This is a genomic window from Streptomyces sp. NPDC029292 (assembly GCF_055569295.1).
In genome coordinates this window covers 292399-348610 of sequence record NZ_JBVHXR010000007.1, presented here as the reverse complement: position 1 = coordinate 348610, position 56212 = coordinate 292399, and the positions used below count along the sequence as shown (strand labels likewise).

49 protein-coding genes and 4 pseudogenes (1 of these 53 cut by a window edge) are annotated in these 56212 nt (G+C 70.4%); 24 read left to right on the top strand and 29 right to left on the bottom strand.

The window, feature by feature from the left end; translation table 11 throughout:
- Window positions 1-333 carry the 3' end of an SAM-dependent methyltransferase gene (locus tag ACZ4WS_RS18685; protein ID WP_467981637.1) on the top strand. The gene continues 570 nt to the left of window position 1, outside the view, so 333 of the gene's 903 nt are visible here — the last part of the coding sequence; the start codon falls outside the window, past its left edge; it ends in the stop codon at window positions 331-333.
- Window positions 334-718: 385 nt separating this feature from the next.
- The gene (locus tag ACZ4WS_RS18680) at window positions 719-1930 is read left to right on the top strand and encodes an aminotransferase-like domain-containing protein (protein WP_467981636.1); all 1212 of its coding nucleotides are present in this window, start codon (window positions 719-721) and stop codon (window positions 1928-1930) included.
- A 13-nt stretch (window positions 1931-1943) separates the two neighbouring features.
- Here ACZ4WS_RS18680 and ACZ4WS_RS18675 read toward each other — a convergent pair whose 3' ends face one another.
- Entirely contained in the window at window positions 1944-2729 is a 786-nt protein-coding gene (locus ACZ4WS_RS18675) for a DUF4253 domain-containing protein (RefSeq protein ID WP_467981634.1), read from the bottom strand.
- 235 nt (window positions 2730-2964) lie between these two features.
- Here ACZ4WS_RS18675 and ACZ4WS_RS18670 point away from each other — a divergent pair, with 235 nt between their 5' ends.
- On the top strand, window positions 2965-4230 hold the full coding sequence (locus ACZ4WS_RS18670) for an outer membrane protein assembly factor BamB family protein (RefSeq protein WP_467981632.1): 1266 nt from the start codon (window positions 2965-2967) through the stop codon (window positions 4228-4230).
- Window positions 4231-4235: 5 nt separating this feature from the next.
- On the opposite strand, the gene ACZ4WS_RS18665 is transcribed toward ACZ4WS_RS18670, so the two are convergent.
- The 4 genes and pseudogenes from ACZ4WS_RS18665 to ACZ4WS_RS18650 form a co-directional block, all read right to left on the bottom strand.
- Window positions 4236-4418 carry a DUF397 domain-containing protein gene (locus tag ACZ4WS_RS18665; RefSeq protein ID WP_467981630.1) on the bottom strand — a complete coding sequence of 61 codons (183 nt, stop codon included), beginning with the start codon at window positions 4416-4418 and terminating at the stop codon, window positions 4236-4238.
- A pseudogene (locus tag ACZ4WS_RS18660) lies at window positions 4415-4780 on the bottom strand (DUF5753 domain-containing protein); the annotation flags it as partial. The pseudogene ACZ4WS_RS18660 and the gene ACZ4WS_RS18665, both read right to left, overlap by 4 nt.
- Window positions 4781-5062: 282 nt before the next feature.
- Window positions 5063-5791 (bottom strand): SDR family oxidoreductase, encoded by a 729-nt coding sequence (locus tag ACZ4WS_RS18655; protein WP_467981629.1) that lies wholly within the window; start codon window positions 5789-5791, stop codon window positions 5063-5065.
- Window positions 5792-5890: 99 nt separating this feature from the next.
- Window positions 5891-6559: a nitroreductase gene (locus tag ACZ4WS_RS18650; RefSeq protein ID WP_467981627.1), complete on the bottom strand. Its 669-nt coding sequence runs from the start codon at window positions 6557-6559 to the stop codon at window positions 5891-5893.
- Window positions 6560-6707: 148 nt separating this feature from the next.
- On the opposite strand from ACZ4WS_RS18650, the gene ACZ4WS_RS18645 reads away from it, so the two are divergent.
- On the top strand, window positions 6708-7358 hold the full coding sequence (locus ACZ4WS_RS18645; RefSeq protein ID WP_467981625.1) for an FMN-dependent NADH-azoreductase: 651 nt from the start codon (window positions 6708-6710) through the stop codon (window positions 7356-7358).
- Window positions 7359-7400: 42 nt separating this feature from the next.
- Here ACZ4WS_RS18645 and ACZ4WS_RS18640 read toward each other — a convergent pair whose 3' ends face one another.
- Together ACZ4WS_RS18640 and argS are read right to left on the bottom strand one after the other, a co-directional pair.
- Window positions 7401-7853 (bottom strand): MarR family winged helix-turn-helix transcriptional regulator, encoded by a 453-nt coding sequence (locus tag ACZ4WS_RS18640; RefSeq protein WP_467981623.1) that lies wholly within the window; start codon window positions 7851-7853, stop codon window positions 7401-7403.
- A 261-nt stretch (window positions 7854-8114) separates the two neighbouring features.
- Window positions 8115-9875 carry an arginine--tRNA ligase gene (argS, locus tag ACZ4WS_RS18635; protein WP_467981621.1) on the bottom strand — a complete coding sequence of 587 codons (1761 nt, stop codon included), beginning with the start codon at window positions 9873-9875 and terminating at the stop codon, window positions 8115-8117.
- A 153-nt stretch (window positions 9876-10028) separates the two neighbouring features.
- Between argS and lysS the strand changes: the two genes are divergently transcribed.
- The gene (gene lysS, locus ACZ4WS_RS18630) at window positions 10029-11801 is read left to right on the top strand and encodes a lysine--tRNA ligase (RefSeq protein WP_467981706.1); all 1773 of its coding nucleotides are present in this window, start codon (window positions 10029-10031) and stop codon (window positions 11799-11801) included.
- A 66-nt stretch (window positions 11802-11867) separates the two neighbouring features.
- On the opposite strand, the gene ACZ4WS_RS18625 is transcribed toward lysS, so the two are convergent.
- The 3 genes from ACZ4WS_RS18625 to ACZ4WS_RS18615 all read right to left on the bottom strand — a co-directional run bounded on the left by ACZ4WS_RS18625 (window position 11868) and on the right by ACZ4WS_RS18615 (window position 15302).
- The gene (locus ACZ4WS_RS18625; protein ID WP_467981619.1) at window positions 11868-13232 is read right to left on the bottom strand and encodes a DUF2637 domain-containing protein; all 1365 of its coding nucleotides are present in this window, start codon (window positions 13230-13232) and stop codon (window positions 11868-11870) included.
- A gap of 177 nt (window positions 13233-13409) precedes the next feature.
- Complete coding sequence (locus ACZ4WS_RS18620) at window positions 13410-14300, bottom strand: DUF3558 family protein (RefSeq protein WP_467981617.1); 891 nt, start codon at window positions 14298-14300, stop codon at window positions 13410-13412.
- Window positions 14301-14447: 147 nt separating this feature from the next.
- Window positions 14448-15302, bottom strand: a complete 855-nt coding sequence (locus ACZ4WS_RS18615) for a DUF3558 domain-containing protein (RefSeq protein WP_467981615.1) — start codon at window positions 15300-15302, stop codon at window positions 14448-14450.
- A gap of 222 nt (window positions 15303-15524) precedes the next feature.
- On the opposite strand from ACZ4WS_RS18615, the gene ACZ4WS_RS18610 reads away from it, so the two are divergent.
- Complete coding sequence (locus ACZ4WS_RS18610; RefSeq protein ID WP_467981704.1) at window positions 15525-16718, top strand: RtcB family protein; 1194 nt, start codon at window positions 15525-15527, stop codon at window positions 16716-16718.
- A 48-nt stretch (window positions 16719-16766) separates the two neighbouring features.
- On the opposite strand, the gene ACZ4WS_RS18605 is transcribed toward ACZ4WS_RS18610, so the two are convergent.
- The 5 genes from ACZ4WS_RS18605 to ACZ4WS_RS18585 all read right to left on the bottom strand — a co-directional run bounded on the left by ACZ4WS_RS18605 (window position 16767) and on the right by ACZ4WS_RS18585 (window position 20555).
- Window positions 16767-17633 (bottom strand): hypothetical protein, encoded by an 867-nt coding sequence (locus ACZ4WS_RS18605; protein WP_467981613.1) that lies wholly within the window; start codon window positions 17631-17633, stop codon window positions 16767-16769.
- Between the two features lie 144 nt (window positions 17634-17777).
- Window positions 17778-19043, bottom strand: coding sequence for a GNAT family N-acetyltransferase (locus ACZ4WS_RS18600; protein WP_467981611.1), 1266 nt, complete (start codon window positions 19041-19043; stop codon window positions 17778-17780).
- Between the two features lie 48 nt (window positions 19044-19091).
- Window positions 19092-19307, bottom strand: coding sequence for a hypothetical protein (locus ACZ4WS_RS18595; protein WP_467981609.1), 216 nt, complete (start codon window positions 19305-19307; stop codon window positions 19092-19094).
- On the bottom strand, window positions 19307-20086 hold the full coding sequence (locus tag ACZ4WS_RS18590) for an SDR family NAD(P)-dependent oxidoreductase (RefSeq protein ID WP_467981607.1): 780 nt from the start codon (window positions 20084-20086) through the stop codon (window positions 19307-19309). Before ACZ4WS_RS18590 ends, ACZ4WS_RS18595 begins: the two co-directional genes overlap by 1 nt.
- Window positions 20087-20219: 133 nt before the next feature.
- Entirely contained in the window at window positions 20220-20555 is a 336-nt protein-coding gene (locus ACZ4WS_RS18585; protein ID WP_467981606.1) for a YnfA family protein, read from the bottom strand.
- 124 nt (window positions 20556-20679) lie between these two features.
- Between ACZ4WS_RS18585 and ACZ4WS_RS18580 the strand changes: the two genes are divergently transcribed.
- Together ACZ4WS_RS18580 and ACZ4WS_RS18575 are read left to right on the top strand one after the other, a co-directional pair.
- Window positions 20680-21165, top strand: coding sequence for a hypothetical protein (locus ACZ4WS_RS18580; protein WP_467981604.1), 486 nt, complete (start codon window positions 20680-20682; stop codon window positions 21163-21165).
- A gap of 376 nt (window positions 21166-21541) precedes the next feature.
- Window positions 21542-22030 (top strand): MarR family winged helix-turn-helix transcriptional regulator, encoded by a 489-nt coding sequence (locus tag ACZ4WS_RS18575; protein ID WP_467981703.1) that lies wholly within the window; start codon window positions 21542-21544, stop codon window positions 22028-22030.
- Here the strand turns inward: ACZ4WS_RS18575 and ACZ4WS_RS18570 are convergent.
- Window positions 22012-22419 (bottom strand): winged helix-turn-helix transcriptional regulator, encoded by a 408-nt coding sequence (locus ACZ4WS_RS18570; protein ID WP_467981602.1) that lies wholly within the window; start codon window positions 22417-22419, stop codon window positions 22012-22014. The two genes, ACZ4WS_RS18575 and ACZ4WS_RS18570, sit on opposite strands and share 19 nt — an antisense overlap.
- A 124-nt stretch (window positions 22420-22543) precedes the next feature.
- Here ACZ4WS_RS18570 and ACZ4WS_RS18565 point away from each other — a divergent pair, with 124 nt between their 5' ends.
- Complete coding sequence (locus ACZ4WS_RS18565) at window positions 22544-23434, top strand: NADP-dependent oxidoreductase (protein WP_467981600.1); 891 nt, start codon at window positions 22544-22546, stop codon at window positions 23432-23434.
- 26 nt (window positions 23435-23460) lie between these two features.
- Here the strand turns inward: ACZ4WS_RS18565 and ACZ4WS_RS18560 are convergent, their stop codons facing one another.
- Both ACZ4WS_RS18560 and ACZ4WS_RS18555 read right to left on the bottom strand, forming a co-directional pair.
- Window positions 23461-24894 carry an MFS transporter gene (locus ACZ4WS_RS18560; protein WP_467981598.1) on the bottom strand — a complete coding sequence of 478 codons (1434 nt, stop codon included), beginning with the start codon at window positions 24892-24894 and terminating at the stop codon, window positions 23461-23463.
- Window positions 24895-25080: 186 nt separating this feature from the next.
- Window positions 25081-25884: a DUF6597 domain-containing transcriptional factor gene (locus tag ACZ4WS_RS18555; protein ID WP_467981596.1), complete on the bottom strand. Its 804-nt coding sequence runs from the start codon at window positions 25882-25884 to the stop codon at window positions 25081-25083.
- 154 nt (window positions 25885-26038) lie between these two features.
- Between ACZ4WS_RS18555 and ACZ4WS_RS18550 the strand changes: the two genes are divergently transcribed.
- The 4 genes from ACZ4WS_RS18550 (at window position 26039) to ACZ4WS_RS18535 (ending at window position 30211) form a co-directional block, all read left to right on the top strand.
- A complete protein-coding gene (locus ACZ4WS_RS18550; RefSeq protein WP_467981594.1) occupies window positions 26039-27130 on the top strand; it encodes an LLM class flavin-dependent oxidoreductase in 1092 nt (363 codons plus the stop codon).
- The gene (locus ACZ4WS_RS18545) at window positions 27127-27765 is read left to right on the top strand and encodes an FMN reductase (RefSeq protein ID WP_467981592.1); all 639 of its coding nucleotides are present in this window, start codon (window positions 27127-27129) and stop codon (window positions 27763-27765) included. Before ACZ4WS_RS18550 ends, ACZ4WS_RS18545 begins: the two co-directional genes overlap by 4 nt.
- Before the next feature lie 283 nt (window positions 27766-28048).
- Window positions 28049-28774: a response regulator transcription factor gene (locus tag ACZ4WS_RS18540; RefSeq protein ID WP_467981701.1), complete on the top strand. Its 726-nt coding sequence runs from the start codon at window positions 28049-28051 to the stop codon at window positions 28772-28774.
- A gap of 39 nt (window positions 28775-28813) precedes the next feature.
- Window positions 28814-30211 (top strand): sensor histidine kinase, encoded by a 1398-nt coding sequence (locus ACZ4WS_RS18535; RefSeq protein WP_467981699.1) that lies wholly within the window; start codon window positions 28814-28816, stop codon window positions 30209-30211.
- Between the two features lie 96 nt (window positions 30212-30307).
- Here ACZ4WS_RS18535 and ACZ4WS_RS18530 read toward each other — a convergent pair whose 3' ends face one another.
- Window positions 30308-32260 (bottom strand): APC family permease, encoded by a 1953-nt coding sequence (locus ACZ4WS_RS18530; RefSeq protein WP_467981590.1) that lies wholly within the window; start codon window positions 32258-32260, stop codon window positions 30308-30310.
- A 769-nt stretch (window positions 32261-33029) separates the two neighbouring features.
- Between ACZ4WS_RS18530 and ACZ4WS_RS18525 the strand changes: the two genes are divergently transcribed.
- Both ACZ4WS_RS18525 and ACZ4WS_RS18520 read left to right on the top strand, forming a co-directional pair.
- The gene (locus ACZ4WS_RS18525; RefSeq protein WP_467981588.1) at window positions 33030-33302 is read left to right on the top strand and encodes a hypothetical protein; all 273 of its coding nucleotides are present in this window, start codon (window positions 33030-33032) and stop codon (window positions 33300-33302) included.
- Window positions 33303-33727: 425 nt separating this feature from the next.
- Window positions 33728-33961: pseudogene (locus ACZ4WS_RS18520) on the top strand (sensor histidine kinase); the annotation flags it as partial.
- Here the strand turns inward: ACZ4WS_RS18520 and ACZ4WS_RS18515 are convergent.
- Both ACZ4WS_RS18515 and ACZ4WS_RS18510 read right to left on the bottom strand, forming a co-directional pair.
- Window positions 33947-35932: an APC family permease gene (locus ACZ4WS_RS18515; protein ID WP_467981697.1), complete on the bottom strand. Its 1986-nt coding sequence runs from the start codon at window positions 35930-35932 to the stop codon at window positions 33947-33949. The pseudogene ACZ4WS_RS18520 and the gene ACZ4WS_RS18515 overlap by 15 nt on opposite strands.
- Window positions 35933-36163: 231 nt before the next feature.
- On the bottom strand, window positions 36164-36718 hold the full coding sequence (locus ACZ4WS_RS18510; protein ID WP_467981586.1) for a hypothetical protein: 555 nt from the start codon (window positions 36716-36718) through the stop codon (window positions 36164-36166).
- Window positions 36719-37252: 534 nt separating this feature from the next.
- On the opposite strand from ACZ4WS_RS18510, the gene kdpF reads away from it, so the two are divergent.
- The 4 genes from kdpF to ACZ4WS_RS18490 are packed head-to-tail and all read left to right on the top strand — an operon-like array spanning window position 37253 to window position 41870.
- Complete coding sequence (gene kdpF, locus ACZ4WS_RS18505; RefSeq protein ID WP_033264828.1) at window positions 37253-37342, top strand: K(+)-transporting ATPase subunit F; 90 nt, start codon at window positions 37253-37255, stop codon at window positions 37340-37342.
- A gap of 8 nt (window positions 37343-37350) precedes the next feature.
- Window positions 37351-39051: a potassium-transporting ATPase subunit KdpA gene (gene kdpA, locus ACZ4WS_RS18500; RefSeq protein WP_467981584.1), complete on the top strand. Its 1701-nt coding sequence runs from the start codon at window positions 37351-37353 to the stop codon at window positions 39049-39051.
- Window positions 39048-41177: a potassium-transporting ATPase subunit KdpB gene (kdpB, locus tag ACZ4WS_RS18495; protein ID WP_467981582.1), complete on the top strand. Its 2130-nt coding sequence runs from the start codon at window positions 39048-39050 to the stop codon at window positions 41175-41177. The genes kdpA and kdpB overlap by 4 nt, the downstream gene beginning before the upstream one ends.
- Before the next feature lie 24 nt (window positions 41178-41201).
- Window positions 41202-41870, top strand: coding sequence for a potassium-transporting ATPase subunit C (locus tag ACZ4WS_RS18490; RefSeq protein ID WP_467981580.1), 669 nt, complete (start codon window positions 41202-41204; stop codon window positions 41868-41870).
- A 127-nt stretch (window positions 41871-41997) separates the two neighbouring features.
- Here ACZ4WS_RS18490 and ACZ4WS_RS18485 read toward each other — a convergent pair whose 3' ends face one another.
- The 3 genes from ACZ4WS_RS18485 to ACZ4WS_RS18475 form a co-directional block, all read right to left on the bottom strand.
- Window positions 41998-43533, bottom strand: a complete 1536-nt coding sequence (locus ACZ4WS_RS18485) for a sensor histidine kinase (RefSeq protein ID WP_467981578.1) — start codon at window positions 43531-43533, stop codon at window positions 41998-42000.
- 38 nt (window positions 43534-43571) lie between these two features.
- Window positions 43572-44339: a response regulator transcription factor gene (locus ACZ4WS_RS18480; RefSeq protein WP_467981576.1), complete on the bottom strand. Its 768-nt coding sequence runs from the start codon at window positions 44337-44339 to the stop codon at window positions 43572-43574.
- A gap of 222 nt (window positions 44340-44561) precedes the next feature.
- Window positions 44562-46223, bottom strand: a complete 1662-nt coding sequence (locus ACZ4WS_RS18475) for a helix-turn-helix domain-containing protein (RefSeq protein WP_467981574.1) — start codon at window positions 46221-46223, stop codon at window positions 44562-44564.
- 193 nt (window positions 46224-46416) lie between these two features.
- Here ACZ4WS_RS18475 and ACZ4WS_RS18470 point away from each other — a divergent pair, with 193 nt between their 5' ends.
- From ACZ4WS_RS18470 to ACZ4WS_RS18460, 3 genes are read left to right on the top strand one after another with little or no spacing between them, the layout of a single operon-like run.
- Window positions 46417-47808: a purine-cytosine permease family protein gene (locus tag ACZ4WS_RS18470; protein WP_467981573.1), complete on the top strand. Its 1392-nt coding sequence runs from the start codon at window positions 46417-46419 to the stop codon at window positions 47806-47808.
- A 40-nt stretch (window positions 47809-47848) separates the two neighbouring features.
- Complete coding sequence (locus tag ACZ4WS_RS18465; RefSeq protein WP_467981571.1) at window positions 47849-48325, top strand: nucleoside deaminase; 477 nt, start codon at window positions 47849-47851, stop codon at window positions 48323-48325.
- A 31-nt stretch (window positions 48326-48356) separates the two neighbouring features.
- Entirely contained in the window at window positions 48357-49691 is a 1335-nt protein-coding gene (locus ACZ4WS_RS18460) for an amidohydrolase family protein (protein WP_467981569.1), read from the top strand.
- A gap of 120 nt (window positions 49692-49811) precedes the next feature.
- On the opposite strand, the pseudogene ACZ4WS_RS18455 reads toward ACZ4WS_RS18460, so the two are convergent.
- From ACZ4WS_RS18455 to ACZ4WS_RS18445, 3 genes and pseudogenes are all read right to left on the bottom strand, one after another.
- A pseudogene (locus ACZ4WS_RS18455) lies at window positions 49812-50561 on the bottom strand (hypothetical protein); the annotation flags it as partial.
- Between the two features lie 535 nt (window positions 50562-51096).
- A complete protein-coding gene (locus ACZ4WS_RS18450) occupies window positions 51097-52095 on the bottom strand; it encodes a M56 family metallopeptidase (protein ID WP_467981567.1) in 999 nt (332 codons plus the stop codon).
- Between the two features lie 14 nt (window positions 52096-52109).
- A complete protein-coding gene (locus tag ACZ4WS_RS18445) occupies window positions 52110-52499 on the bottom strand; it encodes a BlaI/MecI/CopY family transcriptional regulator (protein ID WP_467981565.1) in 390 nt (129 codons plus the stop codon).
- A 271-nt stretch (window positions 52500-52770) separates the two neighbouring features.
- Between ACZ4WS_RS18445 and ACZ4WS_RS18440 the strand changes: the two genes are divergently transcribed.
- Both ACZ4WS_RS18440 and ACZ4WS_RS18435 read left to right on the top strand, forming a co-directional pair.
- Window positions 52771-54282, top strand: coding sequence for an MGDG synthase family glycosyltransferase (locus ACZ4WS_RS18440; RefSeq protein WP_467981564.1), 1512 nt, complete (start codon window positions 52771-52773; stop codon window positions 54280-54282).
- Window positions 54279-55025: a polysaccharide deacetylase family protein gene (locus ACZ4WS_RS18435; RefSeq protein ID WP_467981562.1), complete on the top strand. Its 747-nt coding sequence runs from the start codon at window positions 54279-54281 to the stop codon at window positions 55023-55025. Before ACZ4WS_RS18440 ends, ACZ4WS_RS18435 begins: the two co-directional genes overlap by 4 nt.
- 12 nt (window positions 55026-55037) lie before the next feature.
- Here ACZ4WS_RS18435 and ACZ4WS_RS18430 read toward each other — a convergent pair whose 3' ends face one another.
- The gene (locus ACZ4WS_RS18430) at window positions 55038-55721 is read right to left on the bottom strand and encodes a class F sortase (RefSeq protein ID WP_467981561.1); all 684 of its coding nucleotides are present in this window, start codon (window positions 55719-55721) and stop codon (window positions 55038-55040) included.
- Between the two features lie 137 nt (window positions 55722-55858).
- Window positions 55859-56212: pseudogene (locus ACZ4WS_RS18425) on the bottom strand (hypothetical protein); the annotation flags it as partial.

Genomic DNA, 56212 nt, shown 5'->3' with positions numbered 1-56212 from the left:
AGCCGACTCGTCCTCAGCCACCTCACCGAGGACCTCAACCCCGAGAACGTCCGCGCGGTCCAACGGACGTACACCGAACGCGGCTTCACCTTCGTGCTGCGCTCCAAGGCGGAGGTCGAGCGCTTCTTCACGGACAACGGCCTGGAGTTGGACGAGCCGGGCGTCGTCCCCGCCCACCGCTGGCGCCCCGACGGCGCGGCCCCGGCCCCCGAAGAGGCCGATCCCGCCTACATCGCGGCCCTCGACGACATCGAGAAGGTCCGCTACCGCGACATCAATGACGTCACGGACGCGGACATCAATGTGTACGCCGCGACGGCCGTCAAGCGCTAGCCGACGGTTGCGAACCACGTCTCGGCGAGGGCGTCGAGACGTGGTTCCCAGTCGGCTCCCGGCCATCGCCTCACCGTATTTCGGCCGCACGGCAGAGGCGCGTGTGAAGTCCTGGCGACAGGGACTCGAACGTTGTTCGGGAAGCCCTGGTGTCCCGGGGGCATGGCACCCGTCTTCGAGCACGCGGACAGACTCTTCGCGCTGCTGAACAGACTCGTCCGCCGCCCGAAGTAGGGGGAAATCCCCGAGGGGAGCGGCGACCACGACGGCACATCCACGAGCGTGCTCAGCGGGCTCTGTCCGTATCGCGAAATGACGGGTGTAGGCGGCACGTACGTGCCTAGGGTGCGGATACGAGCCGCCGCATGGACCAGGAGCCGTCACCGTGACCGTCACCGATTCCGCACCCGCAACCGCCCCCGTGCCCCCGCTCGCCGCACGGGCCACCGCGATCGGCGGTTCACCGGTACGGGACATCCTCGCGGTGACCGCGCGGCCCGAGGTGATCAACTTCGCGGGTGGGCTGCCCGCGCCTGAGCTGTTCGACGTGGAGGGGATCGCCGCCGCGTACCGGGATGTGCTGGCGGAGGTGCCCGAGCGGGCGCTGCAGTACTCGTCGACCGAGGGGGAGCCGGGGCTGCGGGCCGCGCTCGCGGAGCGCACCAGCGCACGCGGGCTGGTCACCGCGGCCGACGACCTCCTTGTCACCACCGGCTCGCAGCAGGCCCTGTCGCTCCTCGCCACCGCCCTGCTGGAGCCCGGCGACACCGTGCTCGTCGAAAGTCCCTGCTATCTGGCGGCACTTCAGGCCTTCGCCTTCGCCGGGGCGCGGATCGTCCCCGTGCCCGGCGACGATGACGGAATCGATCCGGACGCCCTCGACGCGCTGGTGATACGCGAGCGGCCCAAGCTGCTCTACACCGTGCCCACCTTCCGGAACCCGACGGGCCGCACGATGCCGGCCGCGCGCCGCGCCGCCGTCGCCTCCGTGGCCACCCGGCGCGGGCTGTGGATCGTCGAGGACGACCCGTACGGAGAGCTCCGCTTCGAGGGGGAGCGGGTGCCGTGGATCGCCTCGTACGGCGCCGAGGACCGTACCGTCCTGCTCGGGAGCTTCTCGAAGGTCATGGCGCCCGGCATGCGCCTGGGCTGGCTGCGCGCGCCCGGCGCCCTGCGCCGCGCCTGCGCCGTCGCCAAGCAGGCCGCCGACCTGCACACCCCGACCATCAACCAGCTCGCCGCCGCACGGTACTTGGCCGACCGGGACCTGGACGCGCATGTGGCGCGGGTCGCGGGCGTGTACCGCGAGCGGCGCGACGCCATGCTCGCCGGGATCGCGGACGCCCTTCCGGCCGGGTCCACCTGGACCCGGCCCGAGGGCGGCATGTTCCTCTGGGCACGCCTGCCCGATGCGTACGACACCACGGCCCTGCTCCGGCACGTCGTGGACCAGGACGTGGCGTACGTCCCCGGTGCGCCCTTCTACGCGGGCGAGCCCGACCGCGCGACCCTGCGGCTCTGCTTCGTCACGCAGACCCCGGACGAGATCGGGGAAGGTCTGCGGAGGCTGGGACGGGGGCTCGGGCTGGGGGCGTAGTACGGGCGGCCGGTCAGTCCCACCAGAAGGACCACACGCGTTCGCCGATGAGCTGACCGGCGTACGTGTCCAGGGCTCCGGGGCCTTGCAGGACGTTGTCCGGGCAGAACGCGAAGTGTTCGGCGGCCACCGCCTCCGCCTCCGCGAGCGCGGTGGGCGGGGCGGCCACGGACAGGACCAGGACGTCGAAGCCGAGCGCCACGACCCGTATGCCGAAGCGGTCCTCCCAGGAGCGGAGGACCGCGCAGAGACGCGCGGTGTCGCTGTCATGGCTCGCCGGGCCCGGCCAGCCGACGGCGGCGGGGACATCCGCGCTGCGGCGTGCGGGCACCAGGGCGAGGTGCGGGTCCTTGAACCAGGAACGGCCCTCGCCCGCCAGGGAGTCGGCGACCTGAGCGGCGCGCGCGTCCGGATCGGCGGTGAGGGCGGGGCCGGCGGCCAGTCCCGGCCACTCCTCGCCGTCCGCCGCGCACTCCTCCCAGAACTCCGCGAGCACCTCCTCGGCGTCGTGATCCCCCGCGTACGACATCTCCGCGGGCGTCAACTCCCAGTCCTGCGGCCCGCCCTGGCTGCCGCCCAGGTCGACGAGGACCGGGAGCAGCCCCGCGCGCCCCGCGGGCCCGCCGAGCGCCGTCCAGCTGCCGGGGGCGGCGGACCGCTCGGCGTGCCACAGCAACGGCTCGTGCCACGGACCGTCGTCCGTCGCGTCGATCAGCCTCCCGGGCGGGAGTTGAAGCCCGAGGGAACGCCCGCTCGGGTCGGCCGCCAGCTTGGGCAGCGGGTTGGGAAGAGTCGCCATGCCGCCGACTGTATGGGCAGCCACTGACATGTGGTGGGGGCACCCCTTTGGGACCTCTGGGAGTGTGGTGAAAGCGGTCGCCGGGCCCGGCTCCCGATGTCATGCTTTCGCCGTGGTCTCGCCATGATCCCGCCATCATCCCGCCGGGTCTTTGGATGATCCCGAATCATCCTGAGACCACTGGCGACTTCACGACTTCACGACTTCACCCGGGGGTGCTCGAATGCGTCGCGAAATGGCGCGTACGGCTCGGATGTTGGCGTCCGCCGGCGTCGCGCTGAGTCTGCTCACGGCCTGCTGGGGCGGCGGCTCCGGTGAGGACAGCGGCGACGAACAGGGCGGAACATCGAGCGGGGAGCCGAGTTCCGCCGCACCGGCTGCCAAGGCCTACGACCCGCCCCTCAAGTTCGAGAAGTCGGCCGAGGCCACCTTCGCCGCCGACGTCAGCGAGGGCCGCTCGTCCGTCCGGCTCGACGGAACCACCGCGTACGCGGGCTCGCACGACGAGCTCAGGGCCGTGAGCGTGCTCGACGGCGAGACGCGGTGGACCCTGAAGCCGCAGGGCCGGCCCAGCGCGGACACCGACGACGGCACCGACCACGTGTTCCGGCCGGCCTTCGGCCAGATCGACGGGCAGCGCGCGGTGCTGGCCGCGTTCCCGGTGACCGTACCCGGCTCGGGCACCACGCCCGACCGTCCCCGCGTCGAACTCACCGCCGCGGCCGTCGACTCCGGCAAGCGGCTCTGGTCGGTCACGGTCCACCGGCCCGAGGGCCAGGAGGAGGGGGACCCGTACCTCGTCGGCATCGACGGTACGAGCGCCGCCCTCCGGTTCGGCGACGACACGGACGCCGTGAGCCTCGGCTTCGACCTCGGCACCCGCAAGGTCACCTGGACGGCCAAGGGCTTCGCCGCGGACTTCGTCGACGGCGGCGTGGCCGTCGGACGCGGCGACAGGAGCGTCTACGGGCTCTCGCTTCGCGACGGCAAGAAGGCGTGGACCTACATGGACCGGCTCAACGAGGCGACCCTGACGCCGGTGGGCGGCGGCCTGTTCACGGCGGTGGTGCGCGCACCCTACGAGGACGAGTCGCGGATCGCGGCCCTGCTGGCCTCGTCCACGGGCAAGCCCCCGATCGCCCTCGGCGCCCGCACGCTGGGCGACCCCACCGACCTGTCCTGCTCCTACGACGAACGCATCACCATCGTCTGCACGGTCACCAAGGACTTCGACCAGCGACTGATCGCGATCGACACCAAGACCCGCAAGGTGTTGTGGACGATCTCCGGAGACGACAAGACCCGGCTGATGCCGGACGTCTCCGCCGTCTGGCACGGAGCCATCTACGGCTCCACCGAGAACGGCCCGGTCGTCCTCGACGCCCGCACCGGCGAGGACAAGTCCACGACGCCCGGCCTGACCCCGTTCGCGGTGAACGGGTACGCGGGCCTGGACACGAACTCCCAGGGGGAGATCCAGGTCCATCGTGCGGTGGGCTGAGACGGTTACTTGAGGGAGGTGGTGAAGGCGGTCCAGGCCTCGGGCGAGGTGGTGAAGGTGGGGCCGTCTTCGGGGGTGTTCTTGGAGTCGCGGATGTGGATGGCGTGGGGGCAGGTGGCGATCTCTACGCACTGGCCGCCCTCGTCGCCGCTGTAGGTCGACTTGAACCACTCAAGTGCGGTGCTCATTCATCTCCAAGCAAACGGTCGAGCAGGCCCTTGGACTCCTGCGGGGACAGGGCCTGTGACCGCAGCATCGCGTACTTGCGCGCCAGGATGGACACCTCGTCGGGGTCCGATACCCATTGGCTCCCGCGCTGACTCTCGGTATACGCAAGCTGCAGATGGTCGGGTGTTTCCAGGAGGGTGAAAGGGCCGTTCAGCCCGGCATGCGACGGGGTGTTCACCGGAAGGAACTGGAGTGCCAGACCCGGAAGTTCGGCCCGCTCACGCAGGTTGCGGAGCTGGTCTCGGCGAGGGCACGGGCCGCCCACACCGATGCGGAGCACTGGCTCCCACACGATGAAGCCCATCGTCGGCGGACACTTGCGCACACGGCGAACGACGACGCCTCCGACACCACCCACACCTCCGGCAACACCGGCGACTTCGATGCCTTCGCCGCCCGGCACCCGGCGCTCCCTCGACAAACGCCTCCTCACTCGCTTCTACCGGCCCGCAACCCTCGCGAGCACCGGCTGGGTCGAACCGGACCTCTCCCCTTTCCCCTGGCGGTAAGCCGGGCGGCCTTTCGGTCACTTCGCAGGCGAGGGGTGCACTAGTACTGCAACCGCTGTGTCGGCGGCGGCCAGGGGTGTGAGGGCGCGAGCGAGTCAGGAGAGCCAGTCGGTGTAGCGGGTGGGGGCGAGGTGGGCCTGCTTGTCGGTGAGGACGTCACCCTTGACGGCGGCGAACATGCCCGCGGTGGGGTCGGTGACGACGGTACGGCCGTCGGACTTGTGGGACAGGGTGATCCGGCCCAGCTCGTCCAGGGGGAAGATCTCCGGGCCGCCGATGTTGCGAATGCCATTCAGCGGGGTGCCCGCGGCGACCTCCGTCACCGCGGTGGCCACATCCTTGGCGGCGATCGGCTGGATCGGCGTGGCGGGCAACCGGACGGTGGCGCCGTCGGCGGTCCAGGACAGGACGGCGTCCATGAACTCCATGAACTGGGTCGCCCGGACGATCGAGTAGGGGATCGGCCCGGCCGCGAGGATCTTCTCCTGGAGCGCCTTGGCCTGGTAGTAGTCCAGCTCCGGCACCTGGTCCGTGCCGACGATCGAGAGGATGACGAAGTGGCCGACGCCGCCCTTCTGGGCCGCGGCCAGAAGGTTGTCCATCGAGGTCTGGAAGAAGGCCGGGGAGGCTTCGTCGAAGGTCGGGGAGTTCGTCAGGTTGACGACGACGTCGGCTCCCGCCACCGCCTCGTCCAGTCCCTGACCGCTGATGACGTCGACTCCGGTGGACTGCGAGTGCGGTACCGCCTCGTGCCCCGCGGCGTTCAGATTCTTGACGACCTGCGACCCGATCAGCCCGGTACCGCCGATGACTGCGAACTTCATGTCATGCCTTTCGTCGATCGTATGTCTGGAATATTGCATATGAACCACTATGTGGGCGCGACAAGAAACGGCGCCTTGATCGGCTGAGGGTGGGCGGTGTCAGTAGCCGTCGACGAACGTGACCGTCTCGTCGAGCGGCGCCCGGCCCGTACGGGCGTCACCCACCGTGACGTCCTCGAACCCGATCGACATGCCGCAGAAGAGGATGAGCTCGTCCGGGGGTGACAGGACCTCCGCGACGCTCTTGCGAAACTTCGCCCACGCCATCTGCGTGCAACTGTGCAGCCCTTCGGCGCGGAGCAGCAGCATGACGGTCTGCAGATACATGCCGACGTCGGACCATTGGGCCGGGCCCAGGTCGCGGTCGATGTAGCAGAACAGGGCGGCGGGCGCGCCGAAACACTCCCAGTTCGCGGAAGCGGCCCTCTGGCGCGCCTCCAGGTCCTCGCGCGGAATGCCGAGTGCGCCGTAGCGCTGCTCACCGAAGGCGGATCGGCGCTCGCGGTACGGGGACTTCAGTGCGGGCGGGTACTGCTCGTACTCCGGCTCGTCCCAGGGGTCGCCTGCGGCCAGGCGCTCGCCGGCGCGCTTCTTGAGCTCGGCCAGCGGTGCGCCGGTCAGCACGTAGGCGTGCCACGGCTGGAGGTTCGAGGCGGACGGCGCCCAAGCCGCGGCGGACAGTACGCGCTCCAGAACCTCCCTCGGGACATGCCGGTCGGTGAATCCGCGCACCGCCCGTCGGCTCGTGACCGCCTCATAGACGTCCAAGATTGCCTACCTCCCACCTGCTCGACGTGGCTGCCTCCGTTACATACGAGATAGTATCACTCGATACCATCTCGTGTGAAACTATCGTCGAGTACGAATCGTCTGCCCTTGGTTTCCCGCCTCGGGCACCGCAATTTGGAGAAAGCCCATGGCCACGCTGCTGCACATCGACTCGTCCGTGTTCCCCGGCGAGGCGTCCTCGTCCCGTTCGGTCGCGGACGCCTTCCGCAAGGCCTGGGAGGAACAGCACCCGCAGGGCACGGTCATCTACCGCGACCTCGCCGCCAACCCTGTCCCGCACATCACCGCCGACGCCTGGTCCGCCGGTTACGCCGCCCCGTCCGAGCGCACCCCGGGGCAGTCCGCCGCGTTCGCCGCGCGCGTGAAGCTCATCGAGGAGCTGGAGCAGGCGGACGCCGTCCTGATCGGCGCCCCCATGTACAACTACTCGATCCCGTCGACCCTCAAGGCGTGGCTGGACAACGTGCTCCTGCTCGGCCGCACCGCGGGCGAGACCCCCTCCGCCCAGGGCACCCCGGTCATCGTCGTCGCCAGCCGCGGCGGCTCCTACGCGCCGGGCACCCCGCGCGAGTGCTACGAGTTCGTACAGAACTACCTGGAGGCCGTCCTCAAGGGCACCCTCGGCCTGGACCTCGACTTCATCGTCCCGGAACTCACCATGGCCCCCCGTAACCCGGCCATGTCTGAACTGGTCCCCCTCTACGAGGCCTCCCGCAAGCGCGCCTTCGAGGACGCGACCACCAAGGCCAAGGAACTCACGGAGCGCCTGGCCGCGTAACCCCCGGGCCACGGGCGCCGTGTGACGCCTCTACCCGGGACGTCACACGGCGTCGTCGCCGCCTGCGGGATGGGCAAACCGGGTCAGCAGATCCGTCAGCTGCTCGGGCTCGCCGGGCCCCAGTTCGCCAACCAGACGCTCAGCCAGCGGCTCCGCCGCCACATGAGCTGCATCGAAAAGCTCGACGCCCTGAGGCGTGATCTCCACTGCCCGCACCCGCCGGTCCCCCGGAACGCTCTTGCGTACGGCCAGCCCCCTACGCTCCAGGTCGTCCACGACCCGCATGATTCCCGCCTTGTCCGACCCCGTCGCCGTCACCAAGTCCCGCTGCACCGTGGGCCCGCGGTCGACCAGCACGATCAGCACAGCAAAATGCCGCAACTCGACGCCGAGCGGCCGAAGCGCCTCCTCCATCACCGCGGCCGCGCGCCAGTGCGCCCGGCGCAGCAGCAAGCCGAGAGCGAAAGGCGAGGCATCCCCGGGGCGGTCGGTCACACGCGAGGGGGTGGTTCTGTGAGGAACATCGGCGGCCATGAGGCCACATTACAGCCATCTATTCGTTCGATACGGTCTCATCTGAAACTAAATGCGGCTACGTGCCGCTCACGGCCTTCCGTGCGAACAGGGATGCCCTCGCAGCGAGTTGATGGCATGCAAAACGCCCGGCCGGGAAACCCCGGCCGGGCGTTCTGCAATCACGTCACGTCAGCGACGTACGGGCATCGGCGACGTACGGACATCAGCCACGCACGGACATCACAGGCGCTCAGGCGTCCTGATCCCCAGCAGCGCCATGCCCTGGTGCAGCGTGCGGGCCGTGAGGTCGCACAGGAACAGGCGGTTCTCGACCTGCGCCGGGGTGTCCGCCTTCAGGACCGGGCACTCCGAGTAGAACGTCGTGTAGAGGGACGCCAGCTGGTAGAGGTACGCCGCCAGCTTGTGCGGGGCGTACTCGTCGGCGACCTCCGCGACCGTCTCCGCGAAGCGGTCCAGGTGCAGGCCCAACTCCCGCTCCGCCGGAGCCAGTTCGAGGTCCGGGTGGGCGGCCGGGCGGACCTCGCCCGCCTTGCGGAGGATCGACTGGATACGGGCGTACGCGTACTGGAGGTACACGCTCGTGTCGCCGTTCAGCGACACCATCTGGTCCAGGTCGAACTTGTAGTCGCGGTTCGCGGACGTCGACAGGTCGGCGTACTTCACCGCGCCGATGCCGACCTGGGTGCCCCGCTCGGCGATCTCGTCCTCGGAGAGGTCCTGCGCCTTCTCCCGCACGACGGCCGAGGCCCGCTCGATCGCCTCGTCCAGCAGATCCACCAGCCGGACCGTCTCGCCCTCACGCGTCTTGAACGGCTTGCCGTCCTTGCCGAGGACCGTGCCGAAGGCGAGCTGGTGGGCCTTCACGTCGTCGCTCAGCCAGCCCGCCCTGCGTGCGGTCTCGAAGACCATCTTGAAGTGCAGGGACTGGCGGGCGTCCACGACGTAGATCAGGCTGTTCGCCTTCAGGTTGAAGACACGGTCACGGATCGCGGACAGGTCCGTCGCCGCGTAGCCGTAGCCACCGTCCGACTTCTTCACGATCAGCGGGACCGGGTTGCCGTCCGGGCCCTTGACGTCGTCGAAGAACACGCAGAGCGCGCCGTCGGAGCGGACCGCCACGCCCGACTCCTCCAGGAGGCGGCACGTCTCGTCCAGCATGTCGTTGTAGCCGGACTCGCCGACCACGTCCGCGTCGCGGATGTCCATGTCCAGCTTGTCGAAGACCGAGTAGAAGTAGATCTTCGACTCGTTCACGAACAGCTGCCAGAGCGCGAGCGTCTCGTCGTCGCCCGCCTGGAGGTCCACCACCCGGCGCCGTGCCCGGGTCTTGAACTCCTCGTCGGAGTCGAAGACCACCCGCGCGGCCTTGTACAGGCGGTTCAGGTTCGACATGGCCTCCTCGCCGGAGACCTCGCCGCCCTTGTGGTCCAGCTCGTGCGGGTGCTCGATCAGGTACTGGATGAGCATGCCGAACTGGGTGCCCCAGTCGCCGATGTGGTGCCTGCGGACGACGTTCTCGCCCGTGAACTCCAGGATCTGCACCACCGCGTCGCCGATCACCGCCGACCGCAGATGGCCTACGTGCATCTCCTTCGCCACATTCGGCTGCGCGTAGTCGATCACCGTGGTGCCCGGGTGCTCCGCGAGGGGCACGCCGAGGCGCTCGCCGTCCGCGTACCGCTCCGCCAGGTTCTCGGTGATCGCCTTGTCGGTGATCGTGATGTTCAGGAAGCCGGGCCCGGAGACCTCGATGTCCTTGATCACGTCACCCGACTCGACCTGGGCCACGACCTGGGTCGCCAGCTCGCGCGGGTTCGCCTTCGCCTTCTTCGCCAGCGCCAGGATCCCGTTGGCCTGGAAGTCGGCCCGGTCGCTTCGTCGCAGCAGCGGGTCCGCGGAACCGGCCTCCGGCAGGGCTGCCAAGAGGGCGTCCGCGAGGCGCTGATGGACGGAAGCGGTGAGGGACGTGACCGAGGCCATGGAGTGGCTGCCGTTCTGCTCGGGTTCCGGAGTTCCTGGCTGTGACAGCCAGGAAAGCCCAGTATCCCATGCACTGAAAAGCCGTTTTCGCGGTTCAGGCCCGAGCTGGGAGAATGGTGCGGTCAGCGGTACTGGCGTATGAGAAAGAAGGACGTGCCGATCGTGGCTCAGAGCACCGAGACCACCGACTGGGTCTCCCGTTACGCGGATGAGGTCATCGAGGAGTCGGAGCGGCGTGCGCCTGGCAAACCGGTCGTCGTCGCGTCCGGACTCTCCCCCTCCGGCCCGATCCACCTCGGCAACCTCCGCGAGGTCATGACCCCGCACCTCGTCGCCGACGAGATCCGCCGGCGCGGGTACACCGTGCGCCACCTGCTCTCCTGGGACGACTACGACCGCTACCGCAAGGTCCCGGCCGGCGTCCCCGGCATCGACGAGTCCTGGGCCGAGCACATCGGCAAGCCGCTGACCTCCGTACCGGCCCCGAAGGGCTCGGCGTACCCGAACTGGGCCGAGCACTTCAAGGCCGCGATGGTCGAGGCGCTGGCCGAGCTCGGCGTCGAGTACGACGGGATCAGCCAGACGGAGCAGTACACCTCGGGCGTCTACCGCGACCAGGTCCTGTTCGCGATGAAGCACCGCGGAGACATCGACGCGATCCTCGACCAGTACCGGACCAAGAAGGCCCCCGCCAAGAAGCAGCAGGGCCAGAAGCCGGTCGACGAGGCCGAGCTCGAAGCCGCCGAGGGCTCCGGTGCGGCCGCCGAGGACGACGGCAGCTCTGTGGCCGGGTACTTCCCGTACAAGCCGTACTGCGGCCAGTGCGAGAAGGACCTCACCACCGTCACGGCGTACGACGACGACACCACCGAGCTGACGTACACCTGCTCCGCCTGCGGCTTCTCCGAGACCGTCCGGCTGAGCGAGTTCAACCGCGGCAAGCTGGTCTGGAAGGTCGACTGGCCGATGCGCTGGGCCTACGAGGGCGTCATCTTCGAGCCGAGCGGTGTCGACCACTCGTCTCCGGGGTCCAGCTTCCAGGTCGGCGGGCAGATCGTCGGGATCTTCGACGGCAAGCAGCCGATCGGCCCGATGTACGCCTTCGTCGGCATCAGCGGCATGGCCAAGATGTCCAGCAGCAAGGGCGGAGTGCCCACCCCGGCCGACGCGCTCCAGATCATGGAACCGCAGCTGCTGCGCTGGCTGTACGCCCGCCGCCGTCCCAACCAGTCGTTCAAGATCGCCTTCGACCAGGAGATCCAGCGGCTGTACGACGAGTGGGACAAGCTCGCGGGCAAGGTCGCTGGGGGCACCTCCCAGGCTTTCGGCTCTGGGGGAGGGTCCGTGCTCCCGGCCGACGCCGCCGCGCACGCGCGTGCGGTGGGGACGGCGGCCGGGGAGCTGCCCAAGACCCCGCGCCCGATGCCGTACCGCACCCTCGCCTCCGTCGCCGACATCACCGCGGGCCACCAGGACCAGGCCCTGCGGATCCTCAGCGAACTCGACCCCGAGAACCCGCTCACCTCCCTGGACGAGGTCCGGCCCCGGCTCGACAAGGCCGAGACCTGGATCAACACGCAGGTCCCGGCCGAGGAGCGCACCGTCGTCCGCGACGAGCCCGACGTCGAGCTCCTCAAGTCCCTCGACGACCAGGGCCGCGAATCGCTGCGGCTGCTGCTCGACGGGCTGGAGGAGAACTGGTCCCTGGACGGCCTCACCCACCTCGTCTACGGCGTCCCCAAGGTCCAGGCCGGCTTCCCCGCCGACGCCACCGCCAAGGAACTCCCGCCGGAGATCAAGGTCGCCCAGCGCACCTTCTTCGCACTGCTCTACCACCTGCTCGTCGGGCGCGACACGGGTCCGCGGCTGCCCACGCTGCTGCTCGCGGTCGGGCAGGACCGGGTCAGGAAGCTGCTCGGCGCGTAGCGGCTTCGGTTGTACGTGAAGGGGGCGCCCGGTGATCACCGGGCGCCCCCCTTCACGCACGCACACTCACGCGATGTGGTCCTCCTGCAGCTCCGCGTTCAGGCGGTTCTGGAAGCGGCCCATGTAACGCTTGAGGGTGCTGTCGCTGAGAGCGACACCGTACGCGGCCTCGATGTTCGCGCCGAACTCCCGGGTCGTCGGAAGACCCTGGCCGTTTATCGACTGCCGGAACACCTGGTAGTACGCGTCCTCACGGGACATGTCGTCCGGCAGCGTCAGCTCGTCACGCGGGCCCGGGATGGGCAGCTGCTCCGGCTCCGGGGCGCCGCCCTCGCCCAGCTGACGCGTGCGGCCGGGGCCCGCCGGGATAGGGAAGCTCCCCGTCTCCTCCGGGCCGGGCTCGTATGCCTGCGCCTGCTGATCCTCGTACCACTGCTGGTACTGCTCTTCAGGGACGTACGTGGGGTCGTAGCCGCCCTCGTAGAGGATCTCCTGGGGCGTCTGAGCGGAGAACCAGGGGCTCGAATCCGGCTGCTGTTCCGCCTGCGGTTGCCACTGTTCCTGCACGTATCCCAGCTGCTCCGGGAGCTGGTTGCCGTCAGGGGCAGGGTGCTGCTCGCTTTGAGGCGCCGCTTGCTGCGGGACGGGCGCCGCCCCAGCCTCACGACTGCCCGCAACCGGGGCGGCCGGCGCCTCCAGCTCCAGCTCCGGCTGGCGCGGTGCCGGAGGAAGCAGCGCCGGCTCTATGCCCGCCGCCGCCAGGCCCGAAGGAGCCGTCTCCGCCAGCGGTACGCCGTACCGCGCCAGGCGCAGCGGCATCAGGGACTCGACCGGGGCCTTGCGGCGCCAGGCGCGGCCGAAGCGGGCGTGGAGGCGGGCCTGGTAGACGAGACGCTCCTGCTCCAGCTTGATGACCTGCTCGTAGGAGCGCAGCTCCCACAGCTTCATACGGCGCCAGAGGAGGAAGGTCGGGATCGGCGAGAGCACCCAGCGGGTGAGTCGGACGCCCTCCATGTGCTTGTCGGCCGTGATGTCGGCGATCCGGCCGATCGCGTGCCGGGCCGCCTCGACCGAGACGACGAAGAGGATCGGAATGACGGCGTGCATGCCGACACCCAGCGGGTCCGGCCAGGCCGCCGCGCCGTTGAACGCGATCGTCGCGACCGTCAGCAGCCACGCCGTCTGGCGCAGCAGCGGGAAGGGGATGCGGATCCAGGTCAGCAGCAGATCCAGGGCGAGCAGCACACAGATGCCCGCGTCGATGCCGATCGGGAAGACGTACGCGAAGTTCCCGAAGCCCTTCTTGAGGGCAAGCTCGCGCACGGCCGCGTACGAACCGGCGAAACCGATCCCCGCGATGACGAGCGCACCGGCGACGACCACGCCGATGAGAATCCGGTGCATCCGTGTGAGCTGAATGGGCGCGGACACCCGTACTCCCCTCCCCTTGCGTGTTGTTCCTTGCTTGTTGTTGCGCGCAACAGGGTGGCACATGTGTGCGGCGCTCGGGCGGGCGGTACGGCAGGAGCCCGGTCCCTGAGGGGGCCGGACTCCTGCAAATGGCTTGGCAGGGCTACGAGTTGAGCCGCAGACCGGGCCGGATGCGTTCTAGCTCTTCGTCGTCGCCGACTTCGAGGGTGTCGCGCTCTTGGAAGCCGACGGGGAGGCACTCTTGGACGCGCTCTTCGTGGCGCTCTTGGACGGCGACGCCGACTTCGAGGCGGAGGCCGACTTCGACGGGGAGGCGCTCGCCCGGCCGCCTCCGTCCTGGTTCGCGGCGGACACCGCGGCCACCGCCTCCTTCGCGGCCTTCTCCGCCGCCTTCAGCAGGTCGGTGGCGGACGGGGTCTTCTCGCCCGCCAGACCGGCGCCGTTGTAGTCGAGCGTGACGACGACGTTCTCGACGCGGGTCACGATCGTCTGCTGCTTGAAGGCGCCTTCCTTCTTCTTCAGGTCATAGCGCACGGCCGTCGCCTCGTCGCCCGTCCCGGCGACCGGCTCCGACTTCGTGTTCTTCGCACCCGTCGCCGACTGGGCGCCCGAGACCTGCTTCTCGAAATAGGTGTGCGCGAGCTGGTTGCCCTCGCCGCGCGAATTCGAGTCGAAACGCAGCAGGGCCACGTTCAGCCAGCGGAACTGAGAGCCCTTCACACCGTTGTTGTCGAGGCTGCTCCAGTAGCAGTTGCCGCGCGTCGCCACATCGTCCGACTTGCCTTCCTTGCCGGACTTGGCACCCTTCGGGACGAGTTCGCCCAGCGTCTTCTTCGACAACACCGAGCAGGGCTCGGGCAGCTTCGCGTACGCGGCCGCCTTCACGGCGTTCGCCGACGCGCTCGCCGACGCATTCGCGTCCGGACTCCCGCTCGTCTTCGCATCGTCACCGGAGCCTGAATCCGAGGAACAGCCGGCTGCGACGAGCATCACCGGGACGGCGGCTGCGCTGACAAGGATGCGGGTGAGTCGCGGTGCTCGGCCTACTCGCTGTACTGGTCGGTGCATGGTTCCTTCACTCGTGGCGCTCGTGTGGCGGCCGCACATGGGACGTGCGACCGGTCGGGTCCGAGGGGCCACGGTACGCGGTGAGGCGCGTGAGCGGTTCCGGTTCGAGGGGTTCGTGCGAGGAGCCCGGACGGCCCCCCGGGCCCGCTAGCCGTTCAGCGTCTCGGCGAGCTTCTGGGCCAGTTTCCGGGCCCTGTCCTGCATTTCCTTGCTGTCCGGAGCATCGGTCGACGCGGTCGGCTGCTCGGCGTACTCGATCGTCACGATCACATTCGACGTGCGGAACACCACAGTCACCGTGCGCTGCTGGGCCGTAGAGGAGGCGGAGCTCAGCTTGTCGTTCAAGAACGCCTCGTCGCCGAGACCGTCAAGGGTGCGGGGCTGCAGGGCGGCGGGCGTTTCGCTCGCACCGGCGGAGGCGGAGGGGGTCGCGCTCGCGCTGGCGGAGGGGTCCGGCGTGGTGGTGCTGGAGCCCGCGCTGTCCGTGCTGCTGCTGGTGGCGGTGGTGGCGGTGGTGGCGGTGGTGGCGGTGGTGTCGGTGGTGTCGGCGGGCTCGGGAAGGTCGGCCGCCGTCTCCTTGCCCGCGTAAAGGTCCTCGGCCTTGCTGTCGTCGCTCACCGTGTTGTCGTACGAGACCACGCGCTCGAAGTCGACGAGCAGGTGATCGGTGGCGGTCGTCGACTCCACCTTCCAGCGGCAGCCGACGCGCCGGTCGGTGTCGTACGTGAGCGTGGCCTCGCCCAAGTACGCCTTCTCGCGCGTCCCCTCGTCGGCGATCTGCCTGATGCCGGGCAGAAGCGAGTCGAGGCTGTCGTGGCCGACCGCACCGCAGGCCTCCGGGAGCGTGCGGTACTTGCCCGGCTGGGCGGCCGGTGCCGTCGTACCGGAGTCGGTCCCCTTGGAGTCGTCCGCCGCGCCGCCGCTTCCCGAACCGCCCGTGCAGCCCGCGAGCAGCGCCGCGAGGAGCGCGGCGACGCCGGGTACGTACGCCTTCCGCTGCACGGTGAGGCTCCTCTCGACGCTTCCCGACGGCTTGCGGCCGGGAAGTCCTGTGGTTCCGTGGTTCTGTCCTGTGCTTATTCAGTTGCCGCGTGGGGGCGGCCCCTGGAGACAATGTGTATCGCACGCACAGCCGTGGGCGCCGGTCCGTTGTCCCAAACGTCGACCTTGGCGCCGGTTTTGCGATTTACGACTTCTGTTGCTTTCCGGGGGAATGAGGACGATATGTCGTACGTAGAGGTACCGGGGGCGAAGGTCCCCATCCGCATGTGGACCGACCCCGCGTCGGTCGAGGACGTCGCGCTGCGCCAGCTGCAGAACGTGGCGACCCTGCCGTGGATCAAGGGGCTCGCTGTCATGCCCGACGTCCATTACGGGAAGGGTGCGACCGTCGGGTCCGTCATTGCCATGCGGGATGCGGTGTGTCCGGCGGCGGTGGGGGTGGACATCGGGTGTGGGATGTCTGCCGTCAAGACGTCGCTCACTGCTAATGATCTGCCGGGGGATCTTTCGCGGCTTCGGTCGAAGATCGAGGAAGCCATTCCGGTGGGGCGGGGGATGCATGAGTCGCCGGTGGGGCCGGGGCGGTTTCATGGGATGGCTACGAGTGGGTGGGATGAGTTCTGGGGGCGGTTTGATGGGATTGCTGATGCTGTGAAGTTCCGGCGGGAGCGGGCGGCTTTGCAGATGGGGACGCTCGGAGCCGGCAACCACTACATCGAACTTTTGTTCGATTCTGACGGGTCGGTGTGGCTCACACTTCATTCCGGTTCTCGGAACATCGGCAAGGAACTGGCCGAGTACCACATCGGTGTGGCCCAGAAGCTCCCGCACAACCAGGGCCTGGTCGACCGTGACCTCGCGGTCTTCGTCGCGGACACCCCGCAGATGGCCGCGTACCGCAACGACCTGTTCTGGGCGCAGGAGTACGCGAAGCACAACCGCACGATCATGATGGCGCTCCTCAAGGACGTGATCCGCAAGGAGTTCAAGAAGGCGAAGCCGACCTTCGAGCCGGAGATCAGCGCTCATCACAATTACGTAGCCGAGGAACGGTACGACGGTATGGATCTGCTGGTGACCCGTAAGGGGGCGATCCGTGCGGGGGCTGGGGAATACGGGATCATCCCCGGCTCGATGGGCACCAGCTCGTACATCGTGAAGGGCCTTGGCAACGAGAAGGCCTTCAACTCGGCCTCGCACGGGGCGGGTCGGCGCATGAGCCGGAACGCGGCGAAGCGTCGCTTCACGACGAAGGACCTGGAGGAGCAGACGCGGGGCGTCGAGTGCCGGAAGGACTCGGGTGTCGTGGATGAGATCCCGGGTGCGTACAAGCCGATCGAGCAAGTCATGGAGCAGCAGCGCGACCTCGTGGAGGTCGTGGCGAAGCTGAAGCAGTTTGTCTGTGTGAAGGGCTAGTCATTGCGATGGGTGCGGCGGTCTTGCACCGCACCCATCGTGAGCTGCTCAGTCCGGGAGCGGCACCAGGCCGTGGGTCAGCTTCCAGCGGCGGACTTGGCAGGCGCTCTGGGAGCGGTTCAAATCGGCGGCGGCCTGCGCCAGAGTCGGTGCCTTGAGCAGAATCCTGTCTTCATCTCGCATCCACCGAATACGAGGGGGCCGGACTTCCATTCCTGCAGGACGGACCCATGACCCCAGAGACTTGGCGCTGGTCTGTTTGCGCTCCAGCGATAGACAGCCCGGGTAGTAGAGGTGGGTGCTCAGTTCCTGGGCCGCCTCCTTCGTGTAGAGGATGTTGTAGACCCCGTCACGGGCGTTGCGCTTGATGATGCGCTCGGCTCCCGTGATCTTCCTGGCGTAGAAGCACAGGTACGCGCCGATGGCTGTGCTGGCCGTGGTCAGGGAGATGAAGGGGAAGCCCTGGCTCGTGTAGCCCACCGAACCGTCGGCATCGATGACGCCTCGGAGGTAGTCGCGGCGTGAGAACTCGACGTGCGGCGGCGTGATCTTCTTCGACTTGCGGCCGTATGGCAGGCCGAGTTGGTTGAGTCTGGTCCTGGCTTCGAGGGCGCACAAACTCCAGGTTGCAGAGTGGGCGTTCTTGGCGAAGTTCGTGGACCTGACTCGTTCGGTAATGCTGCTGTTGTACGGCGTCAGCCGTTGGAACTCGCGCAGGATCCCAATGTCCCGCGCATTGATCTCGACGGTCAGACGCCCCTTCTGGCCCGGCCCCTTCGCGAGATGCCCGTCGGCCTGCAAGAAGCCGAACATGTAGGCGTAATTGGGGTCCTCGAGGTCCATGAACCCCGTCGTGTCGACGCCGAGGGCGTCGTCCAGGGTGAATTGGTGAGCGTTAGGCTCGCAGTCAGCCACAGGGAAGCCTCACTTCCGTGCTGGTCAGGCCCTCGGCCGGGATTGCCGTCCCGGCCGAGGGCCGTCGTATTTGATGTTGTGGCGCGAGCCTAGATCGGGAGTTCGGTCACCGTATGGGCGATCTATCTGGTTCACCCTTGTGGGTTATTGGAGGCGCTTCTCCAGGAGTGTCACCGCGTACGGGCTCCCCAGGCCGCCGTCCTTTGCGGACTGTTCGCCGACGACTGTGTAGCCCGCTGCCTGGTAGTACTCGCGCAGGCGGGGGTTGGTGGAGAGGCAGTCCAGGCGGGCGAGGGGGCGGCCGGAGGCTGCGATGCGGTGTTCTGCTTCTGCCAGCAGGCGGAGGCCTGTGCCGGGTGGGGCCGCTCGGCGGTCCGTCATCAGGCGGTGGATGTAGGCGGCGGTGGGGGGTTGGGGGCCCCAGGCGGCCGGGTCGGACCACCAGAGTTCCCAGGCGCCGACCACCTGCTCGCCCAGGTGGGCCAGCCAGACTTCGCCCTCCTGGAGGCGGGTGCGGAAGTGGGGCTCGCCCAGCTGGCCGGGCTTCCACTGGTCGATGCCATGGGCGATCTGCCAGTGGGCCGCTCCGTCGCGGAGGCGGACCAGGGTGGACAGGTCGTCCTCGGTCGCCTTGCGGAAGGTCAGGGGCGCGGGGGGTTCGAGGAGGGCTGCGCGGAGGGACTCCGTGAAGGTGGTGTCCAGGCCGAGGGTGTCCGTGACGTAGGCCTGTATCGAGCCGTAGCGGGCCTTCAGGGACGAGATGAACCGGGTCATGATCTCGGCGGGGGCCCGGCCGTAGGACGGCCACGTCAGGGTGCGGTCCGGGTTCGTCGCGTGCCAGTCCGCCACCAGGTGCGCTGTCGCCTGTTCCGTGAGGGTGAAGTCCTCGACGATCGTGCGCTCCGGGACGCCCAGGAGGGCGAGGACCAGGGCCGCCACCAAGCCCGTGCGGTCCTTGCCCGAGGCGCAGTGGAAGACGAGGGGGCTGCCGGAGTCGGCTGCCTCCGCGATCAGCTCCAGGGTTTCGCGGATTTCCTTTGTGCCGTCCTCCGCCACCTCCAGGTAGCGGGCGGCCAGGTACGGGCCGGGGGCGACGGACGGCTCCAGCGCCGCCTGGTCGTACGGGCGGTGCTCGATGCTCTCGTTGCGGTACGTGAGGGAGGGGTGCTCGGGGACTCGGCCCTTGGCGTCGATCTCCCAGGGGTGGCGGAGGTCCACCACCGTGCGGATACCGAGGGACAGGAAGCGGTCCCAGTCCTCTGTCTCCGGTGCCAGTTTGGACAGTGAGTCCGACCGGAACAGGAGGTCCCGGCGGACCGTCCTGCCGTCCTCGGTCGCGTATCCGCCCAGGTCGCGGAAGTTGTGCAGTCGCTCGAAAGGTATGTGTCTGCTCGTGTTCGCTCTGGTCACATCGCGGGAGCGTACGTCGGCACTACGTCCGACGTACGCCGTTCGCGATCACTTCGCGTGCATCACCGCGTAGATCATCACGAACGCCACGATGTGGATGCCGAAGAGGAAGTAGGCCAGGTAGTACCAGACGAAGCGCTCGCGCTTCTTCTCCAGGGCCAGGCGCTGCTTCTCGCCATCGGCTGCCGGTGCCGAAGTTGGTGCTGGTGTCGGTGCCGGGTTCGGTGCCGAGTTCGGGTCCTGTTCGGGCGCCCGCTCCGTCATCACGACTCCCTGTGGACCTTCGTGTTCGACGCCTGCGCGCGGGGGCGGACGACGAGGAGGTCGATGTTGACGTGGCTGGGGCGGGTGATCGCCCAGGTGATGGTGTCGGCCACGTCGTCGGCGGTCAGGGGGGCCGTCACGCCCGCGTAGACCTTCGCCGCCTTGTCCGTGTCGCCGCCGAAGCGGGTCAGCGCGAACTCGTCGGTCTTGACCATGCCGGGCGCGATCTCGATGACGCGGACGGGCGTGCCGACGATCTCCAGGCGCAGGGTCTCGGCGAGGACGTGCTCGGCGTGCTTGGCGGCGACGTAGCCACCGCCGCCCTCGTACGTGCCGTGGCCCGCGGTGGAGGAGAGCACGACGACCGTTCCGTCGCCGCTCGCGGTGAGGGCGGGGAGGAGGGCCTGGGTGACGTTCAGGGTGCCGATGACGTTCGTCTCGTACATCTGGCGCCAGTCGGCGGGGTCGCCGGTCGCGATCGAGTCGGCGCCCAGTGCGCCGCCCGCGTTGTTGACCAGGACGCCGATCGTCTTGAAGGCTGACGCGAACTCGTCGACCGCGGTGCGGTCCGTGACGTCCAGCGCGTACGCCGTCGCCTGGTGGCCCGCCGCGTTGATCTCCTCCGCCAGCGCCTCGATGCGGTCCTTGCGGCGGGCGGTGAGTACGACGCGGTAGCCGGCTGCGGCGAGCTGCCGGGCCGTCGCCGCGCCGATGCCGCTGCTCGCGCCGGTGACGACGGCGATGCGGGAGGGGGCGGAGGGCGCGGCCGGCGCGGTCATGTGTGCTCCTCGGGTGGGGCCCCGTGGTCTCGGGCGGGGCCCGGGTGGGCTCGGGCGTGTGTACGGCAATCCTCGCCAGGATAGGCAGGTGGCGGGTGTTGGCGTCCAGCTGTCCGGGTTTCGGTGGGTGCGGTCAGTTGCCGCGTGGCGCGTACATGATTACGGCCATTCCGGCCAGGCAGATCAGCGCGCCCGTGACGTCCCAGCGGTCTGGGCGGTAGCCGTCCGCGACCATGCCCCAGGCGATCGATCCGGCGACGAAGATGCCGCCGTACGCGGCGAGGATGCGGCCGAACTCGGCGTCCGGCTGGAGGGTCGCCACGAAGCCGTACACGCCGAGCGCCATGACGCCCGCGCCGATCCAGAGCCAGCCGCGGTGCTCGCGTACGCCCTGCCAGACCAGCCAGGCGCCGCCGATCTCGAAGAGCGCGGCGAGGACGAAGAGGCCGGCGGAGCGGACGATCAGCATGGGGTCAGCTTTCCACGCGGCGTTCCGTCACCTGATGGACGGCGCCTGTCTGGGGCGCGGGGGTGGGATGTATGCGGTGACCTGGGTGGTTGGCCCCGGCTGGCTGAGTGGAGGGTGTGACGGCATGGGGATTCTTTGGGTGAGGGGTGCGAGGGGCGCGGTGGGTGTCTTGGGTGCGGGGGTGGTGTTGGGCGTGAGTGCGGTGTCGCCTGCGGTTGCTCTTGGGCCCGAGGCCGATCTCGCCTATCACGGGTACGTGTCCATGGCGGCCGGGAGCGTCCGTGTTGTGCTGACCCCGCAGAACCACGGCCCGAACGCCGTCGTCGACGCGACGGTCCGGCTGCGCTGGTCGGCCCCGATCGAGGACCGGCAGAGCCTGCCGGGGGGCTGTGCGAGGTCGGGTGAGCAGGCGGTGGTGTGCCGGACGGGGGCGCTGGGGGCGGGTGACCTGGGGGAGGAGATCAAGCTGGAGGTACGGCTGCTGGGGGCGCCGTCCGAGGTGACGATGGAGATCGACACGGTGTGGGGCGGTGGTGCGGTGGACCGTAATCCTGCGAATGATCGGCAGCGGGTGTTGGCGTTGGACACCGGAGACTCGTACGTGTTCTAGCGGGGCGCTTTGGGCGGGGGGCGCCCGCGGGTCGGTGGCGGGTCGCCTGTCGCCGGGTGGTGGGTCGGGGCCGCGCCGGTACATCCGCCCGCATCCGAACGGATCGGCTGTGGGTGAGCAGGGTGCTGTCTCTTCTTGATCCGTTCGGCTGCGGGCATTTGATGTACCGGCACGGCCCCTTCCGTGGTCTGGCGGCTGCGGGGGCGTGGGGGATTGGGTGTCAGCCCCGGTACGGGCCTTTACGTGTGTTGGAGGGTGCGGGGCGTGGGGGCTTGGGTGTCAGCCCCGGTGCGGTCCTTTCTGTGCGGGTGTGCTGGGGGTTGCGGCGGTGGCTGCGTCGTACGATTTCTGCTTGGCGCAGATGAAGGGTGTGGGCATGTCGGGGAACGGGCGGGAGCGGTTGCTCGAGGAGTTGTCCACGGTGTCGCGGCGTTATATGGCGTCGTACGCGCTCTTCAATCAGGCCGTCGCTGATTATGTGGGGCTGCATCCCACGGATCTGCAGTGTGTGAATCTGCTCAGCCTGGAGGACGAGCCCGTGACGACGGGGCGGATCGCGGAGCTGACCGGGCTGACGACGGGCTCGGCGACTCGGCTGGTGGACCGGCTCGAGAAGGCGGGCTATGTCGTGCGGGAGCGGGACGCGGTGGACCGGCGGCGGGTGCTCGTGGCGATCGTGCCGGAGAAGGTTGTTGAGTTCGGGCGGATGTGGGACCGGTTGGGCGGCGGTTGGTACCAACTCTTCGATGGGCTCGAGGATGACGAACTCGCCCTGATCATCGGGCACATGCGGCGCACCGTCGACTTCAGCGCGGAGCAGATCGCGCGGCTGCGGGGCGGGGGCCTTCAGGACGACGCGTCGTAGCTCTCCCGTGCCTCGTTGACCTCTTCGATGTGCAGCTCCGCCCAGTCCTTCACGGCGGAGAGCAGGCAGCTGAGGCTGGTGCCGAGGGGGGTCAGCTCGTAGTCGACGCGGACGGGCACGGACGGGGTGACGGTTCGGGCGACGAGGCCGTCGCGTTCCAGTGAACGCAGCGTCTGCGTCAGCATTTTGGGGCTGACGCCCGCGATCTTGCGGCCGAGGTCGCTGTAGCGCATCGACGATCCGTCGGCGTCGGCGAGCGCGCTGACGACCAGGCTGACCCACTTGTCGCTGATGCGGTCGAGGAGCTGGTTGGTGGGGCAGCTCTTGATGAACGCGTCGTACTCGACGCGTGCCTGCTCGCGCCGCTGGGCCGCGGTCGTGGTCGCCATGGCTCACCTCCGGGTGACGTACGCACCTTCAGGTGCCTACTTACCGAAAGAGAGTAACTCTTCCTAGGGTTGTTGCAACGGAGAAGATACCTGTGCAAATGGCCTGTAAATGGGGAGAGTTGACATGCGTGCAGCGGTTGTGACGGCTTTTGGTGGTCCGGAAGCCGTGGAGATCGTCGAGGTCGAGGTGCCGGAGCCGGGTGCCCGGCAGGTGCGGATCAAGGTCGCGGCCGCCGCGCTCAATCCGGTCGACGCGGGGGTGCGCGCGGGCGGCTTCGGGGGTGCGGGCAAGCGGCTGGGGCTGGGGTGGGATGTGGCCGGGACCGTCGATGCGACGGGCGTGGCCACGGGCTGGAGGGTCGGTGACGAGGTGGTGGCGCTGGCCTACGGCACCGCCAAGTCCCTTGGTACGCACGCCGATTACGTGGTGGTGGACGCGGATGCCGTGGCCAAGGCGCCCGCCTCGGTCGACGCGGTGCGGGCGGCGACCGTGCCCCTGAACGCCCTCGCGGCGTCCCAGGCCCTGGACCTGCTGGCCCTGGAGCCGGGGCAGAGTCTGCTGGTCACGGGTGCGGCGGGCGCGGTCGGTGGTTACGCCGTGCAGCTCGCCGTCCACCGTGGCCTGTCGGTGACCGCCCTTGCCCGGGAGGCCGACGAGGAGCTCGTACGGTCGCTGGGGGCGGCCCGGTTCGTGTCGGGTGCCGTGGCGGCGGGGAGCGTGGACGGGGTCCTGGACGCGGCGCTCCTCGGTGAGGCGGCGTTGGAGTGGGTGCGGGACGGCGGTGCCTTCGTGGGGGTGATTCCGGGGGCCCATCCGGCGTCCGTGCGGGGGGTGCGGACCGACTCGGTGGAGGTCGCAGCCGACGGGGCGCGGCTCGCGGAGCTGGCGGCGCTCGTCGACGAGGGCGCGCTGACGCCGCGGGTCGCCGAGACGTACGCGCTGGACGAGGCGGCCAAGGCGCACGCCCGGCTGGCAGAGGGTGGGGTGCGGGGGCGGGTCGTTCTCCTTCCCTGAGGTGCTGTGAGTGTTCGTGTGCGTGCTCAGTGGTGCTGCTCCTGTGCCTTGTGCGGCAGGAGTCGTACGAGGGGAGCGCACAGGAGGGTGACGGCGGCGACGGCGGTGAGGCTCACGGTGGTGGCGTGGGCCTCGCCGCCGCCGGTCTTGAAGTAGACGGTGGTGACGGCGGCGGCCCCGATCGCGTTCGCGAGCTGCTGGACCGCGCCGAGGGAGCCGCCGGCGCTGCCCGCCTCGTCGGGGGCGATGTCGCCGATGGTGACGTCGTACATCGAGCCGAAGCAGGTGCCCATGCCGAGTCCGACGATCAGCAGGGGCGGGACCAGGGCCCAACTGCCGGTGTCCGTGCCGGAGGTGGACGTGAGGGCGAGCAGGTAGCCGGTCCCGGTGAGGGTGATCAGCAGACCGATGAGGACGAGCCTGCGGCCCAGGCCTCCGATCAGGCGGTAGCAGGCGATGGACGCGATGACGATGCCCGCGGACAGCGGCATGAGGCCGAGGGCGGCGCCCGCGGGGGAGCGGCCGAGGCCCTGCTGCAGGAAGAGCGAGACGACGTAGAGGAGACCGGCGACGGCGGCGAAGAAGACGACGCCGAGGACGAGTCCGGAGGTGAAGCCCCGGTTGTGCAGGAGGGAGGGCTGGATCAGGGGGTTGGCGGCGGTGCGCTGGCGGTGGCAGAAGAGGGCGAAGAGGGTGAGTCCGGCGAGCAGGAGGGCTGCCGGGGTCGCGGTCCAGCCGTGCGCCGAGCCCTCGATGAGGCCGGAGAGCAGGCCGAGCATGGCGGCGCCGAGGAGGGTGGAGCCGGGGCCGTCGACGGTGACCGTGCGGTCGCCGGTGTCGCGGGGGAGCAGGCGGGCGGCGGCGAGCAGGGCCGCACCGCCGAGGACGAGGTTGATGAGGAACATCGGGCGCCAGCCGAGGCCTGCGAGGTCCGTGTCGATGAGGAACCCGGCGAGGATCGGGCCGCCGACGGCCGAGAGCCCCATCACGGGGCCGAAGAGGCTGTAGGCCTTGCCGATCTGGTCCCGGGGCCAGGTGGCGCCGAGGATGCCGAAGCCCTGCGGGATGACGAGTGCGCCGAAGGCGCCCTGGGCCAGGCGGGCGGCGACGAGTGTCTCCGGGTTCACCGCGAGGCCGCAGGCGACCGAGGCCGCGGTGAACCCGGCGAGGCCGGCGAGGAAGAGGCGGCGGCGGCCGTACTTGTCGCCGAGCCGCCCGCCGAGGACGAGCAGCACGCCGAGGGCGAGGGCGTAGGAGGCGCCGAGCCACTGGACGAGGCTCGCGCCGCCGCCGAGGTCCTGGGTGATGGTCGGGGCGGCGATGTTCGTGATCGTGGCGTCGAGGAGGTCGAGGACGTCGGCGGCGAGGACGATTCCGAGGATTGCCCAGCGGGTGGGGGTGGACGTGGGGGTGGGTGGCCGTGGGGGTTTTTCTTTTGTGTCGTGCAGTGTCTGCGTCACGCAGGTAAATGTGCCGGATGGGGGATGGGGCGGTCAAGGGGTTATTCGCAAACGCCGGAGACGGTGAGATCTTCCAGCCCGTCCGGCGTTTGAGGACGAGGCCGTTCAGGCCGATGCGGGGGCCTGGGCGCGGAGCCCCGGGTGCGGGGAGGGTAGGGGCGGACGGGGGCGAAGAACCGCCTGGCCTCAGCGCACCCCGCTCGCGTAGGCCGTAGGCGGAACCCCCACCGTCGCCGTGAAGTCCCGTACCAGGTGGGCCTGGTCGGCATAGCCGAGGTCGGCGGCCAGGCCGGCCCAGTCGACCGGGGTGGGGGCCTCCGCGTGCTCCAGGGCCTCGTGGATGCGATACCTCAGGATGATCCACTTCGGGCCGACGCCGACGTACGCGGCGAAGAGGCGTTGCAGGGCGCGTACCGTCATGCCCTCGGCGCGGGCGAAGTCGCCGACGTGACGGATCGTGCGGTCGCCGCGGATGCGGTCGACGAGGGTCATCGCGAGGTCGGCCTCCGGGTCGGGTGCCGGTGCGAGGCTCAGCAGGAACGCGTCGAGCGCGGCCACGCGCGCGTGCTCGTCGTCCGGGGTGAGGACCGCCGCGGGGTCGGTCTCCGGGAAGACCTCGGGCAGCGCCACCCGCCGGCCGGTCCACTCCGTCACCGCGTGAGCGGGAGCGAAGGGGCGGAAGCCGCCCGGCCGGAACTGGATTCCGCACACCCGGCCTCGCCCCTCCAGCTTCTGCGTGAACAGTTCGAGCCCGATGCCCGCCACCTCGCCGAAGGGTCTGTGGCCGGTGTAGCTCTGGAAGACGACGTTCACCGACGGGTGCGGGACCACGTGGGAGGCGTACGGCTGGGGCAGGTCCCAGTCGATCAGCCAGTAGTGCTCCAGGTAGGAGCGCAGCGGCTCGGCGGGTTCATGGCGCCGGAAACGTACGCGCGAGAAGAGTTCCGACGCGTCGACGATGCCTCGGGTGTCACGGCGTGGGGCGGCCATGACGGGATCGTAGGACCAGGGTCTGACAGTCGGGGGCGGGCGGGGGTGGTCGGCCACAGGCGGGGCGGTCGGGGGTGGTCGGGGAATAGCCCGGTGGGGGGGTGTCGTTTGAGGGTATAGTTGAATCGTAAACAACCTGGAGGATGAGGCGACCATGCAGTTCGGGATCTTCAGCGTCGGCGATGTCACAGCGGACCCGACCACAGGCCGGGCGCCGAGTGAGCACGAGCGCATCAAGGCCATGGTCGCCATCGCCCAGAAGGCCGAGGAGGTCGGCCTGGACGTCTTCGCGACCGGCGAGCACCACAACCCGCCGTTCGTGCCGTCGTCGCCGACCACCATGCTCGGCTACGTCGCCGCGCGCACCGAGAAGCTCATCCTCTCCACCTCCACCACCCTCATCACCACCAACGACCCGGTGAAGATCGCCGAGGACTTCGCGATGCTCCAGCATCTGGCGGACGGCCGGGTCGATCTGATGATGGGGCGCGGCAACACCGGCCCGGTCTACCCCTGGTTCGGGCAGGACATCCGGCAGGGCATCAACCTCGCCATCGAGAACTACGCGCTGCTGCACCGGCTGTGGCGCGAGGACGTCGTGACCTGGGAGGGGAAGTTCCGTACGCCGCTGCAGTCGTTCACCTCGACGCCGCGGCCGCTGGACGGCGTACCGCCGTTCGTCTGGCACGGCTCGATCCGTTCGCCCGAGATAGCCGAGCAGGCCGCCTACTACGGCGACGGCTTCTTCCACAACAACATCTTCTGGCCCGCCGACCACACCAAGCGGATGGTCGAGCTCTACCGGGAGCGGTACGCGCACTACGGGCACGGCACCGCCGAGCAGGCGATCGTCGGGCTGGGTGGGCAGGTGTTCATGCGGCGTAACTCGCAGGAGGCGGTGCGGGAGTTCCGGCCGTACTTCGACAACGCGCCGGTGTACGGGCACGGACCGTCGCTGGAGGACTTCACCGACCAGACTCCGCTGACCGTCGGCTCGCCGCAGCAGGTGATCGAGAAGACGCTGTCCTTCCGGGAGTACGCCGGTGACTACCAGCGGCAGTTGTTCCTGGTGGACCACGCGGGGCTGCCGCTGAAGACCGTCCTCGAGCAGATCGAGTTGCTGGGCGAGGAGGTCGTACCCGTCCTGCGCGAGGAGTTCGCCAAGGGCCGCCCGGCCGGCGTGCCGGACGCGCCCACCCACCAGTCGCTGCTCGCCACCGCTTCGGAAGGGGTGACCGTCGCATGAAGGTCGTCGTCGTCTCGGCGGGGCTGAGTGTCCCGTCGTCCACACGGCTCCTCGCCGACCGGCTGGCCGCCGCCACGGCCGACCGGGCCCCGGTGGAGATCCAGGTCGTGGAGCTGCGCGACCTCGCCGTCGAGATCGCCCACAACTTCACGAACGGGTTCCCCGGCGGGGCGCTGTCCGCCGCGATCGACGCGGTGACGTCTGCGGACGGGCTGATCGTCGTCACGCCGGTCTTCTCGGCCTCCTACAGCGGGCTCTTCAAGTCCTTCTTCGACGTGCTGAGCGTCAGCGACAAGGACGCGCTCGCCGGGAAGCCGGTGCTGGTCGGCGCGACCGGTGGCACGGCTCGGCACTCGCTCGTCCTGGAGCACGCGTTGCGGCCCCTCTTCGCCTATCTGCGGGCCGTCGTCGTGCCGACCGCCGTGTACGCCGCCTCCGAGGACTGGGGGGCGGAGGGGCTGGCCGACCGGATCGACAGGGGTGCGGGGGAGCTGGTGGGGCTGATGGTGGGGCTGTCCGCCGGGAGGGCCGTGCGGGGGGCTGCCGTGGAGGCCGCCATGGAGGCCGAGGCCCACGCGGTCGGTGACTTCCAAGTGGTCCCCTTCGAGCAGCAGCTCGCGGCATTGCGGCCGTAGGGGCATCGGGGGATGTGGAGGGGCGGGGCGTAGGGGGCGTGCGGTGGCTTGGGTATTGGGTTTTCGCCCCCGCCGCCCCTGCCCTTCCCGTCCCTGAGGGCTCCGCCCCCAGACCCCCGTATTGCGCTGACGTGCTCGTCCGCAAACGCCGGACGGGCTGGATGGTGCCGGCCGGGGCTGAAGGGCGGGAGCGGGTGAGAGGCCGGTAAGAAGCCTGGCGGACCCCCGTTCATCAGGTGGTGTGTGGCCGGGGGCTTGGCAGACTGGTGGGGTGCCCCAGAATCTGCTGCTCGCCGAGGACGACCGTGCCATCCGTCATGCCCTGGAGAGGGCGCTGACGCTGGAGGGCTATGAGGTGACGGCCGTCGCCGACGGGGTGGAGGCGCTCGCCCAGGCCCACCGCACGCCGCCGGACGTGCTCGTCCTCGACGTGATGATGCCCGGTATCGACGGCCTCCAGGTGTGCCGCGTGCTGCGCGCGGAGGGGGACCGTACGCCCATCCTGATGCTCACCGCGCTCGTCGAGACCGCCGACCGTATCGCGGGTCTGGACGCGGGCGCCGACGACTACGTGGTCAAGCCCTTCGACGTGGAGGAGGTCTTCGCCCGGCTGCGGGCCCTGCTGCGCCGCACGGGGGACGGGAACGCGAGCGGTGCCTTCGGGGACATATCGGGGTCGGTATCGGCGTCGAAGGAGGTCCAGGGGGCGGGGCAGATCGCCGCGGCCGGGCTGCGCATGGACATCCAGGCGCGGCGCGCCTGGCGCGAGCAGCGTGAGCTGGAGCTGACGCGGACCGAGTTCGAGCTCCTCGAGCTGCTCGTCCGCAATGCCGGCATCGTCCTCGACCACGCCACGATCTACGACCGGATCTGGGGCTACGACTTCGGCCCGGGCTCCAAGAACCTCGCCGTGTACGTTGGCTATCTGCGACGCAAGCTCGACCAGCCGGGGGCCCCGGCACTGATCCACACGGTACGGGGCGTGGGGTATGTCCTGAGGGAGGACTGAGTGCCCCACGCACGGCTCACCGGGCTCCGCTTCCGGCGGATGTCCTCTCTGCGGGCCACCTTCACCCTGTCCTTCGCGGCCGTGGCCGCCGCCGTCACCGTGCTCGTCGGCTTCCTGAGCTACGACGCCGCCGCCCGGCTCGTGCGGGTGGACCAGCAGACCGTGTTCGCCGAGGTCGTGCGGGACCTGCGCGGCCAGGTGATGGAGAAGCCGCTGGACCCGGGCGACTTCTCGTCGACCGACCCCGATCACGACGGGCCGCTCGACGACATCATCCGGCCCAGCCGTACGGACGTACAGGTGCTCGGGCCCGGCGGCGCGATCGCCGACCGCGGCAGGCCGCAGCTGCCCGTCGACAGCCACGACCGGGCGATCGCCGACGACGGGACGGCGGGCAAGGTGGAGGAGCACAAGGAGGTCGATGTCGGCGGCGACCGCTACCGGGTGGCGACCGTCTCCCTCGGCGGCGGGCGGGGCGCGGTGCAGGTCGCTCAGCAGTTCAGCGACACGGAGGATCTGCTGAACGAGCTCCAGCAGCGGACCGTGGTGCTCGTCGGGGCCGTCGTGATCGCCTCGGGGCTGTTCGGGTGGTGGCTGGCGCGGCGGATAACCCGGCGGCTCGTGCGGCTCGCGGGGGCCGCGGAGGACGTGGCGCGGACCGGGCGGCTCGGCATTCAGGTGCCGGTCACCGGGTACGACGAGGTGGCCCGGCTCGGGCGCTCCTTCGATCGGATGCTCGGCCGTCTCGCCCGGTCCGAGGAGGACCAGCGGCGCCTGGTCCAGGACGCGGGCCATGAACTGCGTACGCCGCTGACGTCCCTGCGTACGAACATCTCGATGCTGCGGCGGATCGACGAACTTCCGCCCGCCGCGCGCGAGGAGCTGGTCGCCGACCTGGCCCAGGAGTCCCGCGAACTGACCGATCTCGTCAACGAGTTGGTGGCCCTCGCGGCGGGGCGCTCCGACACCGAGCCGGTGCGGCGGCTCGACCTCGCCGAGCTCGCCGACGACGTCGCGATCGTCGCGCGGCGGCGCAGTGGGCGTGACATCAGTGTCCGGGCGAGCGGTGACACGAGCGTCGACGGGCGGCCTACCGCCCTGCAGCGGGCGATCTCCAATCTGGTCGAGAACGCGGCCAAGTTCGACCGGGAGGTCCGGGGGCCGATCGAGATCGTGGTCACGGGCCGCGAAGGCGTCGTCCGGGTGAAGGTGCTCGACCGCGGGCCCGGTATGTCCGACAGCGACCTGGTCCGCGTCTTCGACCGCTTCTACCGTGCCGCCGATGCCCGCAGCCTGCCCGGTTCCGGGCTCGGCCTGTCCATCGTCCGCGAGGTGGCGACGGCCCACGGCGGTGCACCGTTCGCCTTCCGGCGGGAAGGGGGAGGCTCGGTGATCGGGTTCACGGTGGGGGAGCGCAGTTCTGGGGATGAGGGCTGACGGTAGCGGGGGTCTGGGGGCGGCAGCCCCCAGGTACGGGACGGGTAGGGGCGGGGGGGCGAAAAACCATCCTGGCCAGGCGCCGCGCACCCGTCCTCAGCCCACGTGGACCCGGGGCCGCCGCGCGCGGTCCGGTTCCGCCTCGCGGAGGACCTCGCGGGTGACGGGGGCGACCTCGCCCTGGCCGAAGAGGAAGAAGCGGAGGAAGTTGGCGAAGGGGTTGCCCTCGGTCCACTCGAAGTAGATGTGCGGGGTGCTGCCGGTGGTGTCACGGACGTGCAGGAGGAGGGCGGCCAGGGCGTTGGGGATGGAGGAGGACTCCAGGGTCAGGACGCGGTAGCGGCCGTGCAGGACCTCGCCGCGGACGTTCAGGCCCGCCTCGAACTCCGAGGGGTCCAGGACGGTGACCTCGAGGAAGACGAAGTCCTCCTGGGCCGGGAGGTCGTTGTCCTTGCGGATCTGCTCGATCTTCTCGCGGTACTCGGTGATGTCGCGGTTGTCGGGCTCGTTGGCGATGAACCGGAGGCGGCGGCTGGCGATGTCGCGTACGAAGCGTTCCGCCATGTCGTCCAGGGCCACGCTGGTGACCCGCAGTTCGAAGGCGCGGGCGAGCCGGGAGAGGAGCGAGACGAGGATGATGCCGGCGATGAAGCAGGCGCCGATCTTCACGCCGTCGGGGCGCTCGATGACGTTCACGACGGTCGTGTAGAGGAAGACCGCCGAGATGACGGCGAAGGCGATCGTCCAGTTGCGCTGCCCGGCCTTGCGCGCGGCGATGGTGACGGCGATGGCGGCGGAGCTGATGAGGACGAGGACACCGGTGGCGTACGCGCCGCCCTGCGCGTCGACGTCGGCGTCGAAGATCCAGGTGACCAGGAACGCCACCAGGGTGAAGACGATCACCATGGGGCGGACGGCGCGCGCCCAGTGCGGGGCCATGCCGTAGCGGGGCAGGTAGCGGGGCATGAGGTTCAGGAGTCCGGCCATGGCGGAGGCGCCGGCGAACCACAGGATGGCGATGGTGGAGACGTCGTAGACCGTGCCGAAGGCGTTGCCGAGGTACTCGTGCGCCAGGTACGCGAGGGCGCGGCCGTTGGCCTGGCCGCCCGACTTGAACTCCTGCTCCGGGATGAGCACGGTGGTGATGAAGCTGGTCACGATCAGGAACACGCTCATGATCACGGCGGCGGTGGTCAGCAGCTTCTTCGTGCCCCGGATACGGCCCGTGGGCTTCTCCTCGGTGTCGCCGGGTTCGCCCTCGACATGCGGCATGACCGCCACGCCGGTCTCGAAGCCGGACAGGCCGAGCGCGAGCTTCGGGAAGACCAGCAGGGCCACCCCGATCATGGCGAAAACGTTTCCGTGCTCGGCGGTCAGGGCCGTGGACCAGTCGGTGACCACGTGCTCTTCCGTGAGCACGTGCCAGAGCCCCGAGACCGCGACCACCACATTGAGCCCCAGGTAGATCCCCACCAGGACGACCGCGACGCCGATCGCCTCCAGGAAGCCCTTGAGGAAGACCGCGCCCAGCAGGGCCACGAGGGTGAGGGTGATCACCATCTGCTTGTCGTGCAGCACGCTGGTCAGGTGCGGGTTCTCCACCAGGTGGGTGGAGGCGTCCGCCGCCGAAAGGGTGATGGTGATCAGGAAGTCGGTGGCGGCGAAGCCGAGCAGGGTGAGGACGAAGAGCTTGCCCTGCCAGAAGGACAGCAGCCGCTCCAGCATCGCGATCGAGCCCTCGCCGTGCGGGCTCTCCTCGGCCACCCGCCGGTACACCGGCAGTGCGCCCGCCAGAGTGACGATGACGAGCACGATGGTCGCCACGGGCGACAGCAGCCCGGCGGCCAGCGCGGCGATGCCCGGCTGATAGCCCAGCGTGGAGAAGTAGTCGACACCCGTCAGGCACATCACCCGCCACCACCGCTGCCCCTTGTGCGTGGGCTCGGGCGGCGCGTGGGGCCCCTGCTGGTGCTTGGCCATGTCGGACAGGCCCTCCAGCATCCACGCACGCAGACGTCTGGTGCGAGCGGCGGGGTCGACGGTGGCCATCGGCGTGCTCCTGACGTGCTGCCAAGCGTGGGGTTCCGGCCATCACGTCGGACGACCGGGCCGGCGTATGCAACCAGTGATCCACAGGCCCAGGGTCTCGCGCACGCTGAGAGGAACGTCTCCGCTTGTCCGTGCCGCCCATTGTGGTGGTCGGGGGCGGGGTCGGCACGACGAGGTCTCGCCGGACGTGGCCCTGTGCGGCGAGTGAGCCGCGGTCGGCGGGGGCCCCGGCCGCGTAGTGGACGTACTCGCGCTCCAGGCGGCAGCCCGCCGTCCAGGCCGGCAGGCGGCTGGCGCGGTTGAGGACCGAGCAGTTCCAGCTGGGGATGTGGCCGCGTGCGGTGATGTCCGTGGGGGAATCCAGCCCGGCCGGACACCCGAACTGTCCAGTGCGGAACGGAATGTGCGGGTCTCCTACGGGTCCCGGGCCGCCCGCGTCAAAGGCTCGTCAAGGTCACCTGAGAAGGCATCAGGGGCGCGTCAAGGTACGGCGTGCGTGGCCGAAACCGGTCGCAGACTGAGCGGCACGGGGGACGGGCGACCGTCCGTGGCGTGACGTTGGAGGGCTCATGACCTCCCCCAAGTTCTCGGCTTCGCTCGAACAGGGGGGACCCCCATGGCCGTCACCACGCGCAGTCCTGATGCGGGGGCCGGAACCGGCGCACAGCCGCAGCGCGGACCGGCCGCCCCGCCCGCGGGCGGGCCCGGCCCGCGGCCACGACGGGGGTCGCGGCCGGGTGGTCCGGGGCGACGCCTGAAGCGTGAGGCCGTGGTCGCGTGGGCCGCTCTGCGCCGCCGCTACTGGGTCACTCTGCCCGCGCGGCTGCGTCTCCTGCGCGCGGCCACGGTCTCGCTCGCCGTCGCCCTGGCCCTGCTGCTCGCGCTGGCCGGGCTCGCGGCCACCGGCACCTGGAACAGCGTCGCCGGACGCGACGCACCCCACACCACCAGCGCCGCCGACCTCGACCTTGCCCTCGATCTTGACGTCGGCGCGGGCTGCCTTGGGAAGATGTGGGGCGAGAGGCGCGACGGGTCGTGGTGAGCGTCTGACCGGGCTGGTTGGAGGACGAGTTGCCGAGGCGTTCCCGCTCCGTGTCGCCGGGATCGCCCACCGGAGGACGGCGCCCCCTTCGACCCGCCCGGCGCAACTCTCCTCCTGCTCCGGCGCAACTCCCCTCCTGCTCCGGCGCCTTCTGATCCTGCGCCTTCTGGTCCCGCGCCACGAGAGTGGCCGCGGTGGCTGGAGCTGTTCGTGGTACCGGCGGTCCTGCTCCTGATCGGATCGGTGATTCCCTCCGCGTGGGGATGGGCCAGTGATGCGATCTCGGGTCCGCCGGGACTCAAGGCGGCGGCACCGGGGCTCAGCGGCTGCGGAGCACGGTATTCGGCGTCCACGGGCGCGGAGTTGAAGCAGGGCCGGGCGACGCTGGAAACCGGGATTCCCGTGGTGGCCAAGAAGTTCGAGGACTGCGTGTCGTCGACCGCGGCCCCGGCCTGCCGCCCACCGACCGCGACCGGCTCTTCGAACCCTTCCAGCGGCTGGGCGACACCGACAACACGACCGGCCTGGGGCTGGGCCTCGCCCTGTCCCGGGGCCTGACCGAGGCGATGGACGGCACTCTCACGCCGGAGGACACCCCGGGCGGCGGGCTGACGATGGTGCTGTCGCTGCCCTTCGCCGAGCGGTCACTGGCGCCGTGACCCGACCCGGGGCTTCTGGTTCTGCGGCTCCCCGCGCCGGAACGAGCCGGGCGCCCGGGCCGCCGGGCGGTCGGCGTGTTCCGAGGAGGTCAGCTGCCAGGGGACGCTGGTGACCATGACGCCGGGGGTGAAGAGCAGGCGGCTCTTGAGCCACAGGGCCGACTGGTTGTGCAGGAGGTTCTCCCACCAGTGGCCCACGACGTACTCGGGGATGAAGACGGCGACGACGTCGCGCGGGCTCTCGCGGCGGATGGAGCGGACGTACTCGACGACGGGGCGGGTCACCTCGCGGTACGGGGAGTCGATGATCTTCAGCGGGACTTCGATGCCGTACTCCTCCCAGCGTCTGCGCAGCGCGGCCGCCTCGTCGCGGTCGACCGAGACCGTCAGGGCCTCCAGCCGGTCGGGGCGGAAGGCGCGCGCGTAGGCGAGGGCCCGCAGCGTCGGCTTGTGCAGGGTGGATACCAGGACGATGCCCAACACCCGTGAAGGGAGCGTGAGTTCGCTCTTCGGGTCGGTCACCGCCAGCTCCGCCGCCGTGGCGTCGTAGTGCCGCCTGATCCCGCGCATCATCACCCACAGCACGATCGCCGCGAGCACCGCCAGCCACGCGCCCTGGGTGAACTTGGTGGCGAGCACGATCACCAGGACCAGGCCGGTGACGACCGAGCCGACCGCGTTGATGACGCGCGCGACCTCGTGCTGCCGCCGCAGCGCCGGGTCGGGCCGGCTGCGCAGCTCGCGGTTCCAGTGCCGGACCATGCCGAGCTGGGAGAGCGTGAAGGAGGTGAACACGCCCAGGATGTAGAGGTGGATGAGACTGGTGACGTTCGCCTTGAAGCCCCACAGCAGCAGTCCGGCGACGATCGCCAGGGCCAGGATGCCGTTCGAGAAGGCCAGGCGGTCGCCCCGGTTGTGCAACTGGCGTGGCAGATAGCGGTGTTGAGCCAGGATCGACGACAGGAGAGGGAAGCCGTTGAAGGCCGTGTTCGCGGCCAGGATCAGGACCAGTGCCGTCGCGGCCTGGATGAAGTAGAAGCCGACGCTGTGTTCGCCGCCGAAGACCGCGGCCGCGATCTGCGCGATGACGGTGCGCTGGGTGTACGAGGAGCAGTTGCCGTCCAGGCCCGTCAGCCGGCACGCGTTGTCGGTGATCCGCACCTTGGTGATCAGCGCCAGCGCGGTGACGCCGACGAACATGACGATCGCGATGATGCCCATCGCCGCCATCGTCGAGGCCGCGTTCTTCGACTTGGGCTTGCGGAACGCCGGTACGCCGTTGGAGATCGCCTCCACCCCGGTCAGCGCCGTACAGCCGGAGGAGAACGCGCGCAGCACCAGCATCAGCAGGGCCAGGCCTGTGAGGTGCGCGTCCGAGGGGTCGGGCGTGATGCCGTACTTGGCGCTCTCGGCGACCGGCGCGTCCCCGAGGGCGTACCGGATCAGGCCCGTGATCACCATGACGAGCACGCCGCCGATGAAGAGATACGTGGGCGCGGCGAAGGCCCGCCCCGACTCGCGTACGCCCCGCAGGTTCATGGCGGTCAGGATCGCGACGAAGCTGATCGCCAGCAGGACGCGGTGGTCGGCGAGTTGAGGGAGGGCCGAGATGATGTTGTCGACGCCGGAGGCGACGGAGACGGCCACCGTCATGACGTAGTCGACGAGGAGCGAGGCGGCGACGACCAGACCGGCCGAGGGGCCGAGGTTCGTGGACACCACCTCGTACGAGCCGCCGCCGCTCGGGTACGCGTGCACCACCTGGCGGTACGACAGCACCACGACCGTCATCAGCGCCACCACCGCCGCCGCGACCCACGGCGTGAAGTGGAGGTAGGCGAGGCCGCCGAGGGTGAGGACGAGCAGGATCTCCTGGGTCGCGTACGCCACCGACGAGAGTGGGTCGGAGGCGAAGATCGGGAGGGCGAGCCGCTTGGGCAGCAGCGTCTCCTGCAGCTCTTCGCTGCGCATGGCCCGGCCGATCACCAGCCGCTTGAGGATCCCCGTCACGTTGAACACGGGCGGAGAGTAAGCCGGGTGAGGGGGTCGCAGGGGGAGGGCGAGGGGCCCGCAGGGCGTTAAGGGACCGTTAGGGTTTCACCGAACGCGTACATATGGAGCAAAAGGACGTCGGTTCATCGATCGCGCGTTCGAGCGCGGCGGTTCGGGCCGAGCGGGCCGCTCGCCCGGCGGCTCCCGGGGCTACTCCAGCCCCGACACCTTGAACACCGTGAGCGCCGTCTCGCGGTCGATCCGCTCCGAGACCCGGCGCAGCGCGGTCGCCCCGCACGTCAGTGAGCCGCTCAGGGCGGAGACCCGCGCGTCCTCGTCGAGGCGGTGCCACAGCGGGGGGTTGGCGACCAGGACCCGGGGGTCGATCTCGAGCCGAGTGCCGAAGGTGTCCCGCAGCACGAGCCGCTGTCCGACCCCGTCCAGGCAGCGCACCGACACCAGGTGGTCGGTCCGCACGCGCTGCGTGCCCCGCAGCCCGCGCGAGGCCAGCCAGCCCTGACCGGCGGCGACCCGGGTGGGGTAGAGGACCAGGAACAGCAGCACCGCGAGCGTGACCCAGAGCGTGGCGCGCAGCGGCGTGAGAGTGCCGGCGACCCGGTCGATCAGCAGCAGGAGGGCGAGGAGTGCGGCGGCGCAACGGATCGAGCTGCGCAGGTCCCTGGCCCAGAGTCGGTCGTGCACCACTTCCGCGGCGGGGGCGTCGACCGGGCGGCCCGCGGCGCTGCGGCGTTCCATGAGACCCATAAGACCGACGGTAGATACCCGGAGGGCCGGAGGCAGTACGCCTTGACGGGTCTTTGATGGGCCGGGGCGTCAAGGTTTCGACAAGGGCGGGGCGTTCGGCGCGAGGAACGCGCAAGAGGCGTACGGGTGCGGCCGGACGCGGGCACAACCTGGGCTGAGCCCGCGCACCGCCTCCCCGCGTGCGCGGGGGCTCACAGGCCGTGCACGCGGCCGTACCAGGCCGTTGTCCGCGGCCGTGCCAGGCCGTCGCGCGCGGCCGTACGCGAAGGAGCCCGCGTCCCATGTCCGTCCTGACCGCCGCGCCCGGCGCACCTCGCGTGGCCTCGGCCGTAAGGGATGCGTCAAGGGCGTACGAGCCGCCGTAAGGGAGCCGTCAACGGCGGTCGAATCCGGCCACGGAGGGGCTTTCCTCTAACCGTCCGATCCGTTTCTGAACCTCATCCAGGAGCTCACGATGGCCGACGTGGCCTTCGTCGTCACCACGATCGCGGTGTTCGCGCTGGTGGCCCTCGTCGCCAAGGGGGTGACCAAGCTGTGACCGCCGAAAACATCGTCGGCCTCGTCGTGGCCGTCGCCCTGCTGGGCTATCTCGTCCTCGCCCTCGTCTTCCCGGAGAGGTTCTGAGCACCGATATGAGCCCCGTCCTCGCCGGCGTGCTCCAGCTGCTCGCTCTCATAGCGGCACTGGCACTCGCCTACCGTCCCCTCGGCGACTACATGGCCAAGGTCTACGCCTCCGACAAGCACCTGCGCGTCGAGAAGTGGATCTACAAGGGCATCGGCGCCAACCCGAACACCGAGATGCGCTGGCCCGCGTACCTGCGCGGCGTCCTCGCCTTCTCGGCGGTCAGTGTCCTCTTCCTGTACGTGCTTCAGCGCGTCCAGGGTCGCCTGCCCGGCTCGCTCGGGTTCCAGTCCATCGACCCGGACCAGGCGTTCAACACCGCCGCGTCCTTCGTGACGAACACCAACTGGCAGTCGTACTACGGCGAGCAGGCCATGGGCCACGTCGTGCAGACCGCCGGCCTCGCGGTGCAGAACTTCGTCTCCGCCGCGGTCGGTATCGCCGTCGCGGTGGCCCTCGTACGCGGCTTCTCCCTCCCCCACTCTCGGCTTCGCTCGAGCGGGGGGACCCCCATCCGCACCGGTGAGCTCGGCAACTTCTGGGCCGACCTGGTGCGCGGCACGGTCCGCATCCTGCTGCCGCTCTCCGTCGTCGCCGCGATCATCCTGGTCGCCTGCGGCGCGATCCAGAACTTCGCCGGGATCCACTCGGTCGGCCAGTTCATGGGCGGCTCGCAGCAGTGGAACGGCGGCGCGGTCGCCTCGCAGGAGGCCATCAAGGAGGTCGGCACCAACGGCGGCGGTTACTTCAACGCCAACAGTGCCCACCCCTTCGAGAACCCCACCCCGTTCTCGAACCTCTTCGAGATCTTCCTGCTCCTGGTCATCCCGTTCTCGCTGACCCGCACCTTCGGCCGCATGGTCGGCAGCCTCAAGCAGGGCTACGCGATCCTCGCCACCATGGCGACCATCTGGGTCGGCTTCATCGCCCTGATGATGTGGACCGAGTTCGCCCACCACGGCCCGGCGTTCGACATCGCCGGCGCCGCGATGGAGGGCAAGGAGACCCGCATCGGCGTCGGCGGTTCCTCGATCTTCGCGGTGTCCACGACGCTGACCTCGACGGGCGCGGTGGACTCCTTCCACTCCTCGTTCACCGGCCTCGGCGGCGGCATCACCATGCTGGGCATGCAGCTGGGCGAGATCGCGCCCGGTGGTACCGGCTCCGGCCTCTACGGCATGCTGATCATGGCGATCATCGCGGTGTTCATCGCCGGTCTGATGGTCGGCCGCACCCCCGAATACCTGGGCAAGAAGATCGGCACCCGCGAGATCAAGTTCGCGGCCTGCTACATCCTCATCACCCCGGCGCTGGTGCTCATCTTCACCGCCGCGGCGATGGCGCTGCCCACCCCGGGCCACTCGATGACCAACAGCGGGGCGCACGGATTCTCCGAGATCCTGTACGCCTACTCCTCGGGCGCCAACAACAACGGCTCGGCCTTCGCGGGTCTGAACGTCGACACGCGGTGGTTCAACACCACCATCGGCCTCGCGATGCTGCTCGGCCGCTTCGTGCCGATGATCTTCGTCCTCGCGCTGGCCGGTTCGCTCGCCGAGCAGCAGCCGGTCCCGGCCACCGCGGGCACCCTGCGCACCGAAAGGCCGCTGTTCACCGGTCTGTTGGTCGGCGCGATCCTGATCATCACCGGTCTGACCTACTTCCCGGCGCTCGCGCTGGGTCCGCTGGCCGAGGGGCTGGCGTCATGACCACTCGTACAGAGAACCAAGAGGACTCGATGTCCACAGCCACTCCGACCCGGGCGCCGCACAGCGATGTGCCGACCGGCCACAAGCCCGACGAAGGACGTGTGGGCGCGGGTCTCTTCGACCCCAAGCAGCTGCTCAAGTCGCTGCCGGACGCCTTCCGCAAGCTCGACCCGTGGCTGATGGTCAAGTCCCCCGTGATGTTCGTGGTGTTGGTCGGTTCCGTGCTTACGACGGTCTTCTCCTTCAAGGACCCGGGCGACTGGTTCGGCTGGGCGATCAGCGCCTGGCTGTGGCTGACCGTCGTCTTCGCCAACCTGGCGGAGGCGGTGGCCGAGGGCCGTGGCAAGGCGCAGGCGGACACGCTGCGCAGGGCCAAGACCGACACGGTGGCCAGGCGGCTCGTCGGGGACCGTGAAGAGCAAGTCCCCGGCACGGAGCTGCGGGTCGGCGACCTGGTCGTCTGCGAGGCGGGCGACATCATCCCGGGCGACGGTGACGTCGTCGAGGGTGTGGCGAGCGTCGACGAGTCGGCGATCACCGGTGAGTCGGCCCCGGTCATCCGCGAGTCCGGCGGCGACCGCAGTGCCGTCACCGGCGGTACGAAGGTCCTCTCCGACCGGATCGTCATCAAGATCACGACGAAGCCGGGCGAGACCTTCATCGACCGGATGATCGCCCTGGTCGAGGGCGCCGCACGGCAGAAGACGCCCAACGAGATCGCGCTGAACATCCTGCTGGCCTCTTTGACCGTCGTCTTCCTCCTTGCCGTCGCCACCCTGCCGCCGTTCGCGGACTACGCGGGTACGCACCTCACGATGGTCGTCCTGGTGGCCCTGCTGGTTTGCCTGATCCCGACCACGATCGGCGCGCTGCTCTCCGCCATCGGTATCGCGGGCATGGACCGGCTGGTCCAGCGCAACGTCCTGGCGATGTCGGGCCGCGCGGTCGAGGCCGCCGGTGACGTCTCCACGCTGCTGCTCGACAAGACCGGCACCATCACCCTCGGCAACCGCCAGGCCTCCGAGTTCGTGCCGGTGACCGGCACCACCGAGGCCGAGGTCGCCGGCGCCGCCCAGCTGTCGTCGCTGGCCGACGAGACGCCCGAGGGCCGCTCCATCGTCGTGCTGGCGAAGGAGAAGTACGGGCTGCGCGAGCGGCACCAGGGTGAGCTGGCCGGTGCCGAGTGGATCGCCTTCACCGCCCAGACCCGGATGTCGGGTGTGGACGTCGACGGGCGCAAGATCCGCAAGGGCGCGGCCGGTTCGGTCATCGCCTGGGTCCAGGAGCAGGGCGGCGAGGTGTCCCAGGACGCCGACACCCTGGCCAACCGGATCTCCGAGGCGGGCGGCACGCCGCTGCTCGTGGCCGTCGAAGACACCGACGGGGGCCGGGTGTTGGGCGTCATCCACCTCAAGGACGTTGTCAAGGAAGGCATGCGCGAGCGGTTCGACGAGCTGCGCCGCATGGGCATCAAGACCGTCATGATCACGGGTGACAACCCGCTGACGGCCAAGGCGATCGCCGACGAGGCGGGCGTCGACGACTTCCTCGCGGAGGCGACTCCCGAGGACAAGATGGCGCTCATCAAGCGGGAGCAGGCGGGCGGCAAGCTCGTCGCGATGACCGGTGACGGCACGAACGACGCGCCCGCGCTGGCCCAGGCGGACGTGGGTGTGGCCATGAACACCGGTACCTCGGCCGCCAAGGAGGCCGGGAACATGGTGGACCTGGACTCCAACCCCACCAAGCTCATCGAGATCGTGGAGATCGGCAAGCAGTTGCTGATCACCCGGGGCGCGCTGACGACGTTCTCCATAGCCAACGACGTCGCGAAGTACTTCGCGATCATCCCGGCGCTGTTCGCGGCGGTCTATCCGGGCCTGGACAAGCTCAACATCATGCACCTGTCCTCGCCCGACTCCGCGATCCTGTCCGCGGTCATCTTCAACGCGCTGATCATCATCGCGTTGGTGCCGCTCGCCCTGCGGGGTGTGCGGTACCGGCCGATGAGCGCAGACAAGATGCTGCGGCGCAATCTCGGGATCTACGGCATCGGCGGCCTGATCGCCCCCTTCATCGGCATCAAGATCATCGACCTGGTCATCTCCCTCATCCCCGGGCTGTAACTTTTTGAAAGCGTGCTGATCACCATGAACAACTCGGTTACGAACACTGCCCGGTTGCTCTGGGCCGGCCTGCGAGCCCTCCTGGTGCTCACCGTGGTGACGGGCGTCCTCTACCCGCTCGCCGTCACCGGCGTCGCCCAGGGGATCTTCCCCGACAAGGCGAACGGCTCGGAGATCAAGGCGGACGGCAAGGTCGTCGGCTCCTCCCTCATCGGCCAGGCCTACAACCTGCCGCTGAAGAAGGGCCAGGAGACTCCGGAGCCCGACCTCAAGTGGTTCCAGGGCCGTCCGCAGAACGGCCTCGGCACCAACAGCGTCAACACCCAGTACAGCCTGATCCTGTCCGGCGCCACCAACCGTTCGGGTGACAACGCCGACCTGATCAAATGGGTCAAGGACGCCAAGGTCGCGGTCATCAAGGACAACTCGACCCCGGACTACAAGGTCAAGGCCTCCGACGTACCCGCCGACGCGGTGACGTCCTCCGGCTCCGGCCTGGACCCGGCCATCTCCCCGGACTACGCGGACATCCAGGTGCACCGCATCGCGGAGAAGAACGGCCTGTCCGTCGCCCAGGTCCACAAGCTCGTCGACGAGCACACCACCGGCCGCGCCCTCGGCTTCATCGGCGAGCCCACCGTCAACGTCCTCGAACTCAACATCGCGCTCAGGGAACTCGTGGCGAAGAGCTGACGGCCTTGTCCTCAAACGCCGGACGGGCTGAGTTCAGCCCCTCCGGCGTTTGAGGAGCGGGGTCTGGGGCGGAGCCCCAGGATGGGACGGGCAGGGGCGGAGGGGGCGAAGAAACCACCACGCGGCCCTAGGGAACAGGCCTCCCCGGGAGGACGAGCCGGAACGTGCAGCCCTGGCCGGGGGCGGTGTCCAGTTCCAGGCGGCCGGCGTGGCCCTGGGCGATGGCGGCGGCGATGGCGAGGCCGAGACCGCTGCCGCCCTGGTCACGGGAGCGCGCCGGGTCGACACGGTAGAAGCGTTCGAAGACGCGCTGGGCGTCCTCGGGGGCCAGGCCCGGACCTTCGTCGGCGATCTCCAGGACGCTGACGGGGGCGCCGTACGGCAGAGGCGGTGACGCGCTGGCGCGGCCGGGGCTGTGCACGCCGACGGAGCCGGGGCCCGTCCGGGCCGTTCCTACGCGTACGTGCACGGGGGTGCCCGGAGGAGTGTGGGTGCGCGCGTTGGACAGGAGGTTCTCGACGACCTGCCGCAAACGGTGCGGATCGCCGACGGTCTCGGCCAGCTCCAGCTCCTCCGCACCCATGGCGAGGGGCTCCAGGGCGATCGGACGCCCCGGAGCGCTCAGGGCCGCGGCGCTGACGGCGTCGGCGGCCAGCGAAAGGAGGTCGACGGGCATCCGGCGGTAGGCGGGTTCCTGGTCGAGCTTGGCGAGGAGTTGGAGGTCGTCGACGAGCAGGCTCATACGCTCCGCGTTCTGCGCGATCAGCCGGTTCGCCTCGCGTCGGCCCGCCGCGGGCTGTCGCTCGTGGCGCAGGGCGAGTTCGGCGAAGCCCTGGATCGTGGTGAGCGGCGTCCGTAGTTCGTGGCCGGCGTCGGCGACGAAGCGGCGCAGCCTGGCCTCGGAGGCCTCACGTTCGCGCAGCGCACCCTGGAGCCGTTCGAGCATCGTGTTCAGGACACCTCCGAGCCGCCCCGTCTCGGTGTGCGGGCCGGTGTCGGGCAGCCGCAGGTCGAGGTTGCCGTCGGTGATGTCCTGGGCGGCGCGTTCCATCCGGGTCAGCGGGAGCAGCCCGAGCCGTACCACCCAGCGGCCGAGCAGCACCACGCCGGTGACGGTGAGGGCGAGCAGTACGCCGTCCACCAGGAGGATCTTGGAGGTGGCGCCGTCCACGGTGTCCATGGGCAGCGCGACGACCGCCTTCATGCCGTCCGGGCCGTTCCGCAGCACGACCCGCCAGTGGCCGCCCCCCGAGGTGGCGGGCACGGACGTGGGCTGTCCCTCCGTCAGACGGAGGCCGCCGGCGGAGGACGGCAGGTCGGGCTCCGACGGCTGCGGGTCGCCGAGCGAGGCGCTCAGGAGGCGGCCGTCGGAGTCGTAGAAGTAGACCCGGAAGTCGGAGGGCAGGGATCCGGGCGTGGTGAACCTGCTCGGGAACCCCCGCTTGCTCACCGCGTCCTCGTACGCCTTGCGGTGGGTGCGGTAGCCGGTGAGCTGGTCGTCGACGCTGTCCATCAGCCAGGAACGCAGCACGACGAAGCCGACGACCTCGGCGGCCAGCACCGCGGCGGTGGCGACGACGGTGATGCCGAGGACGAGACGGCGGCGCAGGGAGGTGGGGCGCCGGAGCGGGCCGCGGCACCTCCCAAGGCTTGTGCGCCGCACGGAGAAGGGCTGTTTCCGCCACACGGAGAAAGGCCTCTTCACCGGTCGGCGGCCTGGACGTGATGGTGGTCGCGCGGCAGCCGCAGGCAGTACCCGATCCCGCGGACCGTGTGGATCAGCGACGGCTCGACGCAGTCGATCTTCTTGCGCAGGTACTTCACATACGTCTCGACGATGCGGGCGTCACCGGCGAAGTCGTAGCCCCACACGTGCTGCACGATCTGCGTCCGGCTCAGCACCCGGTTGGCGTTGGCCATGAGATAGGCGAGCAGATGGAACTCGGTGGGGGAGAGCGGAACATACCGCTCCGCGCGGTGCACTTCGTAAGCATCCTCGTCGAGTCGGAGGTCGGCGAAGAGCAGGACGTTCGTCTCGCCCGCCGCGCCGGACGCCGCCTCCTCGGCGTTGGTGCGGCGCAGGATCGCCTGGATCCGCAGCAGCACCTCCTCGAGGCTGAACGGCTTGGTGACATAGTCGTCACCGCCGGCGCTCAGCCCGGCGATCCGGTCGGACACGTCGGTGCGCGCCGTCAGGAAGAGCACGGGGGTGTCCTTGCCCGCCGCCCGCATCGCCCGCGTGACCGCGAAGCCGTCCAGGTCGGGCAGCATCACGTCGAGCAGCACCAGATCGGGGCCGAACCGCTCCATCTCCAGCAGCGCGGACGCGCCGGAGTCCGCGCTGCTCACCTCGTAGCCGGTGAGCCGCAGGGTGGATTCCAGCAGGGTGCGGATGCTCGCCTCGTCCTCCACGACGAGGAGCCGGTGCCGCTTCTTGGGCGCGGAGTGCGGCGCGGAGTGCTCGGCCATGGCGCCGACTCTCTCCCGCGTTCATGAGCGTCGGCTTGCAGAAGTCTGGGGGTTTCCTGAGAGCCGCCCATGCGGAAGGCCCCGGACTCCTCCACTGTGGGAGTCCGGGGGCCGCCCCGTGTATGACTGAGACTGGGCTCCACGAGGTGCTTCGCACGTTAGGGACGGCCCGTGGGAGACCCCGGGAAGAATGCTGGGAGATCCATGTGGATCGGCCCCCGGTCAGGTGATGCTGAGCGCCAGGCAGAAGTCCACGCGGTCGCGCAGGGTCGCCAGGCTGTGGCCGGTGAGTTGCTCGACCCGCTGGAGGCGGTAGCGCAGGGTGTTGACGTGCACGTGGAGCTGCTCGGCACAGCGGTGCCAGGAGCCCGACGCGTCGAGGAAAGCGGTCAGGGTGCCCACGAGATCGCTGCGGTGCTCGGCGTCGTACCGCTCCAGGACCCCGACGAGCCGCTCCCGGTAGAGCCTGCGCACGTCGTCGGGGACGGAGGCGAGCAGCAGCAGGTACGAGGAGAGGTCGTCGCCCGTCGCGGTCCGGACGGTGCCGGTGCCCAGGCAGGCGATGCGGTGGGCGTGCCGCGCCTCGTCGAGGGAGCGGCGCAGCCCGGCCGCTCCGGTGGCGGGGCTCCCGGTGCCGAGGGCGGCCCGGCCGTGGGTGAGGAGGGGGGCGAGGCGGGTGGCGGCTTCTTCGAGGCGGGCGGAGATACCGATGGCGGACCGGTGGTGGTCCGCGTCGCCGGCCGGCACCGGCGTCACATGCCCCCCGTCCTCGCCGACCGGTACGGGCGTGACATGACCCCCGGCCTCGTCGGCCGGTGCCGGCGTGAAACGACCCCCGTCCTCGTCGGCCGGCGCCAGCATCAGATACCCCTCGTCCTCCGCGATCGGTGTCGAACACCCCGGTACCTGGTCGAAGACGTCCTCCAGGACGACCGCCGCGAGCTCGGCGCCGTACGGGCTGCCGGTCGTGCTGACGTACACCGCGGTGAGCGGCGCGTCCGGGTCGAGGCCGAGGCTGCGCAGCCGTCCCTCGGCCGCGTCGGTGCGGCCCTCCCGGACGAGATCGACGGACTCGCGCAGGAAGCGTTCCTCGATACGGCGGCGTTCCTGGCGGGCCACCCGGTCCATCGCGAGCAGTGCGCACACCTCGGCGGCGGCGTCCGCGACGCCGGGCGCCCAGTCGCGGAAGTCGCCGGCCGCGGCGAGGTAGGCGGCGGGCGGGCGGTGGGCGACCGGGGACTGCACGGGGAAGAAGGTGAGGTGACCGCCGCCGGGCACGGGCTGCACGGAGGGGAAGGTGCCCGCGGCGAGCGCGTCGCGGTGCGCCCGCTCCAGGTGGCGGCCGGTCACCTCGGGCACGCCACCGGCCGTGGGCCGTCCCGTCGCGGACAGCACCGCGCACCACACGCCGGTGGCCCGCGCGAACACCTCGACCAGCCCCTCGGGCCCCGCCCCGGACGCCATGCTGGCGACCAGCCCGCGGTGCAGGTCCGCGCCCGGTGAACGGCGGGCGGGGCCGGCGAGCGCGGCGAGGACGGTGTCGGTGAGGGCGGCGTACGACACGTCGTCGCCGACCGTGAACAGCGCGAGCCCGTGCCGCTCGCAGGCCTGCGCGAGCGCGCCGGGGAGCGTGCCGATCCCGGCCGTACCGGCGACCAGCGCGGCGGCGCCCGCGCCCGCGAGCGCGGCCACGAACACGTCGGCGTCGCGCGGCTCCCGGTACCAGGTGGTGGAGGTGAGGACGAGTTCCCCGCCGTCGAGGTAGCGGCCGGGGTCGGGGAGGTCGGTGGTGTAGACGCCGCGGACGTGGGGGGTGCGGGAGCCGCCCGGCGTGACGGGGACGAGTCCGAGGCGGGGTATGCCGAGGAGTTCGGTCAGCAGCATCGGTGGTCGTCCCTTCGATGTGTGTTACGGACGTGCACACCGGCGGGCACGGGGTTTGGAGAACAGTACAGGCCGAGGCCTCCTCTGCCGCCTGTCCTCTTGTAGGGCGGTGCAGGTCCCCGCACACCGCGCGGCGAGTTCACTGAGGGGCACCCCGCCCGAGCCGCATGCCCCCTTCCGTGAGGAGACCGCCGTGCGCGCCGAACCCACCCCGTCCGCTCCGGCCGAGAAGCCCTTCAGTGTCGAGCAGGCCGGTGCCGAACCCGTACCGCCCGACCGCAGACACGGCCGCCCCTGGTCCCTGTTCACGCTGTGGTTCGGCGCGAACGTGCAGTTCGCGACGCTCAGCGTGGGCGCCCTGTCGACGTCCGTCTTCGGCCTCGACCTGCTTCCGGCGATCCTCGCCGTCACGCTCGGCACCCTGCTCAGCTCGGCTCTGGTAGGCCTGTTCTCCACCCGCGGCCCGCTCACCGGGGTCCTTCAACTCATCCAGTCCCGGGGCCCGTTCGGGCGTCTCGGCAATCTTCCCTCCGCCGCGTTCACCGTCGTCAACGGCGTCGGCTGGTGCGTGGTCGACACCCTGCTCGGCATCTTCATCCTGCGCGATCTGACGGGCATGGGCTTCGCGCCCGCCCTCCTGCTCATGGCCGCGGCCCAGCTGGCGATCGCGGTCATCGGCTACCGGATGATCCACTATGTGGAGCGCGCCCTCGCCGTCCTCCTGGTCGTCGTCTTCGCGGTCGTGTCGGTGTACGGCTTCGGCGACGCGCACGCCGCCGCTCCGGTCAAGCCCTTCGCCGGGACCACCGCCGCGTTCCTGCTCGTCGTCGCGGTCACCGCGGCCCGTGTCATCGGCTGGTCCGCGTACGCCTCCGACTACAGCCGCTACCTCCCGGCCGGCTCCGCGCCGAAGCGGGTCTTCCTCGCGGCGGGCGGCGGCAGCGCGGTCGCCGGGGTGTGGATCGGCGCCCTGGGCGCGGCGATCGGCACGGCGGGCGCGGTGGACAACCCGAGCTCGATGGTGAGCGGCCTGCTGCCGGACGCCCTCGGCACCGTCGTGCTCCTCTCGCTCCTCCTGTCGACGCTCGCCTCGACCGTCATCGACCTGTACTCGGGCGCGATGGCCGCGCTCGTCGCCGGGTTCACCATCCCGCGCTGGGTGTCGGTCCTGGTCGTCGGCGGCCTCGGAACGGCCCTGTCCTGGTACGCCGGACACGGCGACTTCGCCCAGCAGCTCCAGGACTTCCTCCTCATGACCGGCTACTGGCTGGCCCCCTGGGCCGCGGTGACCATCGCCGCGTACTGGTGGCGCGAGCGCGGCACCTACGGACTCCATCAGCTGTACGACGTCGGTCACCGCTTCGGCTGGGGGCTCCCGGCGGTGCTGCTCGCGCTCCTCGTCGAGATCCCCTTCATGAACCAGTCCTTCTACACCGGCCCGCTCGCCGAGGCCCACCCGGCGATCGGCCCGCTGGGGCTGTTCGTGGGGTTCGCGGTGGCGGGAGCGGCGTACGCGGGGCTGGCGGCGTGGCGTCCGGCACCGGTCGCGGCCGTGGAGCCCCGGGTGCCGGTGGCCGCCGAATAACCCATTCCCGTACGACAGTTGATCCCTCGAAGGAGCCGCAGTGCACCCCACACCCGCAGACGAGAAGTTCCTGACCCGGGCGATCGAACTCGCCGCCCGCGCCCGCCGGGACGGCAACCATCCCTTCGGCTCGCTGCTCGTCCTCGACGGCTCGGCGGTCCTGGAGGCGGGCAACACGGTGGTGACGGAGCGGGACGCGACCGGCCACGCCGAGACCAATCTTGTACGGCTGGCGACGCGGACGTACCGCCGCGAGGAGCTGGCCGAGGCCACGCTCTACACCAGCACCGAACCCTGCGCGATGTGCGCGGGAGCCGTGTACTGGAGCGGCATCGGGCGGGTCGTCTACGCCCTCGGGGAGGACGAACTCCTCGCCCTCACCGGCGCGAACGAGGAGAACCCGACGATGGCGCTGCCCTGCCGCGAGGTGTTCGCGGCCGGGCAGCGGCCGGTCGAGGTGGTCGGACCGTGCCTGCGGGAGCGGGCGGAATCCGTGCACGCCGACTTCTGGAACTGACCACCCGCAAGCCTTTGTCAGGAGACATCCCATGACCCGCACCCGTACGTTGATCCGCAACGGCATCGTCATTCCCTGCGAAGGCCGCAAGACGGTCCTCGACCCCGGTTCGGTCCTCGTCGAGGACGGCAGGATCGTCGCGGTCGGCACGGTGGAGGAGCTGGACGGGGCCGATGCTGAGGTCGTCGACGTCACCGGCCACGCCGTGATCCCCGGCCTGCACAACACCCACCTCCACTCGGGCCTGTTGCGCGGCACGGCCGAGTCCAAGTCCCTGTGGGACTGGCTGCGCGACTACGTCGACCCCGCCCACAAGGCGCTCACCCCCGAGATCGCCGAGGCGGCGTCGCTGCTCTGCTACACGGAGTCGCTACGCGCGGGCACGACCTCGGTGATGGACATGTGGCGCCACATGGAGGGTTCGGCGCACGCGGCCGAACGGGTGGGCATCCGGGCGACGCTGGTCCCGTACGTGGCGGACCTGCCGGGCTACGACTACTTCGAGACCCTCGAAACCAACCGCCGCCTCCTCGACCACTACCGCACATACGCGAACGACCGCGTCCGCTCCTGGGTGGGTCTGGAGCACCTCTTCTACTGCTCCGCCGAGGCCTTCAAGGCGGCGGCCGCGCTCGCCGACGAGTACGACACCGGCCTGCACACCCACTCCTCCGAGACGATCTGGGAAGTGGAGGAGTCCCTGCGGCAGTTCGGCCGTCGCCCGATCGAGGAGTTCTACAACCGGGGCATCCTCGGCCCGCGCACGGTCGTCGCCCACTGCGTCTGGCTGGACGACCGCGAGATCGAACTCCTCGCGCAGACCGGCACCAGCGTCGCGCACTGCCCGTGCTCCAACATGAAGCTCTCCTCGGGCCCGGCCCGCGTCATCGACATGCGCCGCAAGGGCATCGCGGTGGGCCTGGGCAGCGACGGCGAGAAGGAGAACAACAACCTGGACCTCCTGGAGGAGATGAAGTTCGCCTCGCTGCTGCAGAAGGTCTCCACGCTCGACCCGACGACGGGTGACCCGTGGGACATCCTGACGATGGCCACCCTGGAGGGCGCCCGAGCCCTGGGCCTGGACTCCGTGACGGGTTCCCTGGAGCCGGGCAAGAAGGCCGACATCGTCACCGTCGACCTTCGCAAGCTCCACACCACCCCCCTCCTGCACGGCGAGGACTTCAACGCGGTCGCACACCTGGTGTTCTCCTCGGGCGCGGCGGACGTCGACCACGTGTGGGTGGACGGCCGTCAACTGGTCGCGGGCGGTGAGGTGTTGAGCATCGACACCGAACGGGTGCGGTTGGAGGCTCAGTCTGCGGCGGAAGAACTCTTCGCCCGCCGCGCGGCGTTGCCCCGAAACTGACCGCATGACCGATCCTGCCGTATGGAATGCACCACCGCGTCTTGTCTGGCCGACGGCGGCGGTGCGGGACTCGTATCTCGCCGGTGAGCTGGCCGACTGCGTGGCCGAGGGACGCAGCGCCCAGTCGGCGACGGTTGGCGCCAGCTCGGCGACCTCACGGCGGGACAGGATCAGCCTGCGGTCGACGATCCGCAGCGAGGAGAGGATGACGACGGCCTGGGGGTCGGCGTCGTCGAGGCCCAGTGGGGGAGGCGGCGACGCGGTTCCTGCCCCGGGCGAGGCCGGTGCGGCGGGCGAGGGTGATGTGGCGGGGGCGGGTGAGGCCGGTGCGCCGGGTGAGGGAGCGGCCGGTGAGAGGCCGTCGGCGGTGGGTGCGGGTGGCGCGCTGGGGCGGGGTGCGTGTGCCGGTGGGCCTTCGGCGGTGGATTTCCGTGGCTGGACCGGCTGGACCGGCTGGACCGCCTGGATCGCCTGGATCGGCCGGACCGGCCGGTCGGGCGGTGGGGTCGGTTGCCCCTGGCCATGCGGTACGTCGTAGAAGTAGGTCCGCGTACGCACCTGACCGTCGGGCCCGCGCTCGCGCCGCCGCTCCAGGTGTCCGGAGGCCTCCAACTCCCGTAGCGCCCGGGAGATGAGGATCTCCCCTTCGTCGAAGTGGGCGCAGAGCGCGCTGATGCTGACGAGGGCTCCGTCGGGCAGCGAGAGGATGTAGGCCGCGACACCGACGGTCACCGCGCTACCGCCGCGCTGCGCAAGGGCGTTGGCGATCACGGTGAAGTTGGCGGTGAGGCGGGTACGGACGTGGATCACGCCGGATGTCGGTGCTCCGGCGTCGACGCGCAGGGGCGCGTTAGACTGCGGCTCAGCCATCGGGAAGCTCGATTCTTCCTGAACGGTCAGGCCCTCGATCAGGATTGCAGTCCTGGCCGGGGGCCGTCGTCTGTGTGGAGTTGTCGTCCGGGAACGTAACCCTCCGTCGCCACTCATCGCAACCGGGTCACTCCTGAGGGTGAACAGGTGGGCGGGGGAGGGCGGTTGGTTCTTTCCTCATTTGGTTCTTGGGGGGACGTCGTGGCCCGCCGGACCCCCGCGCACGAGGGCTCGGCGCCTCCGGGCCGCCGACCGGGACCGGTGCCCCGTCGACTGCCCATCGGTTCGGCTCAGCCGCGGTGACGGTCTTTCAACTCGCTTATGAACGCGGTCCAGGAGCCCGCCGCGCGCTGGGGGACGGCGCCCCGTGAGCCCATCGGGAAGACGGTGTGGGCGGAAGTCGTGGCGGACGCGCCGGAAGCCGGGTGACCCGGGAACCGCCGTGGTGGCCGGCCGGGATCGAGGCCGCTCGGATGTGGTCCTGGTCGTCTGTCGGCCCTGGTCTGTCGGCCTGTTCGGGCTGTTGGGCGGACCGTCAGTGAGCCGCGTGCCCTGTCGGGAGGGCGGCGCCGAGGTGGTGCGGACCGTGGTGGGCGATGCCGACCACTTCCAGCAGTTCGTCGAGGTCGTTGGTGGCCGTGACGGTGGAGACGACGGTGAGGGCCAGGAGCGCCGTGGTGGCGAGGGTGAGGCCGGGGCGGCGGGTGAGGGGTGGGGCGAGGAGGGCGGCGACGCGGCGGGGGACCGGGCCCGCGGCGGCGAGCGGGCCCCGGCGGCCGAGGATGCCGCGGAAGCCGAGGGTGGCGGGCCGCAGGGCTGTGGGGGTGCCGTGGGCGGCCAGGGCCGCCTTGCCGACCGCGCGGGCGACCCGGGTGCGGTCACCGGTGGCGTGGACGGCCTGCTCGTCGGCCCAGCGTTCCACGGTGTAGGTGACGGCGGTGGCCAGGGGGCGCAGGAGGGGATTGGCGGCGGCGCCCAGTCCGGCCAGGGAGACGAACAGGTAGTGGTGGCAGGACAGGTGGGCGCGCTCGTGGGCGAGCAGGATGTCGTGCTCGGCCTTGTCCAGGGTGCGCAGCATGCCCGTGGAGACGACGACACGGCCGGGCAGTCCGGGCAGCGCGTACGCGTCCGGGGCGTCGTCCTCGACGATCACGAGACCGTTGGGCGTGGGCATGCACGCGGCCTCCCACATGGCGGAGGCGAGCGACCGGGCGCGGCGGAAGAGCATGCGGCCCGCCGTGAACAGCGCGACGCCGAGCAGCAGTCCGGCGAGGAGCGCGACGGGCGGTTCGGCGGGGTCGTAGAGCTGGGCGGTGCGTGCCGACCAGTGGCCGAGGGTGGCGAGGAGCGGGACGTCGATCAGGCCGGTGATGGCCAGCAGTCCCAGGGAGATGGTGGTCGCCGTGCCGAGTATCAGCGCGGAGGCGGTGAGCAGCCAGGTGGCCAGCCGGGGTTCGCAGCGTTCGGCGAGCGGGCGGGCGCCGAGCGGGGCGATCACGGAAAGCAGCAGCGGGAGATAGACGGCGATGCGCATCCGGCCGGGCCCCTCTACCGGTCGCTGTCCGCGTCGGGGCCCAGCAGCTGGCGCAGCAGGTCCGCGTCCGTGTCGGACAGGCTGTCGGCGAAGCGGGCCAGGACCGCCTCGCGGTCGGGGCGTTCCTCCAGGACGGTGCGCATCCGGCGGGCGGCGAACCCGGGGTCGTCGGTGACGGGCGCGTAGGCGTAGGCGCGGCCGCGCCGGGTGCGGTTGAGCAGCTGCTTGGTGTGCATCCGGGTGAGGATCGTGACCACGCTGCTGTACGTCAGCTCGCCACCGAGGAGTTCGGCGACCTCGCCCGGGGTCAGTGCGCCATCGGCCTGCTGGAGGAGCGCGAGGATCTCGGCCTCCCGCTCGCCGTTGGCCCGCTTCGAGCCCCGTCCCTGTGAATCGCCGCTCATGGGGTTTGTCGTTCCCTCGCCCATCTTCTACAGTCGTGTAGAACTTCTACGGCGGTGTAAATGCTGCCGTGGTCCGAGTCTGCCATGCGCGCGTGCCCCGGGGAAAGCTCCGTATCTCCGGGCGGACGCCGGGATCAACTCCGTATCCCCAGGTGGGCCCCAGGAACGGCGGTCACCCCGCACCCCTGCTCGACCGCGCTGCCCGACCGCTTTGTCCGCCACGCCCACCGCACCCCCGTCGCACCCTCATCACTTCGGAGGCTGATCCGCTGTGCCCTACCTCGACAATCCGGCGGACGGACAGGCGGGTGCGCCGTTCTCCGTGGACCTCGGCGGCCCGGGCCCGCGGCGGATCGCCGTCATATCCGCCGGCATGGGAGCCGGGCACGACGGTGCCGCGACCGAACTCACCCGCCATCTCACGGCGGCGGGCTTCCTCGTCGACCGGCACGACTTCCTCGACCTGCTGCCCGCCGGCATTGGCAAGCTGCTCTGCGGCGCCTACCACCGGCTGCTGACCTGGGCCCCCGCCGGCTATCAGCGCATCTACGCCGCCACCGAGCACGACCGGCGTCCCAGTCTCGCGGTACGGGCCCTGCTGCGCGGTGCGGAACGCCGCACCCTGGCCACCGTCACCCCCGACACCCGCGCGGTCGTCTCCACCTACCCCGGTGCCAGTCAGGTCCTGGGCGCCCTGCGGCTGCGCGGCCGGCTCGCGATACCGGCCGCCACCTACCTCACCGACTTCTCCGTCCACTCCCTCTGGGTGGCACCCGGCATGGACGCCCACCTCGCGGCCCACGCGATACCCGCCGCCCAGGCGCACGAGCAGGGCGCCGCGGGCGTCACCGTGACCGGCCCGATGACCGACCCGCGGTTCACCCCGGCCACCGACGACGACCGGCGCGCCGCCCGCGCCCGCTTCGACCTGCCCGAGGACGCGCCGCTGGCCCTGCTGGTCGCCGGTTCGTGGGGAGTCGGCCCGGTACGGGAGGCCGCCGCCGAGATCCTCGAAACCGGGGTCGCGCTGCCGGTCGTGGTGTGCGGACGCAACCACGCGCTCGCCGAGCGGCTGCGCGCCGACGGCATCCCCCACGTCCACGAGTGGGTCGACGACATGCCCGGCCTGATGCACGCCTGCGACGTCCTCGTCCAGAACGCGGGCGGGCTCACCTCGCTCGAGGCGCTCGCCAGCGGACTCCCGGTCGTCAGCTACCGCTGCATCCCCGGCCACGGCCAGACCAACGCCGCCGCGCTCGACGAGGCGGGCCTGGCCCCCTGGATCCGCGAGCCGCACGACCTGGCGCCGACACTGACCGAACTCCTGCACGGCCCGCGCGGCCAGGAGCAGCGCGCGGCGGGCCTCGCCCTGTACACCTCCGCGGCGTCCGGGCCCGCGCAGACCGTCGCCGCACTGGCCCGCCGCCCGCTGTCGGCCGTACCGCCGCGGGTGCCACGCCGGTTGTCGGCCATTCCGCCGCAGACGCGCCGCCGGTTGTCGGCCGGACGGCTGGGGATGCCGGGGCGGCAGGTGGACGTGCCGTCGGAGGTGCTGGGGGACCCGGTCGCCGTCGCCCGGCTCGGGTCGCGGGCGAACCCGGTCGCCGTCGCCCGGCTCGGGGCGACGCCCCGTCAGGCCCGGCGTCGGATGATCCTTATGACCGCCGCCGTGGCGGCCACCGTGTCGATGGGCATCGGTGCCCCGCTCGCCGACGCCATCAGTGAAGCCCCCGGCCACCACCTCGGCGCGCTCACCCACTACTTGGAAGACGACGGCCGATGAGACCAGGTCAACTGGCGCGCACCGCCGGGCGGGCCGGGGCGATGGCCCTGCCCGCGCTCGCCGCCCTCCACGCCGCACCGGTGATCTCCACCTTCGGCCCGCTGCGCAACCGGACCATGCCCCGGCTGGCCGGACGCGGCCGTCCCGACCACGTGGCCCTCACCTTCGACGACGGCCCCGACCACCTCTCCACCCCGCACTTCCTGCGCCTGCTGGACGCCCGAGGGGTCCGCGCCACGTTCTTCCTCCTCGGCTCGATGCTGGCCCACTCACCCGGCCTGGCCAAGGAGTTGGCCGCCGAGGGGCACGAGATCGGCATCCACGGCTGGCACCACCGCCCGCTGCTGCTGCGCGGCCCCCGTGCCACGTACGACGACCTCGCCCGCGCCCGTGACGCCGTGGCCGACGTCATCGGCCGCCCGCCTGCCCTGTTCCGGCCGCCGTACGGGGTGATGAACACGTCGTCCCATCTCGCCTGCCGCCGTCTCGGGCTGACCCCGGTCCTGTGGACGGCCTGGGGCGAGGACTGGCGCAAACGGGCCACACCGGAGTCGGTCCACCGCACCGTCACCCGCGACCTCTCCGGCGGCGGCACCCTCCTGCTGCACGACTCCGACTGCACCTCCACGCCCGGCTCGTGGCGCACCACCCTCGCCGCCCTGCCCCGCATCCTCGATACCTGCGAGGCTCATGGCTGGGAGATCGGGCCGCTGCGCGAGCACGGAGTCCCGGGCACCCGCTGACGTGACTTCGGTTCAGAGGAGGTGGGCGAAGACCACCAGGTTTTCGGTGTAGTCCTTCGCGGTGTGGTCGTAGTCACCGGCGCAGGTGATCAACCGGACCTGGGCGTCGGGGGTGTCGGCGTACACGCGCTGGTCGGGGAAGTCGTCCTTCTCGAAGGTCTCGGCACTGTCGACCACGAAACGCGCCGTACGCCCGTCTGCCCGTTCGACGTCGAACTTGTCCCCCTTTTCCAGGTCGCTGAGCCCGGCGAACACAGCCGGTGCCGTTGTCGTGTCGACATGCCCGGCGATGATCGCGGCACCCTTCTCACCCGGGGTCACGCCGTCGGCATACCAGCCGACCAGGTTCACGTCGTCGGCGTCCGGGGGCTGGAGCTGGTCCGACGGGCCGACGGTGAGCTCGGTGAACGGGGCGTCCACCTCGATCTTCGGGATGAGCAGCCGCGTCGGCACGGACGGCGGCAGATGCTTTCTCGACTTCGACGCGGGTCGCGCGGCCGACAAGGAGGACTGCGCGGGCGCCGCCGCGGAATAAGGCTTGGACGAGGCGTGGGTCGCGTTGTCATGGCTGCCGAGCAGGCTCAGCGCCAGCACCAGGATTCCGATGCACCACACGATCAACGGCACGCGAGGCCGCGAGCCCTGACCGGGCGGCCCGGACTCGGTCTCGGCGGGGGAGGACAACCGGGATGCCATCGGGCACCACCTCACTAGGACAGGGCAGCAGAGCGGGCACAGCTATAGGTACGGGCACAGCAATGAGTAGGAGAGCCAACCGGGCCGCCGCGAGGCGTGCAGGCGGCGGCCCCGGCTGCTATGTCGTCAGGCATTGGTCACGACACACCGCCTTCCGCGTTCCTGCGGCGCAGCGCGTACGCGCCCGCGGCGCCGACTGCCAGGACCGCCAGGCCGCCGGCCGTCATACCCGGCGCGGAGAGCGCGCCGCCGCCGGTGTGGATGCCGCCGCTGGGCTTGCCGTAGCCGGAGTCCGAGTCGTCGTTGCCGTAGCCGGAGCCGGAGTCGTCCTTGCCGGAGCCGGAGCCGTAGCCGGAGTCGTCCTTGCCTGAGCCGGAGCCCGAGTCGTCCTTGCCGGAGCCGGAGCCCGAGGAGTCCTTGTAGGTCTCCGGGTCGAACTTTTTGTCGTCCTTGTCGAAGTCGTCGCCGCTCTTGATGGTGGCCAGTGCGCC

Bases quoted from the DNA above. Each gene is read 5' to 3' on its own strand.
- ACZ4WS_RS18580 (WP_467981604.1), top strand. From the start codon at position 20,680: ATGGGGATTCTTTGGGTGAGGGGTGCGAGGGGCGCGGTGGGTGTCTTG.
- ACZ4WS_RS18645 (WP_467981625.1), top strand. From the start codon at position 6,708: ATGGCCACGCTGCTGCACATCGACTCGTCCGTGTTCCCCGGCGAGGCG.
- ACZ4WS_RS18655 (WP_467981629.1), bottom strand. From the start codon at position 5,791: ATGAAGTTCGCAGTCATCGGCGGTACCGGGCTGATCGGGTCGCAGGTC.
- ACZ4WS_RS18510 (WP_467981586.1), bottom strand. From the start codon at position 36,718: ATGGGTCTCATGGAACGCCGCAGCGCCGCGGGCCGCCCGGTCGACGCC.
- ACZ4WS_RS18530 (WP_467981590.1), bottom strand. From the start codon at position 32,260: ATGGCCACCGTCGACCCCGCCGCTCGCACCAGACGTCTGCGTGCGTGG.
- ACZ4WS_RS18460 (WP_467981569.1), top strand. From the start codon at position 48,357: ATGACCCGCACCCGTACGTTGATCCGCAACGGCATCGTCATTCCCTGC.
- ACZ4WS_RS18445 (WP_467981565.1), bottom strand. From the start codon at position 52,499: ATGAGCGGCGATTCACAGGGACGGGGCTCGAAGCGGGCCAACGGCGAG.
- ACZ4WS_RS18545 (WP_467981592.1), top strand. From the start codon at position 27,127: ATGAAGGTCGTCGTCGTCTCGGCGGGGCTGAGTGTCCCGTCGTCCACA.
- ACZ4WS_RS18555 (WP_467981596.1), bottom strand. From the start codon at position 25,884: ATGGCCGCCCCACGCCGTGACACCCGAGGCATCGTCGACGCGTCGGAA.
- ACZ4WS_RS18620 (WP_467981617.1), bottom strand. From the start codon at position 14,300: ATGCACCGACCAGTACAGCGAGTAGGCCGAGCACCGCGACTCACCCGC.
- ACZ4WS_RS18675 (WP_467981634.1), bottom strand. From the start codon at position 2,729: ATGGCGACTCTTCCCAACCCGCTGCCCAAGCTGGCGGCCGACCCGAGC.
- ACZ4WS_RS18665 (WP_467981630.1), bottom strand. From the start codon at position 4,418: ATGAGCACCGCACTTGAGTGGTTCAAGTCGACCTACAGCGGCGACGAG.
- ACZ4WS_RS18515 (WP_467981697.1), bottom strand. From the start codon at position 35,932: ATGCGCAGCGAAGAGCTGCAGGAGACGCTGCTGCCCAAGCGGCTCGCC.
- ACZ4WS_RS18450 (WP_467981567.1), bottom strand. From the start codon at position 52,095: ATGCGCATCGCCGTCTATCTCCCGCTGCTGCTTTCCGTGATCGCCCCG.
- ACZ4WS_RS18570 (WP_467981602.1), bottom strand. From the start codon at position 22,419: ATGGCGACCACGACCGCGGCCCAGCGGCGCGAGCAGGCACGCGTCGAG.
- kdpA (WP_467981584.1), top strand. From the start codon at position 37,351: ATGAGCCCCGTCCTCGCCGGCGTGCTCCAGCTGCTCGCTCTCATAGCG.
- ACZ4WS_RS18475 (WP_467981574.1), bottom strand. From the start codon at position 46,223: ATGCTGCTGACCGAACTCCTCGGCATACCCCGCCTCGGACTCGTCCCC.
- ACZ4WS_RS18535 (WP_467981699.1), top strand. From the start codon at position 28,814: ATGTCCTCTCTGCGGGCCACCTTCACCCTGTCCTTCGCGGCCGTGGCC.
- ACZ4WS_RS18550 (WP_467981594.1), top strand. From the start codon at position 26,039: ATGCAGTTCGGGATCTTCAGCGTCGGCGATGTCACAGCGGACCCGACC.
- ACZ4WS_RS18575 (WP_467981703.1), top strand. From the start codon at position 21,542: ATGTCGGGGAACGGGCGGGAGCGGTTGCTCGAGGAGTTGTCCACGGTG.
- kdpB (WP_467981582.1), top strand. From the start codon at position 39,048: ATGACCACTCGTACAGAGAACCAAGAGGACTCGATGTCCACAGCCACT.
- ACZ4WS_RS18670 (WP_467981632.1), top strand. From the start codon at position 2,965: ATGGCGCGTACGGCTCGGATGTTGGCGTCCGCCGGCGTCGCGCTGAGT.
- ACZ4WS_RS18610 (WP_467981704.1), top strand. From the start codon at position 15,525: ATGTCGTACGTAGAGGTACCGGGGGCGAAGGTCCCCATCCGCATGTGG.
- ACZ4WS_RS18480 (WP_467981576.1), bottom strand. From the start codon at position 44,339: ATGGCCGAGCACTCCGCGCCGCACTCCGCGCCCAAGAAGCGGCACCGG.
- ACZ4WS_RS18435 (WP_467981562.1), top strand. From the start codon at position 54,279: ATGAGACCAGGTCAACTGGCGCGCACCGCCGGGCGGGCCGGGGCGATG.
- ACZ4WS_RS18595 (WP_467981609.1), bottom strand. From the start codon at position 19,307: ATGACGGAGCGGGCGCCCGAACAGGACCCGAACTCGGCACCGAACCCG.
- ACZ4WS_RS18585 (WP_467981606.1), bottom strand. From the start codon at position 20,555: ATGCTGATCGTCCGCTCCGCCGGCCTCTTCGTCCTCGCCGCGCTCTTC.
- argS (WP_467981621.1), bottom strand. From the start codon at position 9,875: ATGGCCTCGGTCACGTCCCTCACCGCTTCCGTCCATCAGCGCCTCGCG.
- ACZ4WS_RS18490 (WP_467981580.1), top strand. From the start codon at position 41,202: ATGAACAACTCGGTTACGAACACTGCCCGGTTGCTCTGGGCCGGCCTG.
- ACZ4WS_RS18565 (WP_467981600.1), top strand. From the start codon at position 22,544: ATGCGTGCAGCGGTTGTGACGGCTTTTGGTGGTCCGGAAGCCGTGGAG.
- ACZ4WS_RS18590 (WP_467981607.1), bottom strand. From the start codon at position 20,086: ATGACCGCGCCGGCCGCGCCCTCCGCCCCCTCCCGCATCGCCGTCGTC.
- ACZ4WS_RS18430 (WP_467981561.1), bottom strand. From the start codon at position 55,721: ATGGCATCCCGGTTGTCCTCCCCCGCCGAGACCGAGTCCGGGCCGCCC.